At 56.4% G+C, this 56,110-nt stretch carries 60 protein-coding genes and 1 pseudogene (1 of these 61 cut by a window edge); 22 read left to right on the forward strand and 39 right to left on the reverse strand.

Going from position 1 to position 56,110, the window contains the following annotated elements:
• The 3 genes from ABWV79_RS21675 to ABWV79_RS21685 form a co-directional block, all read left to right on the forward strand.
• On the forward strand, positions 1-296 hold a 296-nt coding region (locus ABWV79_RS21675; protein WP_353394826.1), incomplete at its 5' end, for a cytochrome c-type biogenesis protein.
• Entirely contained in the window at positions 293-1,441 is a 1,149-nt protein-coding gene (gene ccmI, locus ABWV79_RS21680) for a c-type cytochrome biogenesis protein CcmI (protein ID WP_353394828.1), read from the forward strand. The genes ABWV79_RS21675 and ccmI, both read left to right, overlap by 4 nt.
• Positions 1,442-1,556: 115 nt before the next feature.
• Positions 1,557-2,015 (forward strand): ATPase, encoded by a 459-nt coding sequence (locus ABWV79_RS21685; RefSeq protein WP_353394830.1) that lies wholly within the window; start codon positions 1,557-1,559, stop codon positions 2,013-2,015.
• A 9-nt stretch (positions 2,016-2,024) separates the two neighbouring features.
• On the opposite strand, the gene ABWV79_RS21690 is transcribed toward ABWV79_RS21685, so the two are convergent.
• From ABWV79_RS21690 to ABWV79_RS21710, 5 genes are all read right to left on the reverse strand, one after another.
• Entirely contained in the window at positions 2,025-4,151 is a 2,127-nt protein-coding gene (locus tag ABWV79_RS21690) for a protein-disulfide reductase DsbD family protein (protein ID WP_353394833.1), read from the reverse strand.
• 87 nt (positions 4,152-4,238) lie between these two features.
• A complete protein-coding gene (locus ABWV79_RS21695) occupies positions 4,239-4,412 on the reverse strand; it encodes a hypothetical protein (RefSeq protein WP_170417885.1) in 174 nt (57 codons plus the stop codon).
• 39 nt (positions 4,413-4,451) lie between these two features.
• Positions 4,452-4,763: a DUF2933 domain-containing protein gene (locus ABWV79_RS21700; protein ID WP_353394835.1), complete on the reverse strand. Its 312-nt coding sequence runs from the start codon at positions 4,761-4,763 to the stop codon at positions 4,452-4,454.
• A gap of 161 nt (positions 4,764-4,924) precedes the next feature.
• Positions 4,925-5,428 (reverse strand): hypothetical protein, encoded by a 504-nt coding sequence (locus ABWV79_RS21705; RefSeq protein ID WP_353394837.1) that lies wholly within the window; start codon positions 5,426-5,428, stop codon positions 4,925-4,927.
• A gap of 410 nt (positions 5,429-5,838) precedes the next feature.
• Positions 5,839-8,064: a hypothetical protein gene (locus tag ABWV79_RS21710; protein ID WP_353394839.1), complete on the reverse strand. Its 2,226-nt coding sequence runs from the start codon at positions 8,062-8,064 to the stop codon at positions 5,839-5,841.
• Between the two features lie 267 nt (positions 8,065-8,331).
• On the opposite strand from ABWV79_RS21710, the gene ABWV79_RS21715 reads away from it, so the two are divergent.
• From ABWV79_RS21715 to ABWV79_RS22325, 4 genes are all read left to right on the forward strand, one after another.
• A complete protein-coding gene (locus tag ABWV79_RS21715; protein WP_170662916.1) occupies positions 8,332-8,559 on the forward strand; it encodes a helix-turn-helix domain-containing protein in 228 nt (75 codons plus the stop codon).
• Positions 8,560-8,591: 32 nt separating this feature from the next.
• Positions 8,592-10,697 (forward strand): site-specific integrase, encoded by a 2,106-nt coding sequence (locus ABWV79_RS21720; protein ID WP_353394842.1) that lies wholly within the window; start codon positions 8,592-8,594, stop codon positions 10,695-10,697.
• Entirely contained in the window at positions 10,694-12,022 is a 1,329-nt protein-coding gene (locus tag ABWV79_RS21725; protein WP_353394844.1) for a site-specific integrase, read from the forward strand. Before ABWV79_RS21720 ends, ABWV79_RS21725 begins: the two co-directional genes overlap by 4 nt.
• A gap of 467 nt (positions 12,023-12,489) precedes the next feature.
• On the forward strand, positions 12,490-12,654 hold the full coding sequence (locus ABWV79_RS22325; protein ID WP_502949876.1) for an antitoxin VbhA family protein: 165 nt from the start codon (positions 12,490-12,492) through the stop codon (positions 12,652-12,654).
• A 525-nt stretch (positions 12,655-13,179) separates the two neighbouring features.
• Here ABWV79_RS22325 and ABWV79_RS21730 read toward each other — a convergent pair.
• A complete protein-coding gene (locus ABWV79_RS21730; protein WP_353394846.1) occupies positions 13,180-13,650 on the reverse strand; it encodes a helix-turn-helix domain-containing protein in 471 nt (156 codons plus the stop codon).
• Positions 13,651-13,966: 316 nt separating this feature from the next.
• On the opposite strand from ABWV79_RS21730, the gene ABWV79_RS21735 reads away from it, so the two are divergent.
• Positions 13,967-14,122: a hypothetical protein gene (locus tag ABWV79_RS21735; protein WP_353394849.1), complete on the forward strand. Its 156-nt coding sequence runs from the start codon at positions 13,967-13,969 to the stop codon at positions 14,120-14,122.
• A 268-nt stretch (positions 14,123-14,390) separates the two neighbouring features.
• Here the strand turns inward: ABWV79_RS21735 and ABWV79_RS21740 are convergent, their stop codons facing one another.
• The 3 genes from ABWV79_RS21740 to ABWV79_RS21750 all read right to left on the reverse strand — a co-directional run bounded on the left by ABWV79_RS21740 (position 14,391) and on the right by ABWV79_RS21750 (position 15,339).
• Complete coding sequence (locus ABWV79_RS21740; RefSeq protein ID WP_353394850.1) at positions 14,391-14,600, reverse strand: hypothetical protein; 210 nt, start codon at positions 14,598-14,600, stop codon at positions 14,391-14,393.
• Positions 14,597-14,836 (reverse strand): hypothetical protein, encoded by a 240-nt coding sequence (locus tag ABWV79_RS21745; RefSeq protein WP_353394852.1) that lies wholly within the window; start codon positions 14,834-14,836, stop codon positions 14,597-14,599. The genes ABWV79_RS21740 and ABWV79_RS21745 overlap by 4 nt, the downstream gene beginning before the upstream one ends.
• 350 nt (positions 14,837-15,186) lie before the next feature.
• Positions 15,187-15,339 carry a hypothetical protein gene (locus tag ABWV79_RS21750; RefSeq protein ID WP_353394854.1) on the reverse strand — a complete coding sequence of 51 codons (153 nt, stop codon included), beginning with the start codon at positions 15,337-15,339 and terminating at the stop codon, positions 15,187-15,189.
• A gap of 42 nt (positions 15,340-15,381) precedes the next feature.
• On the opposite strand from ABWV79_RS21750, the gene ABWV79_RS21755 reads away from it, so the two are divergent.
• Positions 15,382-15,882 carry a hypothetical protein gene (locus tag ABWV79_RS21755; protein ID WP_353394856.1) on the forward strand — a complete coding sequence of 167 codons (501 nt, stop codon included), beginning with the start codon at positions 15,382-15,384 and terminating at the stop codon, positions 15,880-15,882.
• Positions 15,883-15,989: 107 nt separating this feature from the next.
• Positions 15,990-16,229, forward strand: coding sequence for a hypothetical protein (locus tag ABWV79_RS21760; RefSeq protein ID WP_353394859.1), 240 nt, complete (start codon positions 15,990-15,992; stop codon positions 16,227-16,229).
• Positions 16,230-16,232: 3 nt separating this feature from the next.
• Here the strand turns inward: ABWV79_RS21760 and ABWV79_RS21765 are convergent, their stop codons facing one another.
• On the reverse strand, positions 16,233-16,673 hold the full coding sequence (locus ABWV79_RS21765; RefSeq protein WP_353394862.1) for a helix-turn-helix domain-containing protein: 441 nt from the start codon (positions 16,671-16,673) through the stop codon (positions 16,233-16,235).
• Between the two features lie 121 nt (positions 16,674-16,794).
• Between ABWV79_RS21765 and ABWV79_RS22330 the strand changes: the two are divergent.
• Positions 16,795-16,899: pseudogene (locus ABWV79_RS22330) on the forward strand (IS30 family transposase); the annotation flags it as partial.
• Between the two features lie 83 nt (positions 16,900-16,982).
• Here ABWV79_RS22330 and ABWV79_RS21770 read toward each other — a convergent pair.
• A complete protein-coding gene (locus ABWV79_RS21770; RefSeq protein ID WP_353394865.1) occupies positions 16,983-17,402 on the reverse strand; it encodes a MerR family transcriptional regulator in 420 nt (139 codons plus the stop codon).
• Between the two features lie 145 nt (positions 17,403-17,547).
• Between ABWV79_RS21770 and ABWV79_RS21775 the strand changes: the two genes are divergently transcribed.
• Positions 17,548-17,871, forward strand: coding sequence for a hypothetical protein (locus tag ABWV79_RS21775; protein ID WP_170481547.1), 324 nt, complete (start codon positions 17,548-17,550; stop codon positions 17,869-17,871).
• Positions 17,872-17,875: 4 nt separating this feature from the next.
• Positions 17,876-18,094 (forward strand): GDCCVxC domain-containing (seleno)protein, encoded by a 219-nt coding sequence (locus tag ABWV79_RS21780; protein ID WP_247748072.1) that lies wholly within the window; start codon positions 17,876-17,878, stop codon positions 18,092-18,094.
• A 211-nt stretch (positions 18,095-18,305) separates the two neighbouring features.
• Here ABWV79_RS21780 and ABWV79_RS21785 read toward each other — a convergent pair whose 3' ends face one another.
• From ABWV79_RS21785 to ABWV79_RS21835, 11 genes are all read right to left on the reverse strand, one after another.
• On the reverse strand, positions 18,306-18,629 hold the full coding sequence (locus tag ABWV79_RS21785) for a DUF411 domain-containing protein (protein WP_353394867.1): 324 nt from the start codon (positions 18,627-18,629) through the stop codon (positions 18,306-18,308).
• Between the two features lie 500 nt (positions 18,630-19,129).
• Positions 19,130-19,678 (reverse strand): ubiquinol-cytochrome c reductase iron-sulfur subunit, encoded by a 549-nt coding sequence (gene petA / locus ABWV79_RS21790; protein ID WP_353394869.1) that lies wholly within the window; start codon positions 19,676-19,678, stop codon positions 19,130-19,132.
• Positions 19,679-19,737: 59 nt separating this feature from the next.
• Positions 19,738-20,268, reverse strand: a complete 531-nt coding sequence (locus ABWV79_RS21795) for a c-type cytochrome (protein WP_353394871.1) — start codon at positions 20,266-20,268, stop codon at positions 19,738-19,740.
• 113 nt (positions 20,269-20,381) lie between these two features.
• Positions 20,382-20,660 (reverse strand): DUF2933 domain-containing protein, encoded by a 279-nt coding sequence (locus ABWV79_RS21800; RefSeq protein ID WP_170515721.1) that lies wholly within the window; start codon positions 20,658-20,660, stop codon positions 20,382-20,384.
• Entirely contained in the window at positions 20,657-21,973 is a 1,317-nt protein-coding gene (locus ABWV79_RS21805; protein ID WP_353394927.1) for an APC family permease, read from the reverse strand. The genes ABWV79_RS21800 and ABWV79_RS21805 overlap by 4 nt, the downstream gene beginning before the upstream one ends.
• Before the next feature lie 14 nt (positions 21,974-21,987).
• Entirely contained in the window at positions 21,988-24,273 is a 2,286-nt protein-coding gene (locus ABWV79_RS21810) for a copper-transporting P-type ATPase (protein WP_353394929.1), read from the reverse strand.
• A gap of 132 nt (positions 24,274-24,405) precedes the next feature.
• Positions 24,406-25,455: a YncE family protein gene (locus ABWV79_RS21815; protein ID WP_353394873.1), complete on the reverse strand. Its 1,050-nt coding sequence runs from the start codon at positions 25,453-25,455 to the stop codon at positions 24,406-24,408.
• A 132-nt stretch (positions 25,456-25,587) separates the two neighbouring features.
• Positions 25,588-25,947: a hypothetical protein gene (locus ABWV79_RS21820; protein ID WP_152460765.1), complete on the reverse strand. Its 360-nt coding sequence runs from the start codon at positions 25,945-25,947 to the stop codon at positions 25,588-25,590.
• A gap of 84 nt (positions 25,948-26,031) precedes the next feature.
• Positions 26,032-26,400: a hypothetical protein gene (locus tag ABWV79_RS21825; protein WP_353394875.1), complete on the reverse strand. Its 369-nt coding sequence runs from the start codon at positions 26,398-26,400 to the stop codon at positions 26,032-26,034.
• Complete coding sequence (locus ABWV79_RS21830; protein WP_353394877.1) at positions 26,397-27,119, reverse strand: TVP38/TMEM64 family protein; 723 nt, start codon at positions 27,117-27,119, stop codon at positions 26,397-26,399. Before ABWV79_RS21830 ends, ABWV79_RS21825 begins: the two co-directional genes overlap by 4 nt.
• Positions 27,120-27,370: 251 nt before the next feature.
• Positions 27,371-27,913, reverse strand: coding sequence for an EF-hand domain-containing protein (locus ABWV79_RS21835; RefSeq protein WP_353394879.1), 543 nt, complete (start codon positions 27,911-27,913; stop codon positions 27,371-27,373).
• A gap of 172 nt (positions 27,914-28,085) precedes the next feature.
• Here ABWV79_RS21835 and ABWV79_RS21840 point away from each other — a divergent pair, with 172 nt between their 5' ends.
• Together ABWV79_RS21840 and ABWV79_RS21845 are read left to right on the forward strand one after the other, a co-directional pair.
• Positions 28,086-28,811, forward strand: a complete 726-nt coding sequence (locus ABWV79_RS21840) for a response regulator (RefSeq protein WP_353394881.1) — start codon at positions 28,086-28,088, stop codon at positions 28,809-28,811.
• Positions 28,808-30,205, forward strand: coding sequence for an ATP-binding protein (locus ABWV79_RS21845; protein ID WP_353394883.1), 1,398 nt, complete (start codon positions 28,808-28,810; stop codon positions 30,203-30,205). The genes ABWV79_RS21840 and ABWV79_RS21845 overlap by 4 nt, the downstream gene beginning before the upstream one ends.
• A gap of 73 nt (positions 30,206-30,278) precedes the next feature.
• Here the strand turns inward: ABWV79_RS21845 and ABWV79_RS21850 are convergent, their stop codons facing one another.
• The 6 genes from ABWV79_RS21850 to ABWV79_RS21875 all read right to left on the reverse strand — a co-directional run bounded on the left by ABWV79_RS21850 (position 30,279) and on the right by ABWV79_RS21875 (position 40,738).
• Positions 30,279-30,899, reverse strand: a complete 621-nt coding sequence (locus tag ABWV79_RS21850; RefSeq protein WP_271951091.1) for a class I SAM-dependent methyltransferase — start codon at positions 30,897-30,899, stop codon at positions 30,279-30,281.
• 566 nt (positions 30,900-31,465) lie between these two features.
• The gene (locus tag ABWV79_RS21855; RefSeq protein ID WP_353394885.1) at positions 31,466-31,807 is read right to left on the reverse strand and encodes a copper-binding protein; all 342 of its coding nucleotides are present in this window, start codon (positions 31,805-31,807) and stop codon (positions 31,466-31,468) included.
• 29 nt (positions 31,808-31,836) lie between these two features.
• A complete protein-coding gene (locus tag ABWV79_RS21860) occupies positions 31,837-35,016 on the reverse strand; it encodes an efflux RND transporter permease subunit (protein WP_353394886.1) in 3,180 nt (1,059 codons plus the stop codon).
• On the reverse strand, positions 35,013-37,208 hold the full coding sequence (locus tag ABWV79_RS21865) for an efflux RND transporter periplasmic adaptor subunit (RefSeq protein ID WP_353394888.1): 2,196 nt from the start codon (positions 37,206-37,208) through the stop codon (positions 35,013-35,015). The genes ABWV79_RS21860 and ABWV79_RS21865 overlap by 4 nt, the downstream gene beginning before the upstream one ends.
• Positions 37,209-37,825: 617 nt before the next feature.
• Positions 37,826-38,212 (reverse strand): Cu(I)-responsive transcriptional regulator, encoded by a 387-nt coding sequence (gene cueR / locus ABWV79_RS21870; protein ID WP_152460772.1) that lies wholly within the window; start codon positions 38,210-38,212, stop codon positions 37,826-37,828.
• 15 nt (positions 38,213-38,227) lie between these two features.
• The gene (locus ABWV79_RS21875; RefSeq protein WP_353394890.1) at positions 38,228-40,738 is read right to left on the reverse strand and encodes a heavy metal translocating P-type ATPase; all 2,511 of its coding nucleotides are present in this window, start codon (positions 40,736-40,738) and stop codon (positions 38,228-38,230) included.
• Between the two features lie 173 nt (positions 40,739-40,911).
• Here ABWV79_RS21875 and ABWV79_RS21880 point away from each other — a divergent pair, with 173 nt between their 5' ends.
• The gene (locus ABWV79_RS21880; RefSeq protein ID WP_353394892.1) at positions 40,912-41,109 is read left to right on the forward strand and encodes a heavy-metal-associated domain-containing protein; all 198 of its coding nucleotides are present in this window, start codon (positions 40,912-40,914) and stop codon (positions 41,107-41,109) included.
• Positions 41,110-41,145: 36 nt separating this feature from the next.
• On the opposite strand, the gene ABWV79_RS21885 is transcribed toward ABWV79_RS21880, so the two are convergent.
• From ABWV79_RS21885 to ABWV79_RS21920, 8 genes are all read right to left on the reverse strand, one after another.
• The gene (locus ABWV79_RS21885) at positions 41,146-41,874 is read right to left on the reverse strand and encodes a DsbA family protein (protein ID WP_502949875.1); all 729 of its coding nucleotides are present in this window, start codon (positions 41,872-41,874) and stop codon (positions 41,146-41,148) included.
• Position 41,875: 1 nt separating this feature from the next.
• Positions 41,876-42,349 (reverse strand): c-type cytochrome, encoded by a 474-nt coding sequence (locus ABWV79_RS21890; protein ID WP_271951073.1) that lies wholly within the window; start codon positions 42,347-42,349, stop codon positions 41,876-41,878.
• Positions 42,349-43,719: a multicopper oxidase family protein gene (locus tag ABWV79_RS21895; RefSeq protein WP_353394894.1), complete on the reverse strand. Its 1,371-nt coding sequence runs from the start codon at positions 43,717-43,719 to the stop codon at positions 42,349-42,351. The genes ABWV79_RS21890 and ABWV79_RS21895 overlap by 1 nt, the downstream gene beginning before the upstream one ends.
• A gap of 39 nt (positions 43,720-43,758) precedes the next feature.
• A complete protein-coding gene (locus tag ABWV79_RS21900; RefSeq protein ID WP_353394896.1) occupies positions 43,759-44,658 on the reverse strand; it encodes a c-type cytochrome in 900 nt (299 codons plus the stop codon).
• Positions 44,659-44,667: 9 nt separating this feature from the next.
• Positions 44,668-45,237, reverse strand: a complete 570-nt coding sequence (locus tag ABWV79_RS21905) for a c-type cytochrome (protein ID WP_353394898.1) — start codon at positions 45,235-45,237, stop codon at positions 44,668-44,670.
• A gap of 60 nt (positions 45,238-45,297) precedes the next feature.
• A complete protein-coding gene (locus ABWV79_RS21910; RefSeq protein WP_170746572.1) occupies positions 45,298-45,450 on the reverse strand; it encodes a hypothetical protein in 153 nt (50 codons plus the stop codon).
• A 183-nt stretch (positions 45,451-45,633) separates the two neighbouring features.
• Positions 45,634-46,083 (reverse strand): c-type cytochrome, encoded by a 450-nt coding sequence (locus ABWV79_RS21915; RefSeq protein WP_353394900.1) that lies wholly within the window; start codon positions 46,081-46,083, stop codon positions 45,634-45,636.
• Positions 46,084-46,151: 68 nt separating this feature from the next.
• A complete protein-coding gene (locus ABWV79_RS21920) occupies positions 46,152-46,742 on the reverse strand; it encodes a L,D-transpeptidase (RefSeq protein ID WP_353394902.1) in 591 nt (196 codons plus the stop codon).
• A gap of 348 nt (positions 46,743-47,090) precedes the next feature.
• On the opposite strand from ABWV79_RS21920, the gene ABWV79_RS21925 reads away from it, so the two are divergent.
• Positions 47,091-47,363 (forward strand): hypothetical protein, encoded by a 273-nt coding sequence (locus ABWV79_RS21925; protein WP_353394904.1) that lies wholly within the window; start codon positions 47,091-47,093, stop codon positions 47,361-47,363.
• A gap of 10 nt (positions 47,364-47,373) precedes the next feature.
• Here ABWV79_RS21925 and ABWV79_RS21930 read toward each other — a convergent pair whose 3' ends face one another.
• Positions 47,374-48,027: a L,D-transpeptidase gene (locus tag ABWV79_RS21930; RefSeq protein WP_353394906.1), complete on the reverse strand. Its 654-nt coding sequence runs from the start codon at positions 48,025-48,027 to the stop codon at positions 47,374-47,376.
• A 159-nt stretch (positions 48,028-48,186) separates the two neighbouring features.
• Complete coding sequence (locus ABWV79_RS21935) at positions 48,187-49,713, reverse strand: Fic family protein (RefSeq protein WP_353394908.1); 1,527 nt, start codon at positions 49,711-49,713, stop codon at positions 48,187-48,189.
• 404 nt (positions 49,714-50,117) lie between these two features.
• On the opposite strand from ABWV79_RS21935, the gene repA reads away from it, so the two are divergent.
• From repA to ABWV79_RS21955, 4 genes are all read left to right on the forward strand, one after another.
• The gene (gene repA / locus ABWV79_RS21940; RefSeq protein ID WP_170515782.1) at positions 50,118-51,293 is read left to right on the forward strand and encodes a plasmid partitioning protein RepA; all 1,176 of its coding nucleotides are present in this window, start codon (positions 50,118-50,120) and stop codon (positions 51,291-51,293) included.
• Positions 51,293-52,264, forward strand: coding sequence for a plasmid partitioning protein RepB (repB, locus tag ABWV79_RS21945; protein ID WP_353394910.1), 972 nt, complete (start codon positions 51,293-51,295; stop codon positions 52,262-52,264). Before repA ends, repB begins: the two co-directional genes overlap by 1 nt.
• A gap of 166 nt (positions 52,265-52,430) precedes the next feature.
• The gene (gene repC / locus ABWV79_RS21950) at positions 52,431-53,549 is read left to right on the forward strand and encodes a plasmid replication protein RepC (RefSeq protein WP_353394912.1); all 1,119 of its coding nucleotides are present in this window, start codon (positions 52,431-52,433) and stop codon (positions 53,547-53,549) included.
• 126 nt (positions 53,550-53,675) lie between these two features.
• On the forward strand, positions 53,676-54,341 hold the full coding sequence (locus tag ABWV79_RS21955; protein WP_353394915.1) for a hypothetical protein: 666 nt from the start codon (positions 53,676-53,678) through the stop codon (positions 54,339-54,341).
• A gap of 4 nt (positions 54,342-54,345) precedes the next feature.
• Here the strand turns inward: ABWV79_RS21955 and ABWV79_RS21960 are convergent, their stop codons facing one another.
• Entirely contained in the window at positions 54,346-55,455 is a 1,110-nt protein-coding gene (locus tag ABWV79_RS21960; protein WP_353394918.1) for a transporter, read from the reverse strand.
• 237 nt (positions 55,456-55,692) lie between these two features.
• On the opposite strand from ABWV79_RS21960, the gene ABWV79_RS21965 reads away from it, so the two are divergent.
• A protein-coding gene (locus ABWV79_RS21965) for a heme lyase CcmF/NrfE family subunit (RefSeq protein ID WP_353394920.1) crosses the window boundary here: on the forward strand, positions 55,693-56,110 show its 5' portion. 1,577 nt of this gene lie beyond the right edge of the window; only the first 418 of its 1,995 coding nucleotides appear in the window; it begins with the start codon at positions 55,693-55,695; the stop codon falls past the right edge of the window.

Consider the following 56,110-nt stretch of genomic DNA (forward strand, 5'->3'; position numbering starts at 1 on the left):
ACCTTCGTCTGCTTGTGCGCGAACGGCTGGTGGCAGGCGACACGGACCAGCAGGTTTTGGACTTTCTGGTTGCGCGTTATGGCGACTATGTTCTGTTCAACCCGCCATGGAAGCCATCAACTTACATTCTGTGGGTTGCGCCTATCGTCATCCTGGGGCTGGGTGGTATCGCGACTGCAGCGGTATTGACCCAAAATGCGCGCCGATATCGGAAGTCGCGAAAACAAGAGACGGAACGCGGCGCGAGCGAAGAACGGAATCCCGAAAACCATTCACTCACGGAGCCGCACGCATGATCTGGATTATCTTTTCATTCATGGCCGTGGCGGTGTTTCTGACGCTCGCCCTCTCCGGCCTGGGGCGCAAGACCTCGGACTTGTCGAGACGCGAAAGCGCCTCTGCCATCTTTTCCGACCAGATCGGCGAAGTGGAGAAGGACCTGGAACGAGGAATTATCTCGGCCGAAGAGGCCAAGGCCGCCAGAGTCGAGATAGAACGTCGCCTGAAGGCGATTGACCGGCAATCGGACGACAAAGCGATAATGGGCCATTCCGGGCGTGCGCTGATTTTACTTGCCGCGCTGGTAGTTCCAGCGCTCGGAGCCGGTCTTTATTGGCAACTGGGTAGTCCCTACATCCCCAGCCAGCCATTTGCCCAACGCGAGGGGGAGCAGGCCGAAGCCCGTGAAATCGCCGACCTTGCCGTGCGCCTGAAGTCGCGGCTTGAGGCGGATGAAACCGGCGGGCCAACCGAGGGATGGGTGTTGTTGGCTCAGACCTATATGCGTATGGGACGCTTTGGAGATGCCGCAGACGCGTTCGAGGGGTTGCTGGACCGACCCAATGCGAATTCAGCGCTGGTGTCGCAATATGGCGAGGCGTTGGTCTATGCCGATGACGGTGTCGTTACGCCCAAGGCCGATCGGGCGTTTGAACGAGCCTTGGAACTGGACCCATCGAACCCAGCAGCGACATTCTACAAAGCCGTTGGTCTGGAGCAGGCTGGATCGTCTGATAAGGCCTATGATCTACTGAAGACGCGGATCGACGCCGAAGAGGAGTTCCGGCCATGGATGGAGAGTTTTGTGGCCCAGCTTAACCGCATCGCCCCGTCGATCGGACGGGCGCCGGTGGATCTGGCGGCTTTTGCCCCTTCCATGCCCGGCCCAACTGCCGATCAGGTGGCGACGGCCGAGGAGATGTCCGACGAAGATCGGCAGGCCTTCATCCGCTCGATGGTCGAACGGCTGGCGAGCCGGATGCAGGAAAACCCAGGCGATCTGGACGGCTGGATGCGGCTGGGCAACGCCTATTTGGTGCTGGGCGAGACCGACGGCGCCCGGAACGCCTATGGCAGGGCAAGGGATCTGGTGGATGACCTGCCGCAGGAGGATCCGCGCAAGGTGGCAATCGACCGGGCATTGCTGGAACTGGGGGGTTGATTCCCGCAGCCTGGCGTGGGTCGGGCCGGCGCCGACTTTGCGCTTCGATGCCCAGTGAGCATCTGGAAAATGCCGGTTTAGGCTTTCGCATGCCGATCTTTAGGAGGTTGAGACCATGAAAGTTGAAACGTTTTCTGATCTAATTGTCTGGACGCGGGAAATGCATCATTGGCTCGCTGAATGTTTGGCCCACTGTTCGACACAGTCCGAGCAGGAGCTGGTCAGGATGTTGCTTACCTACCTCGCCGACCATGAGGCTGCTTTGGAGAAAATCGTCGATGGCTTCGTGAAACGAGCCGATCCCAAAGCGCTCAACACGTGGGTATATGACTATTTGGGCCATGAGCCGATCGACCCACATCGCACCTGCGACAGACCGTTCGCACAGATGAGCGTCGATGAGATCTGCGAAGCGGTCTTCGATCTTCACAATCAGGTGATCGAATTATATCGGTATTTGCAAGGGCGTGCCGAGATACCCGAGGCACGCGAACTCCTTCAAGCACTACTGGATATGGAAGAGCACGAGACCATGCGTTTGGCGCAGCAGAGCAATCGCATCCGGGATATGTGAACTCCGGGGTCAGGATCCGCTTTCCACAGCTCCGCCCGCAATCGGCGCGGCCTGTTCCATCGCGTCGAGAATGGCGTTCGTGGTCAAGATCTCTGGCAGGGCGATGCCTTCGGGGGCCGACGGGCCGTAGACGATGTTGAAGGGGATCCCGAACCGGCCATTGTCCTCAAGGAACCGGGCGATCACATCGTCGGGGCGGGTCCAGTCGGCCTGCATCGGAATTGCTTTGTCCGATTGCAGTGTTGCCAGAACCTCGCCGCGTTCCAGCACCAGCGCTTTGTTGGCCTTGCAGGTCAAACACCAATCGGCTGTGACATCGACGAAAACCACCTCGCCGCGCGACACAAGGCGGGCGATTTCGGAGCGGCTGAAGGTAATCCATGGGATCTCTCCGGCTGGCTCAAGCAGCTTGGACCGGTCTTTGCCGGCAATCGCAACCGGTGCAGCAAACGCTGCGGTCAGCGTCAGCAACAGGGCTGTCCAGCGCAAAACGGGTGGCATCATCGTACTTTTCCAGATCAACAGGACCAGCACAGTTGCAGCCAGCACGGTAGCAGTTGCAGCAGTGTCTCCGGCCACCCCGACCATCACCCAGACCAACCAGCCGATCGTGGTCAGCAGTGCCGCCGACAGGGCCCATTTTAATCCCACCATCCAACGCCCCGGTTTAGGCAGAGCGGCGGTGAGTTTCGGGTGTACTGCAACCAGCAAGTAAGGAATGGCCAGCCCGACCCCCATTGCGGTGAAGATCGCCACGATATCCACCGGTCGGCCGGTCAAGGCAAAGGCCACCGCCGTGCCGAGGAAGGGGGCCGAGCAGGGCGTCGCCAGAACTGCTGAAAAAGTTCCGGTCAGGAAATCCCCGACCAGCGACACGCGGCCCTTTTCGACATGGGCCAGCCGGGTGTTCAGCGACTGCGGCAGCGTGATCTCGAACAGGCCCGCGAGGCTGGCTGCAAAAACCGCCAGCACCACGATCATCACCGCAAGGAAAAGCGGATTCTGGAACTGGATGCCCCAGCCGACGGAATAGCCCAGCGACCGCGCCGCAATGGTGATAGCCGCCAACAGCCACATGAATGTCAGGATTCCGGCTGCCGAAGCCAGGAACCCGGCGCGAATCTGAGCCGCAGAGCGGTCGCGAGCCTTTACCGCCGAGGAAAGCTTGATCGAAAGCACTGGCAGTACGCAGGGCATGATATTCAGAATCAACCCGCCGCCCACCGCCAGCAAAATGATCCAGACCAGCGCGCTGGCTGAAGTTTCGGCGGCCGCGATCTCATATGGTGGCGGGGTAGGGGGAGCGTCGGTACGGGGCGAAAACTCGGCCACGCGGTTGGTGTCGGTAACCGTGACGGACAAGGAGGGGGGGTCCTGTGCCAGAGCGAGCACCGGGAACTGCACCCATAGCTGACGCCTGTCGCCAGCGAGCCGGATGTCGGGTGCACCAAACGCGGTATCACGTCCCATGTCGGGAAAGACATCAGGCGCATCGAAGGGCAGGTCGCTGGTGAAATTCAGCGTCAGCATCTCGGACTCGGTATCCAGGGTCGCGGCGTCGGACTTCATTCCGCTTGTGTTTCCCGTGGTTGGCACCCGCGACAGAAAGGCATTTATAAGCCGGGCCGAGTCCTGATCCCGACCCGTTCCCTGAGTCAGCGACAAGTCCAGCGAAAACTCGACCGGCACACAGACATCGGAACAGATCAGCGTTGTCACAGCGGCCTTCAAGTCAACTGGCGCTCCGGGGTTCTCGAGTGTGACGGTCAGCGGAAAGACCACTTCGTCCTTGTACCCGAAATTCTCGATCCCGAAGGCGCGAAAACGGATCGGCGCGGGCCAGTGAAACTGTACGTCGCTGACGTTTTGCGAGCCGTTCCAAGTGATCTTGGGCGGAATTCCCACCTCACCAGGCGATTTCCAGTAGGTTTTCCAATCTTCGCCCAGTTTCAGATGCAGTCCTGCAGTGATCGTCTTGACGTCAGGCGCGATCCCGTCCTGCGCGGTAATTATGTGTGCGATCAGGGGCTCTGATTCATACGCTTGGGATGTAGCTGCAAGGCTTGTCCCGGCGGAAGTCTGGCCAAAGATTAACCCCAAGATCATAATACATAAATTTAGGAGTGTTCTCGCCATTGCGCGTTGCCATCGGTTGTTTTGCACCCGTCTCTGCCAGATTCCAGCGCTGGAGGGTCAACGAGCCGGAATGTCACATCCCCACGATCAGCTCACGAAACCTTCGCGCCCGTCTTCGCAGATGAAATAGGCCCCGCCATCCGCGCCCTCCCATTGAACCCGGCAACCTTGGGGCAGTGCGTATTCAGGCTGCGGCGGTTGCAACGGGCATAGTTTAGGGCGTGGTGCGCAAGCCGCCAGCGAAAGAGCGGCCAGCGACATGGTGGCCAACCTTGAGCACCAAAGCTTCATGATTGACGATTATTGCCGGTGTACTGCGTTCGGTCCGACCGCGGCGTCTGTTGCCTTTGGTCCTTCCGATTCAGATTTGTTCGAATGACAGGATTTTCCCATCGCCTTGTGCATAAAGAAATGGGCTCCGAGGCACAGGATCAACGGTGCGAAAAGACCCAAGGAGTCAGAAAGCCCGCCAGCCGTCCCGCCGGCGATGAAGTAGAGAACGATCGGCGTTATCATGGCAATGCAACATACCATCATGCCCCATTTCAGGATCTTGCCGCCGCTAACCGGTGCTGACGCCTGCGGCGCGTCTGCAATCTGTTTTTCTTTCACATTCAACTCCAAAATTCGGATTGGAGACTTCTGGTAACGCCTTCCCACGATGGAAGGTCAAGCTGTTTGAATGTGCGCGATGCTTATTGCCCAAAGACATCGGTGATATCGGGCGTAGTTCACGACCGTTGCGATCTGAGCCGTGAGGGGTCCTCTACCCGTCATGGCTCAATCTCAAATTCGAGTTCGATTTTGAGATCGTCTTCGTCGCGATCAGGGCGGTTGTAGTTTGCCGAGATGGCTTGGTTCAAGGCGCGGGACACGACGTTGACTTTCTCAAGATCATCACGGATTTCGCGAAGCCGATCTTGTTTTTCAGAGAAGCGGTCACGGTTCACGGATTTGAGTTGCCGCCAATCCCTCTGCATACCGCGACGCAGTCCTTCGATTTCATCGACATCTGCAACCTGTTGCAGAACCTCCATTACCTTGTCACGCGCCAAATCGGCGGCTTTGGCAATAGCGGCCCGTTTTGCACGAGCGGAATTTATCTTTTCTTCGATCAACGCGAGCTCAATTGAAATGGATTCTGCCTTTTCTTTTGCCAATCTTGCGCGTTCAGCCAAGTCCCCTTCTTCCCTGAGCTTTTTCTTCATGCTGCCGAGCTGCACTTGCAGCATGTCGACTTCCTTGTCGGCCAAGTCTGCAGTTTCTTTCTCCTCCATTGGCTGAATCACGCCGGACTCTTCAACAACCCGGACCTATTGGCCCAGGCGATCTGCGGCATTCGCGGCCACGCTCCATTCTTTGCTGCGCGGGTCCCATTTTGCACGGGGAAAGGCGCTTCGGAATTCGTCCTTCAGCTCGAATGGGAAACTGATAAAACCGTTGATCCCTAACTTTTATTCTCATCTTTATGACTCCGTTTTTCTTGGGAATTAGATGAGTCTAAATCTGAATTCACAAAGCAGTCTGTACGGGTGTTTTTTGAGTGTCTTCCGCGTGCCGAAAATGTCATCGCTACGCCCTGAGTTTAGTGGAAAAGAGCTTCATGGCTTGTCCCTTGCTACATGATTGGTTGGTTTGTCAGGTGTTCCCGGCACCGCGTTTGTCCGAACCTGGAGCCGGCGGGCGCCTACAGTCTAAACTCGGATTGTGCGACGGTTTCAAAGCGGCTCAGATTTCCCCACGCAGTTTCGGCGAGTGCCTGTGGATTAGCACCGTTCGTCAAGAGTATGGCGGGCTCCGGTTTCGCATACTTCGCGGCGCGCTTAAGCCGTGCAAATGAAACCCGCGATTTGAACCGGGTCGCGAACGAAGTCTGGACACAGATATCAAGTGAGGTCTTGCCGCGTTTCAGGAAAGTGCGCGCTGCTTCCACACTCGAAAACACCCTCGGCGCTCCATCGGCCAGACCCTGCGGCGACATCCGGATCGCGCCGCGTGTAAGCAAGCCATCTGTAATTGCTGCGTCGAGACGGTTTGGTTCCAACTCCTGCCACGACACCAGCCTGTCCACCGGGATACCTGGGATCGGGATGTTGCAGCCGATGATCACCTTTTTCGTATACTTCGCTCTCGCCAGACGCAGCCTTTCGATCAGCTGGTGCGTCGACAGCTCGCGGCTTTGCAGTTGCAGGCGGCGCACGCGTTGATCCGGGTGGCACGGTACCAGTACGGCTTTTGAGGTTCCGTCAGTCATCTCGTAAGGAACCGATTCTTCTGGCATGCGACTCTGGCCGATTGAGTCCGGTGTCAGCAGATTTAGCCGGTTTCCGGGTGTGTCTCCCCACAGAGCACGAGCTTGATCTTCGAGCGCAGAAACTGGGAGTTCTTCCCGCCCGATCACGATGACGGTTGAGCAATTCTGGTAACGATTGGAGCCGAGGGCCCGGCCACCGAACCAGAGCCATTGCGCGCCGTGCAGCTTGGTGTCCAGCATGAACCGCGACACTTCAGTCTCGGACATACCATCGAAACAATGGCCCGCATCCTCGAAAAAGGCGCGAACGACCTTCCGTGTGGCGCCAACAAGGACGCCAGCGTTTTTGTCGAGGCGGTCGTTCAGAACCTCCCGCGCGATGATCCGCCGCCAGCTCTCGCGCAAGCCGGAATTCTTCAGAAGGCTTCCATTCGTCATTCTGCGATCATGCAGCTGTGTTACGAGGGCGTTTGGGCGCAGCATGACGTCATGAACCTTGCGGATGTCGTACTCAAGCGCGGACAGGATGCCGACGTCAGCATCGGCATCGAGAACCAGCATGGGTTCCTTATGTCTGAGGGGTTTTCGACGTAGCACGCGGATGAAGAAGGCGTCGTCCTCGACAATCAGCTTCAAACGCTCAGTCGTGCATAGACCTGCGGCCTTTGCATCGGCCAGCGTTCCCCAAAGCGCAGCGAACCTGGAAACATGCCGGTGGTTCTGTTCCGCTTTTCCAAGCAATTTGGCCTGATACGCCTCATTTTGCTCGGGAGACAGGTCGGGGCAGGGTGCTTTCCCCATCCATTCCAAGTCTCTCAAGCGCAGATAGTCCTCGCTGGAGAAGGGCAAAGACAACGGGGATGCATTATCCATCAAAGCCGCAACAACCTGTCTTGCGGCGTCCAGCAAGCTTGCGTGCTGCCTGACCATAGCAGCATGGAAACGGGCGCGTGGATTTGTAAACGCGGCCGCTGACACATCCTGGATCGACAGGAACTGCTGCCAGAAAGTTTCATCGACGATCCGCAGGTCGCACTTTTCAGCCGGGTCGGGCAGGGACAGATAGCTGGTCGCAAGGAAACGGTATTTCGTCATGTTGTTGAACTGCGTGAGATAGGCACATTCCTCAAAATGCGGGCAGAGCTTTGCGGTCCCATCATTCTCCTCGCGTCGGCAGAAGCTCTGCTGTGCCGAGAGACCAAGGCGGTTGGCACGCTCCACCAGCTCAGCTCGCGCACACATGCGTCCCCGTCCATCCGGGTGCGGGGCCGAACGCCCCCGGATCGCTTGGGCATCCAAACCTAAAGCGCGGGCGTCTAACGCGGCTTCTTCAGCCAACGCGAGGGTTGGCAAATGAAAGGACACATGCTGGTCCGTGCCGCGTTTTTCCTTTTCAGCCAGGAGCAGTCTTGCAAGCCGGCTCTTGCCTGCGCCGGGACTGGCGCGACAGACGACTGTCGGGACCTTTGTATTGTCCTGACCCGAAGGCGCCAAGATCTCGTCCGCAGCTTCCAAGGCTTCCCGCAGATCCAGATCTGCATCTTCCAAAGAGGTAAAATTTGTCGCTGGGGCCGGTGCGTCACTGTCGAACGCGCCTTGCCCGGTGAAACGTCCTGCTACGTCTCTCGAAATGCTTCGTTTGGTATCTGTGATGGTCATCGCCAGTCTCCGTGTTGTCGTCGTTGGCGATGACCTGTGTCTGCACCGGAAATCTGGGAAATTGAGGTTTGGTTTGGAAGATTTGGGGCGGACCGGAAATAAGACATCTATTACCGGCGTGACCCAAAAGGTGTTGAACTGGCGGTGGTTCGACCCCGGGGCCGATGGCATCGAAATCGGGGTGATCAACGGCAAAATCCTTCCTTCGAAATTTCCGTCAGACGCCGTTTGGACCCAATTCCTCCTTACAAAAACAGGAGGTAAAGGATGCAGGCTCCCAAATACTACTCGGTGAATGAAATCGCCGAAATCTTCAGGCGCGATCCCCACACGATCCGGGACTGGATCAATCATGGCTGCCCGACACCGCACGGGCCGATCAAGCTGCAGGCAGCAAAGCTGGGGAAATCCTGGACCATCAAGGACGAATGGCTCGCGATCTTCGAGCTTCGCGTCCGGCCTGACCAAGGAAGGCCGGATCTCGAACTCGAATGACCGGTCGCCAACAGCATGACGGAGCCAGGATCATGACCCCCGCACAGGAATTGAAGACATTTCTCGAGACAAGTGGAGAGTCCCGACGGGCGCTTTCGCTGCGCTCAGGGCTGAATGAGAAAGCTGTCTCAGACATCCTAAACATCCCCGGTCTCACGCCGCGCCACACCACGCTTGTGGCGCTGTCTGAAGCAACGGGTCGAGATTTCCTGAGCCTCGGGAAAGAGCCGCCGCGCACCTATGCCGACCTTATCGCCAACGCGCAGGTCAAAGGCGACGCCAGCCTCGTCTCACGGCTGAAATGGCTCTGCCGGAACGCAGGCTGGACACCAGAGCTAAAAGTGGCCTGCAAGCAGGACGTCATCGACTTTTTCGATCGCAATGGGCCATCGAGCGTCAATCTGACAAAAGGCAGTTTCGCAAGCTATCGATCCGCATTGGTGAAAGCCGTGGCTGGTGGTCAATCACGCCAGCGACAACGCCGGATTGATGATATCGGAGGGATCTATGGGGATGCGTATAAAGCCATCCAGGCAAGTGACCTCCCAACGTCGTCCAAAGTCGCGTCGGGACCGTTCCTGGTCTTCCTGTACGACGCGAATATCGATCCAAGCTCGATTTCCACAGACACCCTGGCAGACTATTATCGTCACCGGATCGAGGTTTCCTCCAAAGGAGAGGCCGGTTGCAAAAAGCATGTGTGCGAGATCTCAACCTTGCTGGGCAAGCTGTCGGCCCATGCTGACCTTTCGGGCTTCGGTTTCGCCGCCGCAGACCATCCGTTTGAGGATGGTCGCGACAAGTTTGGTGTCGACGAGGCGTTGATCGCGCCACTGCTGACGGAATTTAAAACCCGCGTCGCACCCTGGGTGACAGGGAAAATGTCACGCGATGGCCAGTCCCGCTCGGAGTTCATTACATCCCTTGATGCGCTGGAAGCCCCAGTGTCCGACAAGAAAGCCCGGTTGCGCAATGCAAAGAAAGATCGCCAGAAGAAACCTGGGAAATCAAATCGCAACACTGTGCCCGCGGTGGCAGCGGATGCCGGGTTTTTGATTGGGAAGGACTGCTGGAGCGCGTCGACGCTCGATCGGCGCCGTGGCTATGTCAAATCCATGGCCAAGGCCATCATCGCCGCGACGGAGGTGGTCCCGGAGACAATCGAAGAGTTGACCGATCCGGAGTTTCTGGAAGTTGGCGCTGAAGCGCTCGCAGATAGCAACAAGAGCGATTATCCCAGCGGCTATGTTGCCAGTGTTCTGAAATCCATGCGCAAGATCGCGGCCGGATACAGTTGCCGATCCCCAGAAGATCTGAAGGACATCGCAGATCTCATCAGACTGCATGATACCGGCATTTCCGGGATCGCACCCCGCAACAAGGCAAAACTCCAGCAGTTTACCGAGACCCGGGTCACCGGGACGGTCCGGCTGTCGGGATCGATCATCGCTGCGGTAAACGATGAGGTTGATCGCCGCCGGAAGGCGCACAAGGCAAAATCAGGCACCTTGCCGGCAAAGATCGACGTCATGGATGCGGAGTTGATCCGTGATGTGATGGCCGCGCTTGCGCATGACATCCTGATGAGCCGGGCCCCACGCAGCGACAATGTCCTGCGCGCAAGGCTGGACTGGATTTCCTGGCATGGCGATGTGGCCCGTCTGACGGTGCCTGCGGCCGAAGTAAAAATGCGCGGGAAGGGGGATGCTGATCTACCGATCCTGCTGAGCGAAAGCACGAGCCGACTGCTCCGGAAGTATCTGGAGGACCTTCGTCCCCACATCCTAAAATCTGGAGACAGGCAGAACCCGTATCTGTTCCCGGGCCAGGGAAAAGGGGCAAACGGCGCACATTACGGTGTTTTGCTTAAGCGTTTGACCCGGCTTCTCGCAAAGCATGTGGGTGTCAGTATCCACCCTCATCTCTATCGCCATCTGATCGGATGGATCTGGTTGAAGGACAGTTCGGATCATCTGCCCAAGGTCCAGCGTCTACTGGGGCACAAGAACCTGCAAACTACGCTCGATTACTATGCTGAGCTGGATGAAGACCTGCTGCTGGACGAATGGCAGGAAAAGCTGAACGAGAAATCCCAAGACAAGTCGTTAAAGCGCGACACCAAAAGGAGGTTTGGATGACCCTTAACGCTCATCTGCGACTGCTCGCTGACATCCGCAGGGCATCTCCCAGCGAACCAGTCCCCGGACGGGCTGAACTTTCGGAACATCTGTCGCAGCGCCAAACTGAAATAGGCGCCACGGCACTGGCCGAGTTCGCCTATGTTCAGCAAGTGGCCAAGACCAAGTGGGGATCGGAGCGAACCGCGCATTTTGGTCAGGTCTTGCGCCAACATAGAGTGTCGCAGAAACCGCCACGCGAGACCGCATGGGGTGAGGTCGAGGCCTTGCTTCAAGGATTGCCGGAGCCGTGGCGTTCTCCCATCGCAGGGCAGATAGTGCTTTCCAAACAGGGAAAGGGCGTGTTGGGCCGAACGCTTTGGAGTGCGGCCCACACTCTGAACGTCATCCGTGCCTTGAAGCGATGGGTTGCATTCTGTTTGGCCCAGTGCTGTTCAATGGTGCCGACGGGATCTTCTCTGGACGCATTCGGACACCATCTGTTAGCCGATCGGGAAGATGAACCCTCGATAACTGCACGCTCGGTCGGAGACTATCAGTCGCGCATTCTGAGCGGGATTGGCCTGGTTCAGCCCGGATTTTCTTCCCCGGCTTGTAGCTTTGTCGTGGCGGATTGGCGTAAACGGGCAGATCAGGAGGGTGCGGCGACAAAGACAGGTGCGCAACTTGTTGGCGCCACGGCGATCTGGGATCTCGGATTCCAGCATATCGAAAACGCACGGTCCTCACCGATGCGGGGAACGGACGCCGCCCGGCAGTTCCGGAATGGATTGATCCTGGCCATCGGAACCGCCTTGCCGCAGCGTGCCCGGGCCTTGTCGTGTCTTTCCTTCGACAGCAGTCTTTACCTTCAAGATGACGAGACCGTAGGTATCCGCATTCCGGCGTCCATGCTGAAACTGCCGGAAGATCGAAAACAGGGTGCCCCGTTTGAGCGCAGCATCCGCAATCCCCGGCTGGCAACGGCTTTGAAGGAATACCGCCAGTCGTTTCGCCCGATCTTCGATGACGGATGTGCGGTGTTTCCATCCATCAAATCACGGAATTCCGCGATCAGTGAAAAACAGATCGGTCGATTGACCGGCAATATGACCGAAAAGGCCTTCGGGACCCGTATATCCATCCATCGGCTGCGGGACAATGTGGCGACGCAGGCCAGCGAAACCATGACAGCGACTGGCCGCGCCGCCGCCGCGTTGCTCGGTCACAGGTCGCAGGCAACCGTGGCACGTCACTATGATCATTCGGATGGCATTCAGGCGGCTAAGGAGTTTGGTGCGTTGCTGTTTTCCTACCAAGGAGCGGGCGTTGATCTGGAGCTATGATCAGGTTCGGCGGCCTCGCTAATCGCCGCATATCGCCGATATTTCCGCAAATTCCGCACCATGTTGAAAACGGGGTGGCATCACCCGCACGGGGTGGTCGGTGCCCGTGTTCAACAAAATCCGCTGCCCGCCGCACCTTCCTCAACGCACCGCACCAGACCGGGCCAGGGTTCAACACCGGGATATCGTAGTTGGTCTTTTGATCGAGAAAACTACGCTGTACTACGGCTTCCCAAAATTCGACAACGCGTATTTTGCTTTTCGCGCATACTACACGGGGCTATAATCTATTCAATGAGCCGGAAAGCAGGAAAGAACGAAAAGCGGCGCGACACGATCGCAAATGGTTCTCCCGGTGAGGGCGCATTGGTTGCCCTCGCTGAGTCGAATGAACTCCTCTTTGAGCTTGGAAAAGCTTCGCGGATTATACTCCAGAACCTTCTACTGATACCCCCGAGAAAGCAAAGCTGAGAGAGGCCTACCGTCAGGCCAACGCTTCCGTCCGACTTTCCGGCGGAAAGATCAGCGACGAGTTTTTGGCTGTTCAAGAACGTCACATCAGTGGCGAGATCAGCAGCAAAGATGTGAAGAAATGGATCGAGAAACTGCTGACATCGGGCAAGATGTCGTAGTTCCCGCAGCACAGACGCTAAGCGGCGCGTTCGAGTCACGAAAGTTTGTGTTTCTGAGCTATGACAATAATCTCAGCCAGAGGATACTCATAGCGCCAAGTTTGACTAAACTCTCAAGCGATGGTCCGCTCTGTTCGATACAATTGCACCCAATTTCGACACCCGGTCGCGCTTCTTCAATCCACTTCTTATCTGTCATCGAACCAAATCCCGCTTGTAGCGGGAACTAAATCCAGCCTTCAGATATGCTGCGACCGAACTTCGCCCGCAACTCGGCACCCGCCCGCTCCCCTGACGGGAGGGCTGCCGGTTTGTTTTACCGGTAAGCCTTCCCCCCTTAGGGGGTAAGCGCAGGAAAACAAAATCTGACAGTTTAAGCGCCTGATTTCATGAAGCGAATTTGTTCCAGCACTTTAAGTGGGAAAGCAAAAATCGGTGTTTTTTTGTAACCCACAGGCGGGCTATCTGCTTCTGTCCTTCGAGACCGAAATCACCGCGTACACTGACTGACCACCCTGAAGACCATCACTTCCAAAAATCGCGTGCCATTTCTCTTGCCAGGTCTTCAGCGAGCTCTTCAATCGTTACAGCTTCGCTTGGGAGTCCTTCAGATATCGCGTCGAGGGTCATTTGTGCTCTCACCCGCTTGACCATCCGTGTTGCCTTCTCTCGCGCCTGCGTCATGACGATGTCCTCAACTGTGCCTTCGATGGGGACAATCGCATAAACCAGCTTCCCGCCCATGGCATGGGCAACTTTGTCAATTTGCTTAATATTAACGGAGCCGCTTTTCTCCTGCGTCTCCAGCTTTGAGATGTAAGCCCTCGAGACACCAACCCGTTCGGCAAGATCTGTGATACTCATACCCAAAGCTGTTCGATATAGTTCAACCCATCCTTCGCAGCTCGGAACATCACTCAGCGCAGCACCTGCGGTGTCGATCAGCCCAGCATTCCAACGTCTCAATATGTTCTTAACGCTTCTCATTAGATGCATGTATCATGTTTCGTAACCCACAGCCTACGAAATCCTCGAAAACCGTGCACCAAAAGGTACGGGTTACCCCTTTTGAGATCACCACACACCACGTTACGATGTTGGTATGAAATCAGCTGAAGACATCATTGACGAAGACAACTCTGGATTGCGCGCGGAGTTCCGACGGGAATTCCCAGTATTGCGGTCAGCTGAAATTGATGATCACCAGGCTGGCCGAATCTTCTCAGTACCGACAGCAGGCGGATAGGTCGTCCCTGCATTCCAATTCGACCAGGAAGGCCGGCCACTCCCACTGTTGGAACGGGTTCTGGCAATGCTCCAGGAGACCATGACGCCGTGGCAGATTGCATTTTGGTTGGTGTCGCCCAAGAACGCCCTGGACGGCGGTATCCCGATGGATCTGATCCGCTCAGGAGATGAACGGGTACTCGAGGCCGCAGGCCGGGCAAACGAGATGGTCGAAGGGTAAGCCCCTTCTGTTTTGATCACCCCCACCAAAAAGGCGGGGGTTTTCTTTCTGATATTTTCGGAATTAGAGCGCTCTCTGGATCAGCTCAATGAGAGCGAGCAAAACAACTTCGAGCAATACTTCTTGGAAATCGGTCATGTGATAATCCTTTCTGCTAAAATCACACGCAGAAAGTACCATTGTCCGAGGTCTGATGTCGCTAAAATGCTCTTAAAACAATGGCTTATTTCATCTTAAGCCTGATACCTTCTTTTGGGCAGCACAGACGCTAAGGTTCGTCTTTCGGATTTGTGATGATCTCAGCAAGTGGATGCCCACGGCGCTCTTGCCACTCAGCCTGGGCAGCAAACGCAGCGCGGTTCTCATCGAGCCATGTTTGCCGGTAACGCTCAAGCGAGGGCCCATCCCGCTCGAGACGCCGGCGCTCTTCTTCGACGCCTTGCTTTGCTTTCGAGACCCATTTCTCACGATTGTTCATTTGTCTGACCTGCGCACAAGCTTTCCGTTTTCGTCCAGTCCGACACCAAGACCCTTTAGCCGTCGCTCAGCGAAGAAAGCCTTCGCTTCCGGAGTCAGAGTCGCGGTTTTCTCGAAAAACAGATCGGCCCATACCTCTTGCTCTTCTTCGGTAAGCTCATCAGGCGACAGCTTAGCTTCGAGCGCAGCTTTCACTCGTTCAGGAATGTCTTTGTTCTCTTTGTGTTCTCGCGTCATGGCGCTATGGTAAGACGAAATCGAAGGTTTCGCTATACGTGCATAGCGAAACCAAGGGAGGAAAACGGGTTGGTAACAGCGTGCGGGCGTGGCGCAACCAACGAATTATGCACGTGCGCATATTTTGGATTCAGGACGTTTATGCACACGTGCATAATAGAACTTGCACACATGCAATTTGAAGAGGAGCTCAGATGAGCACATTCGAAATAGCTTTCAACATTACGGGTGCCGGCCTGACCATCGCTGGGATTTTATACGTGCGTCATCTTCTGAAAACCTGCGGACGGGATTGCATCAATGACCGGGCCCTCGTGTCCGAGCTCCGCGAAACAGCACCGTATCATTTACTATTCCGAATTCGATGATATGCGCGCTTCTGCCCGCTTGCGTAAGCTATCAAAGTATTCATCGTCAGCAACGACGCCGCGTCCCTCGGCAATTGCCTTTCGACCGATCTCAATTCTTTCAAATATGTCTTTCATCTCAAGCTTTTGCTTCATGCGCGCACCGATTTTCAGAACAGACCAACACGGTATCACAAAATGAACATCTTCATCGATTTCGAAGCATCGTCGCTCAGCCCGCAGAGCTGGCCTATCGAAGTTGGCTTGGCGTGGCTCGAAGGCCGCAAGGTCGTCGTGAAAAGCAGGTTGATATGCTCTCGCGAAAGCTGGGATCCGGACGACTGGGACCCAAAATCAGAAGAGATTCACGGACTGCCATATTCTACCATACTCAGTTCCGGATCGGATGCGGATGTTGTTTCCGATTGGCTACTGGATATCGCGCAGGAGAATACTCTGATCTCTGATGCGCCGGAATTTGACCAACGATGGCTCGACCGTCTACTTGGACGGTCTGGCCCGCAGATCATGGACTTTGATCAAGCTGTGTGGAATGCGTTCTCAGACAACGGGAATCCTGCATCGTCACGATTATCTCGTGTCTACAAGACAAAAACCAACCGACCCACAGCTCACCGCGCCGGCCCAGATGCTGCCGATCTTGCTTATGCCTGGCGGGCAGGGTTGCCAAAGAAATGAGGGAAAGGCCGCGCCGCGTTGGTTAGCAGAAACAGGGCCGAAGTAACCGGCCTTCCGTGCAGAGTATATTGGCTGCCAATTGGTTTTTAGAAGGGCGGAGACCACGAATGACAGCTGGTGGACGCATGATTGCGAATAGACGCAGCCCCTCTCAACAGATATTCGTCCCGGGCGCCCGCATCGCACAAAATCTTTTTCTGTGTTATGATCCGCTTATGAACAAAGACGAACTGTTGAAAGAACTGGAAAAGTCACGCCCGGGGATATCGAAATATGTCAATCGGCGTATGCGCTGGCGCTGGCCGCTCTATCAATTGCAGCGTCGCATCGAACGTTTCTTCACGTAGCTCTCAGAAATCGTCGTCGACTTTCCGATGCCGCGCTTGAAACGCCCGCTGTTGAAGCAAAGCGTTCTCTTGACGCTGTTTATGCACGCGTGAACTGACAAAACGCGGATCGTATTCTGCGGGCTCGTACAGAGGGACACCAAGCCTGGCCGCAACCGAAAAGGTATCTCCAACCCGAACGCTCATATCGCCGGCTTCGATCTGTTCGATCTGTGCCGCTGACAGCTCCGCGAGCTTTGCCAGTTCCTCAATAGACATATTGTGCTGGAGACGAACAGCTTGGATCATCAGCCCAAGCATCTCCGCGGCGTGTGCTGCGATTTGATTGCTCGGATACGGAGGGTTGCCCTCGGACTGGCCCTGATCAGATATGAAATCCGGAGCTGTGCTGAACTGGCCCTCATGAGTTCCGAACTTGAACTTTTTGTCGTCTGGATCTGCCATATGTCTTTCTCTCTTTTTTAACATAATAATTCTTATTCGAAATATTGATGTGTAGCCGGGCACATTCTAAACTGGGTTGCGACAAATCCCCTATCTTGCTGAAAAGCAAGGAGAACGGAAATTGACCCACACAGAGCTTGATCTACGTTAGCGGCGCGCGATTGAAATTATGTTGAACGCAAAATTCCCAGTCAGCAAGATAGCTGCGGAGATCGGCCAGCATCGCTGAGGGTTACGGGAAACCGGCACAATGAAGCAGCTCCTCCGCAAACTGAGTTGGCCAGATTCGGTTCTTTCCGGGCGGTGCAATTAGTGGTCGCTAATAACGTCTTTGGCGACAGGCTCGTTGAGCAACGCCGTTAGTAAGGGGCATGAGGCCGCACCCTCGGTGCAGGTCCGTACAAGTTCTGCAAGTGCTTGCTCCAATCGTTGGAGCGCGGCGATCTTTGACCTGACGTTGTCGAGATGCTTTGTTGCGACGCCTTCGGCGTCACGACAGGCTTGCTCCGGCGCTTTGGACAATTCGCGAAGTGCGCATGCATCCTGAATAGTAAAGCCAAGATCGCGGCAGCGTTTGATGAATCTGAGCTCGGATATTTCCCGTTCCGTGTAAGCGCGGCGCCCCGAGGCGGTTCGACCGGCTTTCTCGACTATGCCTTCCCGTTCGTAGTAGCGGATCGTCTCGACCGACAGGCCGGTCAATCTCGCCACTTCGCCAATCGCAATCATGTGATGACCTTTCCCTTGAACCTGTAGCCACTACAGGATGCATATTGTCGGTCATGATGTCGAATTTCGCAAACCGCACGAAGCAAAAATCGAGGAAGCCGAACCGGCTTCCGCTCAAGATCGTCAAAGTCGGAGAAAGCTGACTATGAGCAAGTTTGTAGGGGCGAGTTTTCTTGGATCGTTTACCGCATTTGGCGTTGCGACCTGCTGCATCTTGCCGATGGCCTTGATTTTACTTGGCTTGGGAGGGAGCTGGCTGGCCGTATTTGGCAAGATCGCCGCCGCGAGTTATTACGTACTCGGCGGTTCGACGGCCCTGCTGTTTCTCTCTGGCATCGTCGCGTACCGCCATGGTTCACTCGACCGCCTCAAATGGTGGCTGACAGGCAGTTTTGCGTTGACGACCATCGCTTGGGTTATCGTACTCAACGAAATCCGAATAAATGATTTCCTGATAACCTTAATGTGACGCCATGAGTGAAGAACGCCCGAACCTTGTCAGCACGATCATCTGCCCGGAATGTGGACATTCAAGACCTGAAACGATGCCAACAGATGCGTGCCAGTGGTTCTACGAATGCACATCTTGCGGAAAAGTCCTGAAGCCACTTCCCGGCGATTGCTGCGTCTACTGTTCCTACGGATCGGCCCCATGCCCGCCAATTCAGGCGGGCGACAAATGCTGCGGTTGATACGGCGACCGGGATGTCGGTTTTGTCCGCAAAGCCGGTCATCAGGCTTTGCGGACGCAGGTATTTTTTCACCGTAGGCTGGAACTTGCCCGGTAGGACAAGGCGGGCGTGAAGTCACGGATCAACTGGTTTGCCGTGAAGAATGTCCCGTATACCGGCCAGAAAAAGCACGTGCCGTGTTTTTCAGGATCTTGCCAGCGCCATCGAGATCTCATGCGGCCGGGTAGCTGGCGAACACCTCTGTGGTTCCATCCTTGCGGATCAGGAAGACGTCAAAAGCTTCGCGTTCGCTTTCCGGTCCCATGCCAGGTGAGCCGAAAGGCATTCCCGGAACCGACAGTCCGACAGCATCCGGGCGTTCGCCCAGCAGGCGCCGAATGTCAGCGGGTGGGACGTGTCCTTCGATCATGTAGCCTTCCACGCGGCCCGTGTGGCATGACATCATGCCCTCCGGAATCCCATTGGCGGTTTTGTAAGCGTCCAAGGCCTCCCAAGCACTGTTTTCCACGCCTACTTCAAAACCTTCCGCCCGCATAATTTTGATCCACGATCCGCAGCACCCACAATTCGGATCCTTCAGGACATGGATTGAGGGGCTTGTTTTCGCGAAGACGGGAAGCGCCGCGCTCCCCACAAGGGCCGCGGCTCCTTGCATTAAGCGGCGGCGGCTCAGGTTATTCATCGTCATGTTCCCTCCTGGGAAAGCTTGTCTTAAACCGATGTAAAAAACGCACCGGTAGGATTTAATGCGGACCGCAGATACGGGACCGCCATATTCGTCACCCTCGGATACTCATCAGATATGGCTTTCTGGGCGACGCAGGGATTTCTCACAATGATCTGGCGCAAACTCAACTCGGAAACGGAAGCCTTGATCTCTTCTTTTTCTGCACCTGCCACTCTGGGTCCGGCCTGGCGATAATCCGGTTCTCAAGCAACCCCGCTACCTTCCGTTCAAGGCCCGAATTGCGCCCATTTCTCACTGCTGCGTTCGATAGCGCTTACGATCGAACAGTTCTGATTTTCACCACGCCGTCACCCTATTTTTAGCCGCGTGTCGGTCACGAACTCGTAAGGGGGCAGATCGAGGTTGCGGGGCGCGGGGCCTTTCCGAATTCTGCCTGACGTGTCGTAATGTGAACCGTGACACGGACAGAACCAACCGTCCCAGTCTCCGGTGGGTTCGCTGCCACCCTGCCCGAGCGGTATGCATCCCAGATGGGTGCAAACGCCAACAACTACCAGCCATTCAGGTCGCTGTACGCGCTCGGTGTCAGGTTGCGGGTCGATCATTAGTGCATCGTCTTCTGCCTTAGCCAGCGCGATCCGCTCTTTAGTCCTGTGGTCGATAAAGATCGGTTTGCCTTTCCATTTAACAGTGATCCTCGTTCCTGGTCCGACTCCTTCAAGATCTATGTCGACAACGGCTTGGGCGGAGATGTCTGCACTGGGGTTCATGCTGTTAACAAGTGGCCAGACCGCCGCGCCCGTGGCCACGATGGCGGCACCGCCGGTGACGAAGTATAAGAAATCGCGCCGAGTTTCAGGCTCTGAAGGTGCCCGTCTTTCAGAAAATTCAGACATATTGTTCCTCCTGTGCGTCAGGACGGGTTCATCGAATGGTAGGACACGAACGACATTGATCAGTCGCTCTGTTTCTCTTCTTCACCCTGATGCTCCATTTCCGATTCATCGGAGTGATCTTCGTCGATGTCATGGTGCATCATTCTGGCGATGCCTTCCGGAATCTGATCTCGTGTTAGTTTTGCCTGTTCCCGTGCGTCATGGACAAAGGCGATGATGTCGGCCATTTCCTGTCCGTTAAGCTCGATCTGTTCGCCCAGTTCTTTCTTTTGTAGTTCGACCATCGCGGCCGAACCGCGCCACATACGGGCGGCAAAATCAAAGGGGTTCATCATGTCTTCCATAGTGTCGGTATCCAGCGCCTGGGCGTCCTCGCCGCCCACACCGTTAACCGAATGGCAGACGATACAGCCTTTGTTGACAAACAGCGCCCTGCCCCGTTCGGCATTCATTTCAGGCATGATGAGCCCCATGGGCAATTGGTCCGTCGTCCGCAAGTGCTTAACTTCACCGTGCGAAGCCATTACAGGCAGTGCACCGGCCGTCAGGGGCAGTGCAATTGCGGCTATCCGTATTGGAGCTGCTAACATGGCAATTTCCCTTCCTTCTTGGATTACGTATTTGCTCTGCTCAGTTGGCCGTTCCTACTCCTTGTTGCGCAGTGTTCTTGCTGCAAAGCCGCCAGCTATACAGGGCGCCGTTCTCAGTGTTTGCCGTGGCCGCGATGCATTAAGAAATGCATGCCCACGCAGACCAGCAAGAACAGCAACGGAGAACTGAGCAAAGGATAGAGTGTCTCGCGGTATTCCCAGCCCAGAACAGCGGCGCCCAACGCGATCGCAATGACAACTGGGAGCCAATTACGCTTGGCACCGTTGGCCGTCTGATCTTCGGTTTTGGGCGCTTCGGGCGTTTCGTCAGAGCTGACCCTTTCGGTCGTCTCCTGTGTGGCGCGGGTTTCGTCGAAATTTGATTGGGTCATAGCTGATTTGCCTCCTTTTCGATGATCCATTGTTTGAGAAAGATGCGCTCGTAGACGAAGACCAAGCCGATGCCAGCAACGGCATAAACCACGATCATCGGATCCGAGCGCAGTTTGAGTATCGTGAACGCGGTCAGCACCACCGCATCCAGCGTCAAAGCGGTCAACAAGACCCATCCCCGGGCGTTGATCTGACTGCGCAAGCGCCGCCAGACACCCCAATGCACCGCCATGTCCATCACCAGGTAGAAGAACGCCCCCAACGAGGCGATGCGAGACAGGTCGAACAACACCGCAAGCAGACCCGCAATCACGACCGTGTAAATCAGCGTGTGAGACTGGATGCTGCCCGTCATGCCGAAATGGCTGTGCGGGATCATCTTCATGTCGGTCAGCATCGCCAGCATCCGGGACACGGCGAAAACGCTGGCGATCAGCCCCGAGGCCGTCGCCACCATCGCCAGGGCAACGGTCAGGTAGAACCCGCCCTGCCCCAGCACCGGCTTGGCAGCCTCGGCCAGAGCATAGTCCTGCGCCGCGCGGATCTGCTCGGGCGGCAGGCTGACGCCGACCGCAAGGGCGACCAGCAGGTAGACCACCGCGCAGATCGCGATCGAGATCATGATGGTGCGCCCGACATTGCGGTGTGGGTCGACGATCTCGGCACCGCTATTGGTGATTGTGGTAAATCCCTTGAACGCAAGGATCGAAAGAGCCACGGACGCGATGAAACCCAGCGGCCCGGCGGGGGCGGTGCCTTGCGCCTGCCAGTCGCCGCCCGCAGCCCACAGCGCGGCAACGCCAAACACTGCGATCCCACCGATCTTGAGCACAGACATGACAATGGACCACAACCCCACCGAGCGGTTCCCCGACCGGTTGACCGCGTAGGCGAAGACGATCAGCGAAACCGCGACCATCGGCACCAACGGCCCATCTTCGATGTTGAATGGGCGGAGCGCGTAGGTTGCGAATGTGCGTGCCACGAGGCTTTCGTTGATCACCATCGACAGCGCCATCAACAATGAAGCCGCGGCCGCTACAGCACCCGGTCCATATGCTTTTGTCAGGATCATCGCGATCCCGCCCGAAGACGGCCAGGCGTTGGACATGGCAATATAGGTGTAGGCGCTGAAAACCGTCACGACGGCTCCGACTACGAAAGACAGCGGAAACCATGGCCCAGCGAGCCCAGCGATCTGGCCTGTCAGAGCAAATATCCCCGCACCGATCATGACACCGGTGCCCATAGCGACCGCACCCGTCAGCGATATCGAACCTGATTTCAAGTTGCCTACGCCCTCGTGCGTCATATGCTTGTGCGCGCTCAAACCTTCGCCCCCCTCAGGCGTAGCGCATTCAACACCACTGAAATCGACGAAGCGCTCATGGCGAAGGCGGCGAACATAGGGCTGATCAAGATGCCGAAGAGCGGAAACAGAAGGCCTGCCGCCACCGGAACGCCCGAGGCGTTGTAGATCAGGGCAAAGAATAGGTTTTGCCGGATATTGCGCATGGTAGCGCGGGCCAGCCTACGGGCGCGCACGATGCCATCGAGGCTTCCGTTGACCAGCGTGAAGCCTGCACTTTCGATCGCCACGTCGGCACCGGTCCCCATGGCGATGCCCACATCGGACTGCGCTAACGCGGGTGCGTCGTTCACTCCGTCACCCGCCATGGCGACCTTGGCGCCTTTCTTCTGCAGTTCGCGAATTATGCGGGCCTTGTCCTCGGGTAGAACGTCGGCTCGAATCTCATCGATACCCAGACGTTCGGCCACCGCCTTTGCAGTGCGTTCGTTGTCGCCAGTCGCCATGATGATTCGGAAACCCAGCTCGTGCAGCGCCTTGAGTGCGGCTGGTGTTGTTTCCTTGACCGGGTCGGCGACGCTGACCAACCCCGCCACTGAACCATCAAGCATCACGAACATCACCGTTTCGCCGTCATCCCGACGCGCATTGGCCTTGGCCGTCAGTTCGGCCGCCTCGAGTCCGAGATCGGTGACCAGTTTCAGGTTGCCGAGCGCGACGGGGCGGCCATCCACCGTGCCTTTCACGCCTTTACCAGTCACCGCCTCGAAGTCACTGGCGTCGGACAGGGCCACGCCACGTTCCTCGGCTCCTGTGACGATTGCCTCAGCTAACGGGTGCTCCGAGCCCTTCTCCAGCGTTGCGGCCAGCCGCAGCACCTCGACTTCGTCATGGCCAGGTTCGGGTAATACAGCCACAAGCTTTGGCTTGCCCATGGTCAGGGTGCCGGTTTTGTCGACGATCAAAGTATCGATCTTCTCGAACCGCTCCAGCGCTTCGGCATTTTTGATCAGCACTCCGGCCTGCGCCCCGCGCCCCGTGGCCGTCATGATCGACATCGGAGTGGCCAGGCCAAGCGCGCACGGGCAAGCTATGATCAGTACCGACACCGCTGCGATCAAGGCGTAGGAGAGCGCCGGAGCCGGTCCCCAAATTGCCCATGCAATAAAGGCCAGCGCAGCTATACCTATGACCGCCGGTACAAACCAGCCCGCCACTTTGTCAGCGTATTTCTGAATTGGTGCGCGCGAGCGTTGCGCGTTGGCCACCATTTCGACAATCTGGGACAGCATTGTGTCAGAGCCCACTCGGGTTGCTTCGATCACAAGGCTACCGGTGCCGTTGATTGTCGCCCCTGTGACCGGCTCTCCCTGTACCTTCTCAACCGGAACCGGCTCGCCAGAGATCATGCTTTCATCAACAGATGAGCGTCCTTCGAGCACTACTCCGTCTACTGGCATCTTGTCGCCGGGGCGTACACGAAGGCGGTCGCCTACCTGTACTTCTTCAAGCGGGATTTCCTCCTCACTACTGTCAGGGCGGATAATACGGGCGGTCTTTGCGGCCATGTCCAGCAAAGCGCGGATCGCCTTCCCTGTGCCTTCGCGGGCCCGCAGTTCCATAACCTGTCCGAGCAGAACAAGTGTAACGATAACTGCGGCCGCTTCGAAATAGACCCCAACATGGCCTTCTGAATCTCGAAAACCGTCCGGGAATATGTGGGGCATCAATACGGCGACAACGCTGAAAAGCCACGCGGCCGAAACCCCCATGGCAATCAACGAGAACATGTTCAGATGCATGGTGCGAAACGAATTCCAACCCCGTTCCAGAAATGGCCAACCGCACCAAAGAACGACCGGAGTGCCAAGTATAAGTTCAATCCATAGCGTTGTACGCTCACCAAAAATCTCTCGCACGCCAGACAGCCCAACGTAGGGGCCCATCGTGAAAACCAAAAGCGGCAGCGTCAGAACCGCACCTACCCATAGGCGCCGGGTGAAATCCACCAGTTCCGGGTTCGGCCCCTCGTCCACCATCGCCGCGCTTTCCAGCTCCAACCCCATGCCGCAGAGTGGGCAGGACCCGGGATGGGTTTGCCGCACCTGCGGATGCATCGGGCAGGTATATACGGGTCCGTCATAGCCTGTCGGAACGATGTTATATTCACCGTTGTCGTCCGTCGCGCCATGATGCGCGGAATGGTGGTGATGCGCATGCGCATCCACCTCGCCCTCGGGCACAAGGTGCATCCCGCATTTGGGACAGTCGCCGGGCCCAGATTGACGCACGTCAGAATGCATGGGGCAGACGTAAGCGACCTCGGTCGGGCCGTTCGCGTGGATTCTGATGTCGTGGTCTTCTGTCATGTTCTGCTCCCTGGTTTAAGCTCTGGTCGTAGTGCCGTTTAATTACACAATGCCGGGCACAGTCCTTCAGGGCAGAACAACCATCTGGTGGCCCTCACCCAGTATCGGCACTTCGGTAATAGCCGTCAGGCTGACTTGATCGACGATCCAGACCTTCGGTTCGGTTCGGCTTGATACCATCACTTTGCCTGAGTTCGGTATGGTCGTCAGGTGATAAGGTGCCGGTGACAGGTTGGTCGAGCGCTGTTTGCCCGTAGCAAGATCAATCGACAACAACCGGTCGGTGCCTTTGGCGGCCACGAACAGTACGCCCTCGCGGTCGGACAGGCCGATCCCGTGCAACTCGCCTCCAATGTCATAGGTTTCGGTGACAGAACCGCTGGCAAGATCTACGCGGAAGGCCTTGCCACCATCACTGTCGGCTACGAAGGCGGCGCTGCCGGTGGCGTTAAGTACAAGATGCTCAGGGCCTTCGCCGACGGGGATGTTGCGTACGACGAAGCCTTTGACGACATCCACTTCGCTAAGTGTACCATTGCCGGTATTGGTGACATAGACCCTGTCGCCGTCAGGCGCGAATACCGCATAGTTGGGCATTGGACCGGTTGCTACGAAACCAAGGAAGCTGAGCTTATCGAGATCGACGATCGAAATACCGTCACCGCCCGGATGGGTCGCCACCGCGAACCGCCCATCGGGCGACACCGCAGTGTGATGCACCGCACCTGGAACCTCGATCTGGCGGACGACCTCGCGTGTTTCCGCATCAAGGATCGTCAGCAGGCTCCGCCCCTTGTCTTTGGGCAACGCAGTGACATCGCGCTTAGCGTGGTGCGCAGCGTGTTCATCCTCGGACATACCTTCGGGTTTTGGTGGCGTTGTGGCCTCGGTTTCTGCGTAGCTGCCCGCGACCAGGTACTTAAAGCCGGGCGCGCCGGCCAGCCCATGGACCGCCACGAGCCTCGGCAGCCGCTCGACGGTCTTGCCGGTTTCGGAGTCGATCACCAGAACCGAGTCCGCGCTGCCTTCGGGAATGAACACTGTTGCCGCCAGCGTGAGCGAAGGCGCAGTCAAAGCTGCGACGGACAGGCCTGCGGCCAGATTGAACAGGGTCATTTGGGTTTCCTTTCGTCAACTGAAACGCGCGCATTGGCGGGCACGTGCAGAAAAATCCGGTAGATGACGGCCATCAGGAAGGGCGTCAAAAACAGGGTCAGAGCGATGGCCTTCATGGCTTTGTCCTTTCAATCAGTTGAGTTTTGTGCGAGCCGCAAAGACATTGAACAGTCCGCCGAACAGCAACGCGGCGTACCAGCCGTAGAGAAACGCCCATAACAGTCCCAACAGGAATGAGGGCAGGCTGAGCCAAGTCATTCCGGGCATCAGGCCGATCCAAGCCCGGTACATGGCAAAACTTGGAAAGATCAGGTCAAAGGCCACGCACAGCAGGTAGGTTGCGGCCAGAAACAGGCTGAGCGCCCAGCCAAGGGTTGTCACCGGAACACCGGGATGATGTTCTTGTGTCCCCATCACACAGGGGCCACAGGTCAGGCGCAACAGTGCGAATAGCACCACGCCCGTGACGAAAAAGTACAGAATGGTAAGCATGGTAAGTGTCCTGAACTGAGTTGGGCCGCAATCAACGGCTTGGGCAAGACCCCGGAGCGATTCCGGGGCCATTGCCGGTCACGTTCAGGACAGGTTTGGCGGATGTGGTAGTGGTGCGACCGGCAGGCTTGCGCGTGGCCGGAACCGTTCTGGCGCCACGGGCGTAGCAATACGCATCGAGAGCAATTCAGGTGCCGCCATAACTGCCATCGCATAACAGCCCGGGTGCACTGAGCAGTCTAATTCTTCTGATGGATGAGACGCGGGATACCCACCGCTGTCATCGATAACGAGCTCGGCCTGGGTGGCGGCCTTCGCGATGTCATGCCCGGCATGGGACGGCACAACAGAGATCAGCATCGAAACCACCAATGCACAGATCAACAGGACCTGCAGCCGGCCCATGGCTCGGCCCGTCCGTGTCGCAGTTGATATCCATTGTGCGCGGATCACTTAGGGTTTCCTCCATTCTCCAACAGTTTAGGACCGCTTGGATCGGTCGCATTGATCTGGCTCAATTCGTGGTCTGAAGAGCCAACGGGCATCTTGCGTTTCCAAGCCAACCAAATAAGTGGCGCCCCCGTCAACAGCCCAAGCCCGATAACCGCAAGGCTGGTGCCGCCTGTCGCGGTTTCGGTAATCTGGCTGCCCAGATGGGCCAAAACGAAACTGGCCGGCAAGAGTCCAGCCAAGGTGGCCAGTGCGAACCGCCAAAATTGAAGTCGGGTCAGACCAGCGGCATAGCTGACCATATCAAAAGAAACGAAAGGCATCAGGCGGCTGGTGAACACGGTCAACATCAGGGCATTCTGCGATCCAAGCAACCCCATGTCCAGCTTGTCGCCGAACCACCGGCGCAGCGCGTCGCGCCCCAACCAACGGGCTATCAGGAACGCCAGCAGCGCCCCCAACTCCGCCCCGATAGCAACCAATGCGGTTCCCAGCCCATGCCCATATGCCACCCCGGCAGCGACAGCGATCGGAGCGCTGGGGATTGGGCTGGCAACCACTGCGGCTGTCATGAAGCCGATGATGACAACGGGTCCGAACGGGCCGGCCCAATCCACCCACGCAGTAATGACTTCGCGCGATAGTCCTGCGTCCAACGCGCCAGACAGCCACAACCAGATGGTGGCGATCAGCAACGCGATCAAAACCGCGATGAAAACCAAACGGCAATTGCTGTGCAGGCCCTCCAGCTTTCGTTCCTCCTATGACATAGCCCTCCACCCCTAAACGGGAGTGACGGATTCCGAGGTCACTTAGCGATGTATTTGACCAGTGCCACGATCGCCAGAACGATCAACACTGCGATCAGCAACATCCAGATCATGCCAAACCCCATTCCAGCGCCATAGCCCATCATCGCTTTGTTCCTCAGTGGTTTGTGCCGAGTGCGATGACCCGGCTACACGGTTGCGTTTCAGTTGTTGGTTTCAGAAGCCTTTGTCACAGGTTTCGAGGCCTTCATGCCGTGTTTCGGTGACATCGTCTTTGCGCCTTTCTCGATTTCCCCTGTGGTCACAACGCCATCGCCATTGGCATCAAGATGCTGAAATCGGTCCACCATGGTTTCGCGGATCATCCCGGAATGCAGCGCTTCGAACTCATCAATCGACAGGTTGCCATCTCCATTGACGTCATGCGCCTGCATCCGGGCCTTCAGACCTTCGGCGATCTCAGATTCGCTCGGGCGACCGTCCTCGTCCATGTCCAGAACCGCCAGCCAGTTGCCGCCCATCATACCCTTGCCATGCATACCACCCATCATCTGGCCATGCATTTTCATCATCATTTGCATCATGCCTGCGTGATCGCCCTTCATGCCGCCGGGCGCACCCTGCATCATGCCGCTCTGATGGTCCTGCATCTGCGCGCTGCTGCCATGCTGACCGGCGGCAAGCGCGGGCAGCGCCATCAAAGTCGCGGCAATGGCTCCAGCGGCCAGCGTGAAGGTACGTTTCATGACTTCCACCTCTCGGGTTTTTGTTTCTACACAAAGCATATGGCCGCCCTCGGTCGCGCCACCACCCCCCTGCTCAACCCGGTTTGTATCGTTGTGTCGCAGCCCGCCCAACTGATACAAAGGGATACAAAAAAGCCGGGATTTGTACCGCGCCGGGGCTTATCATTGCGCCATGACCGAAGCACCACATATCTTGATTGTCGACGACCACCGCGAAATCCGTGATGCTGTCAGCCGTTATCTGGAAAAGAATGGGTTGCGCGCCAGTACCGCGCGCGACGCAACCGAGATGGACGCGCGACTGGCGGCCGGTCGGATTGACCTTATCGTGCTCGACATCATGATGCCGGGCGAAGACGGATTGTCGGTCTGCCGCCGCCTGTCCGCGGCGGGTGGCCCGCCGATCCTGATGCTGACAGCCCTTAGCGAGGACACCGACCGTATCGTGGGTTTAGAGATCGGCGCCGATGACTACCTGCCCAAACCATTCAACCCACGTGAATTGCTGGCCCGGATCAAGGCGATCCTGCGGCGTTCCGAAACCACCGTCCCCCCGGCTGGCGATCTGAGCGGCAAACGGATCGCCTTTGGAAGCTGGGTTCTGGATGCCGACAGTCGCACCTTGATATCCGCCGAAGGGACCGAGGAAAGTCTGACCTCAGCCGATATCCGGCTGCTGGCCGTTTTCCTGCAGCGGCCCCGCAAACTCCTGTCACGCGACGAACTGCTGGATTTGACCGCCGGCCGCAGCCCGCACTTGTTCGACCGTACGATCGACAACCAGGTCAGCCGCTTGCGCCGCAAGATCGAAGCTGACCCAACGCGACCGAAACTCATCACCACTGTACGCGGTGGCGGTTATTGCCTGTCGGCCGACGTACGCGAGCTTACCGGATGAAAGCCTTTGCCCAAAGCCTGCGCGGTCAGCTAATCCTTTTGATCATCGCGGCGCTGGCTGCGGCGCAACTGGTCAGCCTGTGGCTGTTCGTCGACGAACGCTCGATGGCAGTGCACATGGCTCTTGGCCAGGAAACTGCCGGACGCGCCGCAAACATCGCGCGGCTGCTCGAAGAAACTCCACCTGATATGCATGACGCGATCCTGCGGGCTGCAAGCTCTCCGCTTGTGCGTTTCAGCCTTACAGATACGCCAGCGATCGACCACACCGAACACAACGCCGGAGGGGCGGTCGAAAACACCATCCGAAGAATTCTGCCGGGCTATGAAAACCGTCCCATTATGGTCGAGTTGCATGAGTTCTCGGCCGATACGCTGCCGGTCGAGGGCTCTCCGTCTACGATGGCTGAAATGCACATGGCAATGATGCGTGATCACGTTTCCGCAAATGAAATGCGGCTATCGATCGCTCTGACGACGGATCAATGGCTCAACGTTGATACCCGGTTCCACAACCCGCCATTGCAGTGGCCTTGGCAATCCTTTGTCAGCTTCGGTTTCACCGCAACTCTGATCCTGGGTGCAAGCATTTGGTTCCTGCTGACACGTCTGACGGGCCCTTTGCGCCGCCTTTCTCTGGCTGCAGATCAGTTCGGCCGCGGTGAAGAGGTGCAGGAGGTGACGGTTACCGGACCGACCGAGGTGCAAGATTTAACGCAGGCATTCAACCGTATGCGTGACCGGCTGACTCGCTATGTTGCCGATCGGACCAGACTATTAGGTGCATTGGGTCACGATTTGCGGTCGCCACTGACGGGACTGCGGGTTCGCGCCGAACTGGTGGAGGAAGAGGAGACCCGTGACCATCTGATCGAGACCATCGAGGAAATGCAGGAGATGGTGGACTCCACCCTGTCATTTGCCAAGGGCGTAGCCACGCGCGAACCTTCCAGTACCGTCCCAATTGGTGAATACGTAACCAAAACGACCGAAGACATTGTGCAAGCCGGCAACGCGGTTGAGGTATCGGTAGCAGACAATCCGGCCGTCACGCTTCGGCCGATGCTGATGAAGCGAGCTCTGCGCAATATCATTGAAAACGCCTGCCGGTATGGTGCCCGGGCCAACGTCTCGGTCATGCAAGAGGGGAATGAGGCAAAAATATTGATCCAGGATCAGGGCCCCGGCATCCCCGAGCATATGCTTGATGCGGTATTCGACCCATTCGTGCGGCTTGAAACATCCCGCTCGCGAGAGACTGGCGGAACCGGCTTGGGGCTGTCGATCGCACGTACGATCATCCAGTCGCACGGTGGCACGATAGAATTGCTAAACAGGGAAACTGGCGGCTTGTGCGCTAAGGTGGTTCTGCCAGTTTTTGAGGGCCAAACGTAACTTGTGAACACAATAGGCACGTTCCGAAAGCTTATTGGAAGCCCACCACTTTGGGCCAGCTTCAGGTGTGGGCTCAACCGCAGCGTCGGAGAACACTGAACTGGAAAGACTGGCTTTCCCCCCAAGGGGTTTGGTGCAGGTGATGGCGATGCGCGACGAGTTCAAAGTGGTCCTCGAAAAGCATGGCGATATCGCTCGGACTATAGCGGGCGACCGGGAGACCACTGCAAGTCTCCGGCCCATCAAGTGCAAACGTAGCAATGATCGCATGGCCGCCAATTTTTACCCCTCTCTTCACTCTTTCCAGATAGGCCGCGCGTTGCGATGTATCCACGAGAAAGTGAAAAACCGCCCTATCATGCCAGACGTCATATCTGCGATCGGGGACCCAAGAAGTTATATCTGCGGAAATCCAAGTGACTGTTTCAGCGGCGCGCCCCAACCTTTCCCGGGCCGTGTCCAACGCGACCTGCGATAGATCGAGAACTGTCACGTCATGGAGCCCCTTCGCAAGCAACGCTCCAGCAAGACGAGATGTACCCCCGCCAATGTCGATGACGGATGAAGGCTTAGACACTCTGATCAACTCGATGAGTTCAAGCGATATCTCTGGATCATCCTCGTGCCAACTCAATTGGGTGTCAAACTTCTCGCCATAGACATCGTCCCAGTGCTCTCTTGTGTTAGCCGTCATGTCGTATCGTTTTCCCAAGTCGTCGCCCTGGAGATATCCTCATTTTGACCGCTCCGCGCTGCGTTTTCGACTGGAGCAAAAACCAACAAGGCAACGCCCCAGACAATTCGATGTTGGTTCGTTGAATGGCCGTGTGAAGTCATCTCGGCGACAATGTAGTATACACATTCCAATTGTGAAATGTTTTAGGTGAGATTTGCTTGTCGGTCAGATTTCCACTGGGCTGCGCAAGCAGCTCCAGAATTTAGCGCAAGTTTAACTGCAGTGGCGCGGGGCGGAGATACCGAAGCGTTGGCAGTTTGTGTACTGCTTGCCTGGATTGCTCTGTTCTTTCAGAATAGCCGGAAGATTTTCTGAGCTTTGGAGCTTCAATCAGTCAACGAATTGCTTAAAGCGCCTTTAACCGACAATGGACTGATAACTTATGAGCAGAGCCACAGATCGTTGAAATACGATTTGGTTCTTGAGTGGCTCCTACTCCATTTCTCTTAGTTCATAGAATTTCCTACAGTCCTTGAAACGGCGAACAATCACATCATTGGTGAATAGCTGCCGCATCAACAGACTCAGTTTTTCATGATCGCGCCGATCGCATACATACCACCATCGCTTTTGACCAACATCAGTGTGACTTCGTCACCGGCGCTAATCTCACCCATCATCTGGGCATTCTCAAGAAGCTGCAAATCCATCGTCATCGCGGGCCACCCGATCTCGGGGATCGGATCATGGCTGACGTTAGCGGTTTCGTCGCCAATTGAGTTCACTAAAGCTTTTGCGTGAACCGCCCCTTCCATCTGTTCGGAAGACATGGACATGTTGGAATGGTCCATGCCCTGGTTCGTTTGCGCGAAGCTGGTTGTCGTAGACACGGCCAATAGGGCCAGAATCGCAGTCAAAGTTCTCATCAGATGCTCCTGTTTCAAGGTTGTGGGTATTATTCTGCCGGAAGCGCAGGGGGCACTTCCTGGATCGTGTGGGAGATCTCTCGGTTCACGCGATTGAGCGCGAGCCGTTTCCAAATCACGAATATTGCGGGAATGACGAAAAGCGTAAGAAGGGTCGCTGTCACCATGCCCCCAATCATCGGCGCAGCGATCCGCTGCATGATTTCAGAGCCTGTACCGGTGCCGTACATGATGGGTATCAATGCTGCAAAGATCGTGGCTACAGTCATTACCTTGGGCCGAACCCGAAGAACGGCTCCTTCGAACACCGCGTCTTCGATATCGTCACGTATCAGCTTTCGCTGTTCCGATTGCGCCAGCCCTCGACGTTTCTCCCAAGCAAGATTGAGGTACAGCAACATGACAATCGCTGTTTCCACCGCAACTCCCGCCAGCGCGATGAAACCCACGAGTACAGCTATCGAAATATCGAAGTTAAGATACCACAGGAACCAAACCCCACCTGCCAATGCGACCGGGAGCGCTGCAAGAATTATCCCGACCTCAATCACCCGATTGAACGCCAAGAAAAGCATTAGCGTGATGATTAGCAGGGTTGCAGGGGCAACGATCGTCAGCCTGTCCTGCATTCTCTCTATGTACTCATACTGCCCCGACCAAGTCAGCGAATAACCTGGAGGCAGGTCGACCTTTTCTGCAACCACCTCTTGTGCTTCGGCCACATAGCCGCCCAGATCGCGCCCCGCGATGTCGATGAACACGAACCCGGTTCGTCGAGCGTTCTCTGATCGTATCATTCCCGGCCCGTCAACTATTCGAATATCGGCGAGAGCGGACAGTGGAACATGAGCACCCGACGGCGTGACGACAGGAAGATTTTCGAGCCGTTCCGGGCTGTCTCGCCATGCTTGAGGGTACCGTAGGTTTATCGGAAACCTCTCCAGCCCCTCCACAGATTCCGACACTTGCATACCGCCAATTGCGGTCTGAACTACGTCCTGAACTTCTCGAACACTCATCATGTATCGGGAGGCGGCATCTCGTTTGACGTCGATTTCGATGAAACGCCCGCCAACAGGTCGCTCTGCGTAGGCGGAAGCCGTTCCATCAATATCAGCGACCGCACGCTCTACTTCGATCCCTATATCTGTAATGACCTCCAAGTCGGTGCCGGATATTTTGACACCGACAGGAGTACGGATACCTGTCGCAAGCATATCGATGCGGTTCTTGATAGGTTGGATCCAAACATTTGTAACGCCCGGAACCTGAACGATACGATCGAGCTCATTCCGGATTTTCTCCATTGTCATGCCGGGGCGCCATTCTTCTTCCGGCTTGAGTTGGATTGTGGTCTCCACCATCGTTAGAGGTGCTGGATCGGTTGCAGTCTCCGCACGCCCAACTTTACCGTGAACAGTTTCGACTTCAGGCACGGTCGCGATCAGGCGGTTGGTCTGCTGCAGTACCTCACGGGCTTTTCCCGTCGAGATCCCGGGGTAGAAGCTCGGCATGTAGAGAAAATCACCTTCGTTCAACTCGGGCATGAATTCAGAGCCAATTCTCTGGTACGGGTACCACATGGACGTCACCAGAACGCCGGCCAACAGTGTTGTTGCCCATGGCCAGGCAATTGCCGCGTCCAGAAATGGGCGGTACACGAACACAACCAAGCGATTTAGCGGATTTTTTCGCTCCGGTAGAATACGCCCCCTTACAAAGTAACCCATCAAAACCGGAACCAGCGTTATCGAAAGGATGGCGGCTGCAGCCATGGCGTAGGTCTTGGTATAAGCGAGTGGCGAGAAGAGCCTACCTTCCTGATTTTCCAGAACGAAAACAGGCAAAAAACTAACCGTGATAATCGCCAGAGAATAAAAAAGGGCTGGTCCCACCTCAGAAGCGCACTCTTGCACAATCCGCCATCGGTTCTCTGCTGTGAGCTTTTCTTTTTCCAACCGCCTGTGCATCGCCTCGATCATCACAATCGATGCGTCGACCATCGCACCAATAGCGATGGCTATGCCGCCGAGCGACATGATGTTTGCGTTTACTCCTTGCGCCTTCATCAGAATAAATGCGGCAAAGATTCCCAGAGGGAGCGACAGAAGAATTACGAGGGATGACCGCAGATGAAGTAGAAAAGCCGCGCACACAAGAACAACGACGATGAATTCCTGCGTCAATTTCTTCTGGAGGTTATCGATAGCGCGCTCAATCACACCAGATCGGTCGTAGGTCGTTATGATTTCGACCCCTTCCGGCAGGTTTGAACGCAACTCTTCTATGCGCGCTTCCACCGCTTTGATCGTCTCTAATGCGTTCCCACCCCATCGCAGGATGACCACTCCGCCAACCGCGTCTCCTTGCCCGTCGAGCTCCCCGACACCACGGCGCATTTCAGGCCCCAGGCGGATTTCAGCAACGTCTCCAAGCGTTAGAGCGGCGCCGCGCTCGTTGACCATCAATGGCGCGCTTGCAAGGTCTGACAATTCGTCAATGTAGCCAGAGGACCTGACCATGAATTCGGCTTCACCCATCTCAATGACGCTACCGCCCGTCTCGCGGTTGGCCGCCTGAATAGCCGTCCTCAGTTGCGCAAGTGTTATGTCATAGGCACGTAGTTTGTTTGGGTCGACGACGACCTGGTACTGTTTGACCATTCCACCGATGGTGGCGACTTCTGAGACGCCTTCCACGGCTTGTAATTCGTATTTCAGAAACCAATCCTGCAGAGTCCTGAGCTGAGCCAGATCATGATTTCCGGTTCTGTCAACCAGCGCGTACTGATAAATCCACCCGACCCCTGTCGCATCGGGGCCAAGTTGTGGTGACACGCCTTCAGGCAAGCTGCCGGTAATCTGGCCCAAATATTCAAGCACACGCGACCGCGCCCAGTAGAGGTCCGTCCCGTCCTCAAAGACGACGTATACAAAGCTGTCTCCAAAGAACGAGAACCCGCGAACGTCTTTTGCACCGGGTACGGCCAATAGGGCTGTCGCAAGTGGATATGTGATTTGGTTTTCGACAACTTGAGGTGCTTGCCCGGGATATGGCGTGCGAACAATTACCTGGACATCCGAAAGATCCGGGATTGCATCAACCGGCGTCTCACGAATGGCCCAAATACCCGCAACTCCTATCATGAATGCGAGGGCCAAGATGACGAACCTGTTGGCGAGAGAAGAACGAATGATGGCCGTGATCACTGCGTAACACTCCCATCAAGCGCGACCTCTAACAGCGTCATCGAAAAGTCGGGATTGCGGCGAAGGATCAAAGAAACATCAATCCCTACAGGCAAGTTAGAAACATCAATCCCCTCCGCAACTGGGAAATCCATGGTCATGCCCGGCATGCCGATCTCGACCATTGGACCGTGTGTTACGTTCGCGGTACGCGCGTTCGGGTCGATACTGTTAATCCGGCCAGAAACCTGAAGCGGCGGTGCAATAGGCGTTGCCGCAGCCAACACCATTGTCATGCCATCTGCACGCGCGAAAGTCAGAGTCATTTCAGAACCGACTTCGAGCATGTTTGAGTCCAATGTTGGCTCTATTGGGAAATCCATGGTCATGCCCGGCATCCCGATCTCAGTCATCGGCCCGTGAGTGATGGTTGCAGTTCCTGCCTCAGCATTAACGAGGTTGATCGTGCCGGTGACTACAATCGGTGGAGCAGAAGTCGTGATGGTTTCTTCGGGTTCAACTGAATCCGTCGGCGGCGAGCCCTCTTCGCGAACTGCAACAATCGAGAACATCCCCCCTTCTCCCTCAGCCAGATCAAACTCAATTGGCATGTCGATTGGCACGGTAGTGAGATCTACTCCCACAACAGGCAAATCCATTGTCATGGCGGGCCAACCGAGCTCGGGGATCGGTCCGTGCTCGAGCGTCAATTTGCCGTCAGAAGTGACGGCGCGCGCGATTCCGGCTCCAGTTCCGGCAATACCATCGTCTGGTGCAAGCTCCATCAGGCTCAGAAGCCCATCCGCACCCCGCGCGATCACGAAAGCAACTGCGTCGCCAGCATTCAAACGGTCGAGCGACACACCAGACCTCACCGGAAACTGCGAAGTCATTGCAGGCCAATCGAGGCTTTCGAGAACATCGTGACGAACAGTTGCCATACGATTTTCGGCATCGAGTGAAACCAGGGTACCTGCCCCGCGTGCTGGTTCGGTATCCGTTGGTGCCATACGCATGAAGCCCGCGCTCAAAGCACTTTCACTGTCGATTAGAAACTGTGCGGATGCGACAACTTCCTCGCCGGGTTCAAGCCCTTGTAGAACTTCTGTTCGTCCCCCCTCGCCGAAACTGTCTCGAAGACCTGTAGTCACCAGTCTCGGGCGAAAGGTACCATCGCCTGTTTTCAAGATGACGCGTTCCGCCGAACCAGTACGAATTAGCGCCTCTGATGGAACAGTGAGAACATTCCGGCTTTCATCCGGTATAAGGCTAACACTGCCAAACATGCCCGGCCGCAGCACGCCGTCGGTGTTATCGAAACTCAGTCTGACGGGAAGAGTTCGGGTTTGCGGATCAAGCTCAGGGTAAACATAGTCGATTTCGCCCTCGAAGGTGCGACCGGGTAGGTGCTCGAACCTTGCTATTGCGCGCATGTCTTCCGACAAACGTGCAATATCTCGTTCGAAAACATCGACGATCAGCCATACTTCGGAAAGATCGGTGACCGAAAACGCAAGCGTACCTGGCTGCAGGTACATTCCATCGGCGGCATTCAGCGCTATGACAACACCGTTTTGAGGCGCTTCGATTTCCACATTTCGAACCAACTCACCGCCTGCCTCGATCTCTGCAACCTGACGTGCGGACATACCGTGGCTGACCAACTTATTGCGCGCCGCGTCCAAAATACGCGGGTCACCAGCTTCGACTGCACGTACAAGATCGCCGGTTGCAGCTGCGATCAGCGGTGAAAAGAGTTCGAATAGAACTTGCCCCTTCTCAACGCGATCACCGACCGCGCGAACTTTCAGTTGCTCAATCCAACCTTCAACGCGTGTATGAACGTGATTGGTCAGGTGTTCGTCAAAGCCGACGAAACCCACCGTCTCGATACGAGGCTCGATATCCGTCATGCGTGCAACTGCGGTTCGCACGCCAATTGCGTTGATTTCTGCAGCGCTCAGGGTGACTTCTTCAGGGTCGCCGGTAGGTTCCTGCCCAGAATAAACCGGGATCAAGTCCATACCCATCGGCGATTTTCCAGGTCCGGGCTGCCGAAAATTCGGATCCATCGGTGCTACCCAATAAAGGACCTCTGGTTCGTTCGATTGGCCCTGATCAATTGGATTCAGGTACAGTCTTTCAAGAATGACACCTCCACCCAGGCCAAACGCCAAGGCAAGTACTGATAGTGCCGCATATCTTCCACGCATAATAATCTCCCGACGGTCGCAATGAATGCTGGAACCGAAACAACATGAATGCCCGCGCTTGCGGGCCTGAGGATGTCAGGAGATTTGAGGAGGACGATCGGGAGTCAGAGGTCCCTGAGACAGATGGGTGTCCGAATCCATGTTTCGGTTTTGCTGCCCGAAAGCTGTAGCCAACACAGCAACACTCACTTGGGTAGGATATTCACCAACGCAGCAGATGCCGGAATGACATTCTCCGCTGTGATTTACGTGGCTATCCGTGTGAATTTGGCCAGTCGTCGGATGCAAACCGCTATGGTCGTGTTTGAAGTCTGATGACTTTGCAGCCATTGAAACGCCGTGAGGCTCAGAGGTGTTACTGTTTTTGACGTCACTGCTCGCGACCACAACAGTGCCGACGAAGGTCATCGCCAAGCAGACGCATGTCAGAAACGTCATTCGCAACACTGAGAAAAACTTCCACTCCATCCCGTGCAGTTAGGACGAACTTAACGCGTGTTCAAGCCAGTCGGAGAAAAAAACAGGTGAGTTGGTGCGCTGCATCGAAATGAAGCTGATTCCCGCGAATACACCTAACAAACTGCCAAAATAGGAGGCAGTTCATACGATGAGCGCATCTAAGTTTGGCCGAGGTTCTTCAGGATCGGGCAGTCAGGGCGGTGGTCGCCAGCACATTCGTCGATCAGATGAGACAATGTAGCATGCATGGCCTTCAGGTCCGCGATCTTGGCATCTATTTCTTTTAGGTTCTGTTTGGCGATATCCTTCACGTCCGCGCTTGCGCGCTCTTTGTCCTCGTACAACGCCAATAGCGAGCGGCAATCTTCAATGGTAAAGCCCAATGAGCGGGCCCGCCCGATGAAGGCCAGTTTGTGCAATTCCTTTTCATCGAAATGGCGATACCCGTTCAGGCTGCGCCTGGGTTTGATGAATCCGATATCCTCGTAATAGCGGATGGTTTTGGCAGGCAGACCCGAACGTTCTGCTACATCTCCGATATTCACAGCGGTTCTCCTATTCTATTCAGCAGGCGCTGATCGCAGCGCCTGCTCTTCATTCTGCGAGATCTGTTCTCGCCCAACTTTGATCGACTTAACCCAGCGCAACCGCAGCGCGTTGGTCAGGACAAATACACTGGACAGCGCCATGGCACCTGCAGCCAGAACCGGCGACAGCAACGGGCCGCCAAACGGATAGAGCACCCCCGCTGCAACCGGTATGAGCAGCGTGTTGTAGCTGAAAGCCCAGAACAGGTTTTGGCGGATGTTACGCATGGTGCGCTGACTAATATCGAAAGCGTTAACCACGCCTGTCAGGTCACCTGACATCAAAACGACGTCAGCCGCCTCGATGGCGATGTCAGTGCCTGTCCCGATCGCAATTCCTACGTCAGCCGCCGCCAGAGCGGGGGCATCATTGATGCCATCACCCACAAAGGCCAGTTTTCCGCCATTTGAGCGCAGATCTTGCAACGCGGATACTTTACCCTCGGGCAGAACCTCGGCCACGACATGATCGATGCCAAGCTGCGCCGCGATGGATTTGGCTGTAGCGGTATTGTCGCCGGTAATCATCGCTACTTTCAGCCCCAGTCCGTGCAAAGCTTCAATTGTGTCTGGCGTGGTGGTCTTGATTGGGTCCGCCACAGCGATTACGGCCGCGATAACCCCGTCTACGGCAGCATAAAGTGGAGTCTTTCCGTTGATTGCCAGTTCAGCGCCCCGATCAGACAGCGCGCCCATTTCAACCCCTTCGCGACTCATCAGGCGGTCGGCCCCGATCAAGATTGTATGGCCTTCGACTGAAGCGCTTACCCCGTAACCGGTGATCGACGTGAAGTCTTCTGGCTTCGAAAGCTCCAGACCACGGGTTTCAGCCGCGCGCACGATGGCCGTGGCGATCGGATGTTCGGATGTGACCTCAACGGCAGCCACAAGGCGCAGAACCTCATCCTCGGCCAATCCTTCGGCCACAATAAGGTCGGTCAGCTCCGGACGCCCTTCGGTCAAGGTCCCCGTCTTGTCCACTGCAACAACGGTGGTTTCCTGCAGCATTTGCAAGGCGTCGCCCTTTCGGAAAAGGACACCCATCTCGGCCGCGCGGCCGGTGCCGACCATGATTGAGGTGGGTGTGGCCAACCCCATGGCGCAGGGGCAAGCAATGATCAGTACCGCAACCCCGGCTACCAACGCCAAGCTGAGCGCGGGATCGGGTCCGAACAACATCCAAATCAGCACAGTCATTACGGCCACAGCGATCACTACAGGCACGAACCACAGCGTGATGCGGTCAACCAAGCCTTGAATCGGAAGCTTGGCACCCTGTGCTTGTTCGACCATTTGAATGATCTGGGCCAACATAGTGTCTGCGCCGATTTTTTCAGCCCGGTACGTCAATGCGCCCGTGCCATTGACTGTTCCGCCGACCACAGTTGCGCCCTCGGTCTTTTCGGCAGGAACCGGCTCGCCGGTGATCATGCTTTCATCGACATATGACGCGCCGGTCACTACGGCACCATCCACCGCGATTTTTTCGCCCGGTCGAACGTGCACAATATCCCCTACAACGATCTGCTCGATCGGTAGCTCAACAACCGATCCGTCGCGCTCAACTCGCGCTGTTTTTGCCTGCAGACCGACCAATTTTCGGATCGCTTCACCAGTTCGCCCCTTGGCGCGCGCCTCGAGGAACCGCCCCAGCAATATGAGAACCACGATCACCGCTGCGGCCTCGTAGTAGACGTTTGCGGTGCCGGCGGGAAGAACACCCGGCGCAAAGGTGGAAACAAGCGAGAACCCATAAGCCGCCGAAGTGCCCAGGGCCACCAGAGAGTTCATGTCCGGCGCGCCTTTGAACAAGGAAGGGAATCCCTTGGTGTAGAACTGCAAACCAGGGCCAAAAAGAACGATCGTGGTCAGAAGGAATTGCAGGTAATAGCTGTTCTGGATGCCGATCGTGCTCGCTATCAGGTGGTGCATGCCCGGAATTACATGCGAGCCCATTTCAAGGATAAAGACCGGCAAAGCGAGCAAGGCGGCAAAGCTTGTTCGCCGGGCCAATTGGCGAATCTCTTTGGCTTTGCGGCCTTGTGGTTCGGTCTGCGTCGCGGATCGCAGGCTCGCCGGATAGCCAGCAGATGCCGCAAGCGCCGCGATGGCTTCGGGTGTTGTGACTCCCTCAGCATAACGTACAGTTGCACTTTCGGTGGCCAGATTGACCGACGCGGACAAGACGCCATCATCTGCTTGCAATGCCCGTTCAACGCGCCCCACGCACGATGCGCAGGACATGTTCTGAATATCCAGCGTTACCTCTTCCGTCCGTGCCGGATATCCGGCGCTGTTTAACGCATCAGCAATGGCCGCTTTATCGGCTGGATCGCGGAAATCGACCTGAACGCTTTCGCTGGCGAGATTAACCGAAGCGGCATCTACCCCTGGCACATCTTTCAACGCGCGCTCGACGCGCCCTACGCAAGAAGCACAGCTCATACCCTGAACTTGAAACCGTGCATGTGAAATTTCAGTCATATTGTCACCACAAATGTTCTGCTGACAGGCAACATAAGGGTTCCAGCAAGTGGAAGGTCAAGGGATGGGGTTGACTTTCTTTTCCGCTAATTTTGGCGATCCAATTTTCACGACTTGACCTTCCTGTGCTGGAATACTTTAGCCGGGACAACGGAAAACAGGAGCAAACATCCATGACGACCCTAAATATCCCGGATATGAGCTGCGGGCACTGCAAGTCAGCTATCGAAAAAGCCGTTGCCACGGTGGATTCCTCCGCACAGTTGGACTTTGACATGGAAAACCGCAGGGTACGTGCCTTAAGCGCCAATCCACTTGATCATATCCTTGCTGCTCTGAAGTCCGAGGGATACGAAGCCACGGTCGCATGAGAAACTTAGGGGCGCACATTCAGTCGCCCCTTGGTTTTATCTTGCGTCTCTGACTGCCTCGATTAGCCGGGTCATTTCATCTTCAACGATCAGCCCCGGGGCAAGAGCATCTCCAATCACAAACGAGGGGGTGCCACTGAAGCCAAGCTGTCGGGCCAATTCCATGGACACCTGAATATGTGCGTCGACTTCCGGCGCCTCCATATCTGCGCGCAATTGATCCTCGTCCAGGCCGAGTTCACGGACAACTTTCAGTACACTGGCCTCAGTGGCACGACCGTCCAGAGCCATAAGCGCCCAATGAAATTCTTCATATTTTCCCTGATTACGTGAGGCAAGCGCGGCGCGTGCCGCGAAGTCGGAACCTTCTCCGAGTATGGGCCATTCTCGATAGACAACTCGTACATCGGAATCGCCTGCGATTACGTTTTTCACAACCGGGGCAGCGCGTTTGCAATATGGGCAGTTGTAGTCAAAAAACTCGACCACGGTTACATCGCCTTCCGGGTTTCCGATGACAGGCGCATTCGGATCCTGTTCCAGCAATTCACGCTGATTTTCCAAGACGCTTCCAATTGCTTCGGCTTTTGCCTGATTCTCGCGCTGTTGAAGCAGTTGAATCGCCTGCATGATGATCTCAGGGTTTTCCAAAATGGCTTCCAGAGCCAGCCGTTTCACATCGGAGTCAGACAGCTCGTCGGCGCGTGCCATAGGAACGCCAATCGACATGGCAATGGCGATTAAGCCTGCAAATATTCGTTTCACATCAGTTTCCTTCCGTTTGTTCTGCCTCGGTGCGCTGCTCTTGCAGCTTGCGTTCCCGATCCGGCCAACTCTCCTTGATGAAGGCGAGGATGTCCCAGATTTCCTGATCCGACAGAGTTTCTCCGAAACCCGGCATGCCGCTTTTGACGTCAGCGACACCCATCTGTTTTAGCGTTTGGTCCCCGCCAAGCTTTGTATAATCGAACAACAGCTTGTCGCTGTGATGCCAAGTGTGCCCTGTTCGGTCATGCGGGGGTGCCAGTAGTACGCCATCTGCACCGGGTGTTTGCCAATCCGGCTGACCCTCCAAATCTGCCCCGTGGCATGACGCGCAGTTTTCGGCGTACAAAACTGCACCACGTGCCGAATCCGCCGATGAACTGTTCTGCGCACGCCCACCCAGGCCCCAGCCAGCGACCGCGACAATGATCACCACAGCAGCCAGTGACACCCATTTCGCGGCGCTCTTGTTCATCACGCCACGCTCAGCCAGGTCTTCATACCAGCGGCCTGATGCGACAGCATGTGGCAATGAAACAGCCAGTCCCCCGGGTTATCCGCAACGAACGCAATCTCCCGCGTTTCTATCCGGTCAACCAGGATTGTGTCCCGCAGCGGCCCCAGGCTGCCGTTCGGCAGAACTTCCTGGAAGTGCGTCCCGTGCAAGTGCATAGCGTGCGGAAAGACGGTTTCGTTCTGCATCTGAATCCGGACTATGTCGCCACGCGAAACGGCAGCAAGCGGGTTTTCAGGTAACCCGGCGACACCGTTGAATGTCCAGATCTGCCCTTCCTGAACCAATTCATTGGTGCTCATGACTTGGCCGTTATAAGTGCCTTGACGCAGTCCGCCCATCGCCCCGCCTTCCATCACCAATAGAACAGTCAAAGCGTCAGAAACATCTTCGAGAAAAGAAGCAGGGTTGGGTGGCAGGGCTGCGATCACACCGCGGTTAGCAGATGTGCCGCTTCCCGAAACCGGAATCTCAGCGATGACAAACGATTCATCGCGTTCGTGAAGAGTTATTTGAACGGCTTCGTTCGATTCCGCTGTGACATCAACAATTAAGTCTGCTCGCTGTGCAGGCCCGAAAACAAGGGTTTCAAAATCCTCTGGCTGCCTTACCGGCATGCCATCATAAGCGACCAGTTTCCCGTTTGCGCCACCTACTGAGACATACATGATCCGATCAGTTGCCACGTTGACCATTCGAAGTCGCAAACGTTGGTTCGTCAAAACTTCTGTCATGGGCGATATGTGCGCGTGAACGTAGTTTCCCATTCGGCCTGCATGCGTCCAGTCATGCATCGCGCCGAAATCATCGACGATTTGGGCGTCCTGACCCAACCTCCAGTCATCCAGCAGGATCGTAATGTCATGATCCGTGTCCGGCGGGTCCATTTCGTCGACGATGAACGCGCCGTAAAGGCCCCTGGCCACTTGTTCCGTTGACTGGTTATGAGAGTGGTACCAGAAGGTTCCTGCATCCTTCAGAGGCAAGTCATACTGAAACTCGCCGCTTGTTGGTACAGCCTCCTGTGTAAGACCCGGCACCCCATCCATGTTGTTTGGAACCCGCAGTCCATGCCAATGGATTGCCGTAGGCTGAGGCAGTGAGTTCAGGAGTGTCCGGCGAACCGTTTCGCCCTGCCGGGCACGAATTTCGGGGCCCGGAACACCGCCATCATATCCCCATATCTCGGTTTCAGGATAGCTGTCGGGGGCAACACGTGCCAATCCTGAACGCGCCTCGATTATTCGGGGGGCGGTAGCCGCCCTACCGATAGTCGGCACTGCGATTAGTGCCGACGTGCCTGCAACGAATTGCCTGCGATTGAGCTTCATGAGGACTTCCCTCCAAAGAAAATTTGATCTCTCACTCGATTATCCCCCGTCGTGCACATCCAGCAGATAAGTCGCCATTGCCTTCCGGTCTTCGTCTGTCAGAAAGCTGGTGCCATAGTTTACGACCTCTCCCATGGCGCCGCCGAAGACATCGCCATCAGGCATGACGCCGGTGCGCAACGCGTAGGCCAAATCATCTACCGTCCAACCACGCTTTTGCAGGGTCTCAAAGTCGATGGCCGGTGCCTTGTCACCGCCCGGCAGGGAGTCACTTCCTTTGAAGTGTTCCGTGTCCGAATTTCTTGCGCCAGCCAGGTTCCTCCCGGTGTGGCAGGCCGCACAATGCGTGGCACCTTCGACCAGTAGCCGACCCCGGTTCCACACTTCGTCATTGCCCGGCACGGGATCAGTGCGAGGTGGTTCCAGAAAAGCCGCGCGCCACAGCTTCAGGCCCCATCTCTGATTGAAGGGGAACGCCATTTCCTGCTCTTTTGACGGTTCCGCTACCGGTGCAACCGTTTGCCAGGCGGCCCAGAGATCAGCGATGTCCTGATCAGTGAAGTTGGCATAGAACGGATAAGGAAAGGCCGGGTAATAGGGTTCTCCGTCAGGCGACACACCCTGACGCACCGCGCGGGCAAATTCCTCGACCGTCCAATCACCGACCCCGTGGTCAGGATCTGTGGTCAGGTTCGGTGAATAGAGCGTGCCGAACGGGGTATCCAACTCCACCCCACCGGCCAAGGGCGCGCCCCCTTTGGCAAAATCTGTGTGGCAAGCGATACAGCCACTTGCCCTTGCCAGATAAGCCCCGCGGTTAACGTCACCCTGAATGTCGATAGCTTGTAAGGGCTGGCCAATTGGCCAAGCCATCACGGCAACAAGTCCCGCTGACGCCGTTACGGCGGCAGCAAGGCCCAATCGGAATATCGGTCTCATGACGCATTCCTATTCCGACCGAAATTGCGTGTGACATGCCGAGCATGTCTGGCTCAGCATCATGAACACACCATCTGCCGGCATTTCAGAAAGTTGTGCCTGGTTTGTACTGCCGCCCATCATTCCGGCACCCATCATAGAACCGCCACCCATCATGGATGCGCCGCCCATCATGCCCGAACCATGGCCCGACCCGGACATCATCAACCCGTTGTCCGCCGCAAGCGCAAGGCCTTCAGAGTAGGTTTCCAACTGTCTGGCTAACTCTGCAAATGAACCCCAATCCTGCCAGATCTCCGATTTGGCCTCCGAGGGTTTGCCATCAGATCCCTCTGGAAACAGCTTTGTCATGCTCTCGCCAGCGTGGCGCCCGATTTTCTTGGCCTCGCTTCGTACCGTTTGCGCATTGTAGGGCGTTTTCCCCTGCATCATCGGCGTAAGGATCTTCATGCTGTCCTTCATCGCGGACATACCATCCATGCGTTCTTTGACGATGCCGGTTGCGCCACCATGCGCCAGGGCGGCGGCTGCGAACAGAGAAACCAGGGCAACGCCTGTGGTCATTTTTAGAATGTTCATTGTTTTGTCCTTGTCGTCTGCTTCGACGCGCCCAGGTTGAGCGCAATTCGACTGGTCAGATCAGGACACGCGGCGGTGGTGGGTCAAACGCCGCGATACCGAGAACCCGGTATTGGGCTCGAGGGATCGAGTATCTTTGTTCAGTATCTTGGGGGCCAGGCGGTGGTGGACCCATCGAAAATAGACCAACAGCGTTGCAAATCGTTCCGCCATGACAATGTCCGGGATGACCCTGCTTGACATGCTCAACGTCCGCGGAGTCCGTTTGGTCAATCACGTGCTGTGAACCACTGCCATGTGCATGAGCAGAATCGGCCGTCACAAGCAGCCCGCCAATGGTCAGCACCATTGACAGTATGATGTAACGAATTGCACTGCCCATTCGGCTCGTCACCTTCAGAAAATCCCGTTTTCCTGCTGCAGCTCTCTTATATACGCCACGATGCCCTTCACATCCGCACGGGTCAAGCCATCGACCGGCGGCATATTGCCGAACTTCCAATGGTGTGCCCGAACTCCATTCTGGACTGCCACATAAAATGACTCGTCCGAATGGTGGCTTGGTTCATAGATTTTATGCACCAAAGGTGGAGCAAGGCCTTCCAGACCTGTTGCATTCGCGCCATGGCACGCCGAGCATTTGGCGTCGAATGCCACTTTGCCGACGGCCGCAAATTCGCTTAGCTGGTCCGGCAGATTGACGTTTTCAATTGGGTCTCCTGGCTCCAGTGCTGACGTATCGGGCGGCGTCATCGAGTGGCCTGTCGGTTGCTGATTTAGGTTGTAGACGAACGCGGCGGCGCCTGCGATCACTACTCCGCCTATCAAGAGTGTAAGTTTATCCATCTCAGTTTTTCATATGATTTTCAGTTTCTGACTTTTGGGCCCGCTCAGAAAAATCGCATTGACCAAGGTCAGATCAGTTTTACCTGCGTGCCTACAGCCGCCAGCTCGAACAATTCCGCAATCTGATCGTTGTATAAGCCGATGCAGCCATTGGAGGATCTTCTTCCGATCTTGCGTGTGTCGTTGGTGCCGTGGATCCGGTAGTATTGCCAGCTCAAATAAAGTGCATGTGTCCCCAGAGGATTCTCCGGACCCGGGCCCACATAGTCGGGCCAAGCAGGGTTGCGCTTTTTCATTGCTGGTGTCGGTCGCCAAGATGGCCCCTCAACCTTGCGAGTTACTGTGGTGTAGCCCAGCCTTGTAAGGTCTTCCGTCAGCGGCACGCTGGTTGGATACATCCGATAGACGCTCTCGTCTTCTGACCAATATTGCAGGACCTTGGACTGTGTATCGGACAGGATCACACCATTCTTGAGCGTATCAAAGTGATCCTGCCATTTAGCAACGCGGAATGAGGAAACATTCCGGCGAGTCCCCTCAGTTGTCGTTGATTGGGCCCAAACCGCCGGTGCTGGAAAAAGGGTTGTCGCAGCAAACGCGGCAATCACTCCGCGTCGCGTAACAGCCTTTCTATCACTGTTCGTTTTCATGCCTGCCATCCCAAAGTTTATTCTTTTTCCGACTCAAATAACTCGTATGCCCGGTTCCTGCGCTGGAAGGTCAACAGGCAAATGACATTTCATATGGGATGCCTCGTCTGAATTGTCGTTGCCGTTGGCGCAGGGATATTTCCCTAAAAGGCGGACCCAAATCATCAAGTCATTGTGGAAAAGCAATTTTTCTTGGACGTAATTCCAGGATGCTATAAGCAAAACCTGACTTTTTGAATCAGCCGAGCACAAAAAAGCAACGCTAACAATTGCTTAGTTCTTGGTGAATTGATGTGATTACCCGTCGATGCGAGGGTAGTAGGCACTACAAATGACAATCACAGTGGACTAAACACCATGTCCTTCAGGAAAGCTTTCCAAGCACTGGCTGCACTTATGCTTGTCGGCGCCTGCACCGAAACAACGTCGATATCTGCAGAAAGCGAGCCCGGAACGCTTTCCCGAGTTCCTGACGCCGTTGCCCAGATCGCTGCTCCGGGCCAGGACCTGAACGCCGTTAAAATCATGCCTGAGGACGGTTGCTATTGGTATCGCTACGTGGGGCCGGTTGAAACAACCTACCTGCCACTCAGGACTATTGAAGGGCGCCCAATCTGTACGCGCGCCTGACAAGCGCCTATCAGCTGGTCGCGGTCAGAAGGCGCTCGGGAGGGTAGAGATGAGCCGTGGACCCTGGCCTGACACGATCATAAAGCCCGATGATATGTGGCATCGCCATCCTTACGCAGCCAGAACTTGCGCGACCTCCGATAGATCTTGGATAGGGTGTTCCGTGAATTCGCAAATATGTGTCGCGACCACCTTCGTAGAGATAAAGCGCCCTTGATCCCAATGGGTTTGTTGGCCCACCCGGCACACCATTTGCGAATTGCGCATATTCATCAGGGTCACGCTCAATCATTTCGGCGGTGGGAGTCCAACGCGGCCATTTGGCCTTTCGCTTGATTGTGTAGACTCCGGGCTCATAGAGATTACCCCGCGCAATAGCTACGCCGTAGCGCATTGCCGTGCCACCGTCTTCGATGAAATACAGATATCGCGCTACCGCGTCGACATGAATGTCACCCGGAATAAGTGGTCGATTGGTTTGCACACGCTGAGGCAGGAAACGTGGGTGTAACCCCCAGGGATTGGATGTTGCGGGATCAAAATTGGCTGGCGTTACTTGCGCATCCCACTCCGACCATTGCGAGGCCGCCGCCGACGTCACTCCAAAAACCGGCTGAGAGAAAATGGCGAGCGAACTTGCAACAAAATGTCGTCTGGTCAGCATTTATAGTGCTCCTGTTGCCTTGTGTGGTTTCCGAACTCGGTAGATGGGTGAAAACAATCGACCGCACAATCCGGTATGTCCATTTAATTATCCGTTCAATTCAATTGGCGGCCCAAGTGATAGCATGCAAGACACAGGCCGCATCGTCTCTTTGGCTCGTCATGCGCCAACCCTTGTGGCGATAAACCTTGCGAAAAGGGAAACATCTCCCGAAACGCTCGCGGCTTCGAGGGCGCTCATGTATTCGGCACGGTCCTGCACTCGGATCACCGTCCATGGGTACCCCCCCGACGCCAGCATAACGTTCATCAGAAACCGGGCGATCCGGCCATTGCCATCGGGATAGGGATGAACATAACCAAGCATCCAATGGCCCAACACCGCCCTTACAGCCGGTTCCGACTCTTCGTCCAACAGGCCAAACAGTGCATCCATCGCGTCCGGCACAACTTCGGCCCGCGGCGGAACATGGCGCGAGGCACGAATATAGACGGGTTGATCGCGATACCCTGCCAGATCCCGAGGTTTCATCAAACCAGCCGCCACCGAAGGTGCAAACAACTGCAGATACCACTCCCCTACCCCGCTGCGGACCCGCTTGGCGGGCGCTGCCCCGCCCAAAATGGCGCCAATATCCGCCTTGACGCGCTCGAAAGCCTGAAAATACCCTCGCGCAGCCAGCGCGTCGCGATCTTCCTGATCATCCCCGTCTTGTTCGGGATTCCAACGCCCGTCACGCACCCGCTCGACCAAGTCCGGCGTCACGCTGTAACCTTCGATCGACAACGAGTGATACGCATCCTGCCTGTAGCTGTCCTGAACAGCGCGCAGGTAAGCGTTTGCATCGCCGGCCTGACCGGGTGGGGGCGGCATATGCGCCAGAACCCCGTTCCGATGTGTCTTCCATAGCGCCGCGAGCCTCCCGGAGATGGGCGACATGCGGTTGGGTGCCCGGGCCACTGCGACATCCAAAGCAAACGGATCGCTTTCCCGGACGTCATACCCCGCCGTAGTCATCGTCAGGACGATCCGGTCGGCCTGATCACTACGGCCCATACGCCGCAGCGCCCCGGCAAGTCTCCCAGCCACGGTCGAATGCCCCCCATCCAGCAGGCGCGATAGTAAGGGTGCCCCCTGCCCCAAAGCGGCCAGCACGACTTGAACCTCAACCGGGTTACGCTGGAAAAAGGTCTCGTTCAACTTCACCAGCGCCGCCTCGGGTGTGAACACGCGCAACCCTTCGCGAACGGTCAGGTCATCGGGTGGGGGCATCTTCTTCTGACGCAGGTCGTAGATCGACGTGCCGTGCAGCAGTTGGGTGTTGTTGTTGCTGCCCTTCGGCGCATACACCACAAGCTGCGACGGAACCCAGTTGGATTCGGCATGCAACATCAGTGACTGTTCGGGCGACAAATGCCAGTTTTCACCAAAGCGAGCTTCGCAATACGCGGTGCAGAAGGCCCAAAATGACGCATACCACTGCGTGGTGTCGCCCGGACTCGACTTGGGGCTGGTCGACATCCACCAGCCTTTGATGATTTCGGCCAAAAAACCGTTGTCGCGTAACCGTTCGCGGTGGGTGCGGCTAATGTCAGCCGAGCGAAACACCCTGCGGCCACCTGCCTGCAGATCGCGCAGCACTTCGAGGGAAGCGGCCAGTTTTTGTTGTGGTGTCGCGATTGCCAAGCCTCACGTATATCGTGTCGTTCTGATGCACGTCTATTGCGCTGTGCGAACACAAGTTTATTGTGCCGTACAGTGTCAAGTCAATTCGGTGCTACGGTGAAAACGACCTTGGCCGCATCGCTGTTTGGCTAAGGCGAATCGAATCTGCCGGACACGTTGAATTTGACGCCGCTCGGGCCGTGACAGTCTTATCCGAGTTGGATTGGGTGCAGGGCTGTAAAAAAATCAATTTTTTCAATGCTTTATTCGGCATATTGTGATCAACACTCCCGCTGATACTATATGTGGGAAAGCGGGAAAGACCCTCCCAATTTCAAGAATTTGTTGCCAACCCCCCTCCTCTTGCTTACAAAAACGGTAAAAACAGCGTTGGCGAAAAACAGCGTTACTGAACGAGGGCAGCAGTGGCAGAGACCATCCATATCAATTCGCGCATCCGCGAAAACGCCGAAAACCTGAGCGCGGCGCTGCAAAGCCATATGCTCAAGGTCTTTGCGCCGGATGCCCGCAAGGAGTTGCGCCTGTTCAGCGCCGGGGAGGCTGCCGAATTGTTGGGAATTTCCCCCAGCTTTTTGCGCAAGCTGCATTTCGACAACCGAATCCCCGACGTGCATACCACGCCGGGCGGCCGTCGGCACTACGCTGCACAGGATCTTCTGACCATCCGAACCGAGCTGGAATCCACAGCCAAAACGCCCGGGGCCTATCTGAAGGGCCGTCGTCCAGGAGATAAGGTACAGGTTCTGTCATTTCTCAACTTTAAGGGCGGTTCCGGTAAAACCACAAGCGCGATACACACCGCGCAGCGGCTGGCGCTCAAGGGCTACCGGGTGTTGGCGGTCGATATCGATCCGCAGGCCTCGCTGACCACCCTTTTCGGCTACCGCCCGGAATACGACTTTCTGGAATCGGGTACGATCTACGACGCCATCCGCTATGAAGACCCCCTGCCCTTGTCGCAGATCATTCAGGAAACCTTCTTTTCCGGTATCGACCTGGCCCCTGGCGGTTTGATCTTGCAGGAATTCGAGCACGAAACGCCTCAGGCGCTGATCAACAACGTGCAGCCGGCATTTTTCTCCCGTATGGCCATGGCTTTGGAGGAGGTCGAGTCAAACTATGACGTGATCATCTTCGATTGCCCTCCGCAATTGGGCTATCTGACCATGTCAGCGCTGTGTGCCTCGACTGGAGTGCTGATTACCGTAGTTCCCAACATGCTGGACGTGGCGTCTATGTCTCAGTTCCTTCAGATGAGTGCAGAATTGCTGGACGTCGTGGCCAATGCCGGAGCAACCATGGAGTTTGATTTCCTTCGCTTTCTCATCAACCGCTACGAACCCAGCGACGGACCACAGCAACAAGTCGTTGCCTTTCTGCGCCAACTGTTCGGCAATGAGGTGATGGTGGCGCCGATGCTGAAATCGACCGCGATTTCTGACGCTGGACTGACGCAACAGACGGTGTACGAAGTCGAACGCTCACAATTCCACCGCAATACTTACGATCGCGCGGTGGATTCACTGAATCTGGTGAATGACGAGATTGAGTCACTGCTGCAACAAGCATGGGGACGCTGATGGCACGCAAAGGAATTCTGACAACGGAAATCACCAGTCCCGAGGCCAAGTCACTCGGGGGAAAACCCAAGATCATGCCGCGCGGCGCTGTCGGCGCTCTGCAATCCTCTTTGTCGAAACTGCAGGAAAACGCAGTTCAGGATATCGACTGCGCCCTTATTGACGACGCCGGTTTTGAAGACCGGCTGGGGCTGGACAGCGATGCGCAGCGACAATTGGTAGAAAGCCTGCGCAATTATGGTCAGCAGGTTCCGGTTCTGCTGCGCCCGCACCCCGAGAAAACTGGCCGGTACGAGATCGTTTATGGCCGCCGCCGCCTGATGGCGCTGAAGGAATTGGGCTTGCCGGTCAAGGCAATGGTGCGCCAACTGGACGATCACGCGTTGGTTATGGCGCAGGGTCAGGAAAATACGTCGCGGCAGGATCTGTCTTTCATTGAAAAAGCCAGCTTTGCCGCTCAGCTGCAGGCAGCCGACTATGACCGACCGACAATCGCCGCCGCGCTGTCAATCGACAAGCCGATGGTGTCTCGTTTGCTCAAGGTAGGCACAGCCTTCCCATTGCCCTTCCTGCGCCAGATCGGCTCTGCACCCGATATCGGACGCGACCGCTGGATGGCTCTGGCCGAGGCGGTGAAGGACAAGGCCGCGCTCAGCCGCGCCAACACCTTCATGAACCGACCCGACTTCCTGACGCTCGATTCCAACACCCGTTTCGAGGCTGTGCTGCAGCAAGTGACCGTCAAGCCCGATACTGGCAGGAAAGCCCCTGTGACTAAGCCACGCACCTTGCGAAACGAAGAAGGACAGGCGTTGGCCGACATCCGCCAGACCAACCGGGGCGTTACACTCAACATTCCCGCCCGCAACGCCGAAGGGTTCGACCGTTGGTTCGAAACCCATGCCGAGGCGCTACTGGCCGAACTTCACGACCGCTGGAAAACGAATGGTCGGAAGACTGAAAACAGATGAAACAAAAAATAGGAGGCACGAGCAGGAGATAAAAAGCCCCCCAGGACATGCATCCCGGAAGGCCCTTTTCAAACTTAGCATCTTTGGAATAGCCCCTCCGAATCGGTCCTGTCAACTCTGCGCTGCGCGCAGGGCAGGGATTTTGTTGTCTTTCGTGAAAAAAGCCATGAAACACGCGTCCCAGACCGAGTTTGGGCGGCCGGAGTCTTTTGTCCCGGCCTCTGTAGACAAATGGGAGTTGCTGTCGGCCTTGACCGCGGCTGCGCCGGATTTCAACATTTCGCATCGCACACTGGGCGTTCTCAGAGCGCTGATGACCTTTCTACCTGATCGGGCCATCCCGGCCGGGGCAGGAAACGCCGTGGTCTACCCGTCCAACCGCACCCTATCCGAAAGGCTCAACGGTATGCCCGAAAGCACGTTACGCCGGCACGTGGCACGGCTGGTCGAACTGGGGCTTGTCAACCGGCAGGACAGTGCCAATCGCAAGCGGTTCGCGCGCCGGATGGGGCAAGGGGTAGAAGTGGCATTTGGCTTTGACCTGTCACCGCTGAATGGCCATGCAGAGCAGATCTTTTTTGCGGCACAGGCCGCGCATCAACGTACCGAACGGATACGTGCGCTGCGGGACCAAATCGCCGCTGCGCGTCAGTTCCTGCTCGAAACGGGGCAGGGGATCTGCACCGACCTTCTGGAAACCGCCCGGCTGATCTTGCGTCGCAAAGTTGGTGAGAACGACCTGGCCGCTCTCGCCGCGCAACTGGAAGAAGCCTTGACCCTACACCGGCCTGTGGAAAACACGGCGGAAAGTGTTTTTGCAAACGTCAAAATGAGCGGCACCGACAGCCAAAATGAGCGGCACATACAATATTCATCTGAGAAAGATATTGACTCTGAAGAAGCCGAAACTGTCAGCGGTGGCAAATTGGGCCAAACAGTGAATACCGAAGATCTAAACCGCATCCTTACAGCCTGCAGCGAATTTCGGCAGTATTATCCCAACAGGGTTAGCGATTGGCGAGAGCTGATAGGAATTGCTGAGAAACTGGCTCCCATGATTGGCATCGATGAGCTCGTTTTCCACGACGCGCGCCAAAGCATGGGGGCAAAGGCGGCGACCACTTCAGTTTTGTGCATCCTCGAACGGTTGGCAGATATCCGCAATCCCGGTGCCTATCTCAGACGGCTTGCACAGAAGGCGCGGGCAGGGCGGTTTTCCTGTGAACCTATGCTCAAGGCTCTGCTCAATCGGGGAAATGTGCGCGATTGTCAGCTGACAATTTGAAAAGCTTATATAAAACATGTGGTTGGTGAAAATCCGCTGACAATCAGGGGCCAAATAGTCAAGTAACCGTTCTGGATTCATTGTCAGTGGTCGACGGGAAACGGACTGGCTGGCAAGGTAGAGGTGATGGAGAGATATTTCGCGATCGACATGCCGTTTTGGCAGTTTGCACGGAACACGCTGATCGTCAGCTGTCTTGCGCTGGTGCCATTGTTGCTGGCTTTCATACTGCGTACGCCGGGCTTTGCGACGCACCTTCTGAACGGCGGTCCCGCGTTTGTCCGGTTTTTGCGCCAGGTGGTGACAAATGGGCTGCCCGTCGTGTTTGCCGTGAACTATCTCAGCTTTTTTCTATTCGCCTTTGGGGTCAGGGCGCGGGGCAGGGGGGCCATCCCGGCCCGGTATCTGCTAATTGACCTGCTGCTACGGGCCGTCCTGTTCATCGCGCTGCACGCGCTGATCTACGCGCTTTCGGCGGACTGGTTCGGGTCTTTCGGCGGTGATCCCTTAGTGGCGTTGCGGGTAGTCGGTCCGACGCTGGTGCGCTCCGCCTACTTCGAGAACATCTCAGGCGTTTACCTGTACGCCACGCTGGTCGGAGCGCTGCCGCTGTACCTATCCGTCGTTCAGAGCCAGATCGCCCACGGTACTGGATTTTCGGCCCAACTGGCACGTCGCGTACCCGGGCGGGGCGGACCTGTGATATTGGCCCTGCTACTGATGGCGGTGTCAGTGGTCGTTCTGACCACCGCGGCGGCGCTGATTGTCCGTTTACAGTCGGTTTGGGGCTGAAGGGTCAGAACGCCCTGCGTATCGCGAAGGAGACTGCGTAATCGCGTTCAAGCTGGGGCCCATCCAGATCTTGATACACCGGGATCACGCCCTCGATACCCAGGCGCGTGCCCGCCAAAACGCCCGATCCCGGCACAAGGTAATTCACTCCGATTCCGATACTCAGAAACTGGCCGCCGCGCAGGGTCGGATCGGCGGTGGGCACCATGCTTGGGTTCAGGCGCGCATCCGACCCGTCAATGTTTTCCACGATGTCGCCGACCACCCGCAACGAGGAGCTGAACTGGTCATTCCAGCGCCGTGCACCCCAAACTGTTGCTGAATAGACATTGCCCAAGGTGTAACCGGCATCATTCTCACCCATCCGGATCATGGCGGCCAGCTGGGCGCCCCAAGACCAATCCGCGTTCTGGCCCGTATAGGTGACGCCCGGCAGCAGGTCGTAGGTGCCTGAACCCAGTTGCATGGGGTAGGGCAGCAGCTGGTCCGGCCCAGCCGGCGTGGTGTCGGTCTCGTCTATCGAGCCGGTCGGCAGACTGAGGCCAAGAGATAGTTCCAGCACCTGCCCGTTGGATTTGTAGATATCATATCCGCCGATGATCTTCAGATCGCCAAACCCCTGTGCCTTGGTCTTAAAAGTCTGGCCCATTCGGGTCTGGTGCTTCATCGTCTTGCGGGTATAGGGCAGCATCGCCATCACCGAGATTTCGTCGGTCACACCGTACATCAGGCCGACCATCGCCATGTTCATGCTCATGCTGAGCGGCGCGATCGGATACTGCGACAGCACGTCCGAGGTAGACAGCGACTGCGTTCCGGTACGATTTCCGTTCATCTCCATGTTCATGTAAGAGAACACCGGCATCAAAACACCCTCAGGCGGATGCATACCGCCAACGACGCCCGTTGGCGGCACCGCGTCGGGGCGCATCATCGTGGACATGCTTCCCATACCTGACATGTTGCTGGAGGCTTGCGGGTTCATCGCCTCGTTGTCAGCCGGACGGTTTTCAGGTTGGGCCATGGCAGGTGACCCGAGGCTCAGCCCCCCAGCCAGTATTACGGCCTGGAGGCGTTGCCAGACGCACGAAATCTTGCTGTTGTTCCGTGTCATGTTGCCCTCGTTCTCGTTTGTTTCCTGAGTCCGTGCCCTGAAAACAAAGTGTTCGCTACGTCCATCGGTGAAACCGGAATGGTGGGGGTCTCCAGCGCTGGAAGGTCAAGGCCACCGGCCAGACTTGCGCTCGTCAAGAATGCATCAGCCGGAGGGGGGTGCGGCAATAATGCGCTTGACCCTCCAGCGCTGGATTGTCGGACAAGGCCGCAAAACCGGAAATCCGGAGGGATTGGAATGATACCGGAAATCGGGCAGTTCGCCCTGGCGCTTGCCCTGGCCGTGTCCTTGGTGCAAAGCGTATTACCCTTGATTGGAGCAGCACGGAACAATGTCATGTGGATGCGATCGGCATCTGCGACCTCGGTCCTGCTGACAGCGCTGGTTGCTATCGCCTTCGCCGCTCTAATGTGGTCCTTCGTGGTCAGCGATTTCACTGTGCTAAATGTGGCCAGCAATTCTCATTCGCTGAAACCGATGCTTTTCAAGGTGGCTGCGACCTGGGGTAGCCACGAAGGGTCGCTGCTGTTGTGGATTCTGATATTGGTGATTTTCGGGCTGGGTGTGTCTCTGTTGGCTCGGAACATCCCGCTGAAACTCAAGGCGCGCACTCTGGCAGTGCAGGCCTGGATCAGCGCGGGGTTCCTGTCATTCA

Origin of the sequence: Ruegeria sp. HU-ET01832 (genome assembly GCF_040371315.1) — a bacterium.
GTDB classification, from domain to species: Bacteria; Pseudomonadota; Alphaproteobacteria; order Rhodobacterales; family Rhodobacteraceae; genus Ruegeria; species Ruegeria lacuscaerulensis_A.

Bases quoted from the DNA above. Each gene is read 5' to 3' on its own strand.
- ABWV79_RS21755 (WP_353394856.1), top strand. From the start codon at position 15,382: ATGAACATCTTCATCGATTTCGAAGCATCGTCGCTCAGCCCGCAGAGC.
- repC (WP_353394912.1), top strand. From the start codon at position 52,431: ATGAAACACGCGTCCCAGACCGAGTTTGGGCGGCCGGAGTCTTTTGTC.
- ABWV79_RS21915 (WP_353394900.1), bottom strand. From the start codon at position 46,083: ATGGATAAACTTACACTCTTGATAGGCGGAGTAGTGATCGCAGGCGCC.
- ABWV79_RS21955 (WP_353394915.1), top strand. From the start codon at position 53,676: ATGGAGAGATATTTCGCGATCGACATGCCGTTTTGGCAGTTTGCACGG.
- ABWV79_RS21805 (WP_353394927.1), bottom strand. From the start codon at position 21,973: ATGACGCACGAGGGCGTAGGCAACTTGAAATCAGGTTCGATATCGCTG.
- ABWV79_RS21765 (WP_353394862.1), bottom strand. From the start codon at position 16,673: ATGGCAGATCCAGACGACAAAAAGTTCAAGTTCGGAACTCATGAGGGC.
- ABWV79_RS21895 (WP_353394894.1), bottom strand. From the start codon at position 43,719: ATGAAGCTCAATCGCAGGCAATTCGTTGCAGGCACGTCGGCACTAATC.
- ABWV79_RS21850 (WP_271951091.1), bottom strand. From the start codon at position 30,899: ATGACGGCTAACACAAGAGAGCACTGGGACGATGTCTATGGCGAGAAG.
- ABWV79_RS21910 (WP_170746572.1), bottom strand. From the start codon at position 45,450: ATGGCGGAACGATTTGCAACGCTGTTGGTCTATTTTCGATGGGTCCAC.
- ABWV79_RS21920 (WP_353394902.1), bottom strand. From the start codon at position 46,742: ATGGCAGGCATGAAAACGAACAGTGATAGAAAGGCTGTTACGCGACGC.
- ABWV79_RS21855 (WP_353394885.1), bottom strand. From the start codon at position 31,807: ATGAGAACTTTGACTGCGATTCTGGCCCTATTGGCCGTGTCTACGACA.
- ABWV79_RS21730 (WP_353394846.1), bottom strand. From the start codon at position 13,650: ATGCATCTAATGAGAAGCGTTAAGAACATATTGAGACGTTGGAATGCT.
- ABWV79_RS21760 (WP_353394859.1), top strand. From the start codon at position 15,990: ATGACAGCTGGTGGACGCATGATTGCGAATAGACGCAGCCCCTCTCAA.
- ABWV79_RS21775 (WP_170481547.1), top strand. From the start codon at position 17,548: ATGAGCAAGTTTGTAGGGGCGAGTTTTCTTGGATCGTTTACCGCATTT.
- ABWV79_RS21930 (WP_353394906.1), bottom strand. From the start codon at position 48,027: ATGCTGACCAGACGACATTTTGTTGCAAGTTCGCTCGCCATTTTCTCT.
- ABWV79_RS21815 (WP_353394873.1), bottom strand. From the start codon at position 25,455: ATGACCCTGTTCAATCTGGCCGCAGGCCTGTCCGTCGCAGCTTTGACT.
- ABWV79_RS21710 (WP_353394839.1), bottom strand. From the start codon at position 8,064: ATGACCATCACAGATACCAAACGAAGCATTTCGAGAGACGTAGCAGGA.
- ABWV79_RS21750 (WP_353394854.1), bottom strand. From the start codon at position 15,339: ATGAAGCAAAAGCTTGAGATGAAAGACATATTTGAAAGAATTGAGATC.
- ABWV79_RS21900 (WP_353394896.1), bottom strand. From the start codon at position 44,658: ATGAGACCGATATTCCGATTGGGCCTTGCTGCCGCCGTAACGGCGTCA.
- repB (WP_353394910.1), top strand. From the start codon at position 51,293: ATGGCACGCAAAGGAATTCTGACAACGGAAATCACCAGTCCCGAGGCC.
- ABWV79_RS21770 (WP_353394865.1), bottom strand. From the start codon at position 17,402: ATGATTGCGATTGGCGAAGTGGCGAGATTGACCGGCCTGTCGGTCGAG.
- ABWV79_RS21835 (WP_353394879.1), bottom strand. From the start codon at position 27,913: ATGAAACGTACCTTCACGCTGGCCGCTGGAGCCATTGCCGCGACTTTG.
- ABWV79_RS21720 (WP_353394842.1), top strand. From the start codon at position 8,592: ATGACCCCCGCACAGGAATTGAAGACATTTCTCGAGACAAGTGGAGAG.
- ABWV79_RS21840 (WP_353394881.1), top strand. From the start codon at position 28,086: ATGACCGAAGCACCACATATCTTGATTGTCGACGACCACCGCGAAATC.
- ABWV79_RS21705 (WP_353394837.1), bottom strand. From the start codon at position 5,428: ATGGAGGAGAAAGAAACTGCAGACTTGGCCGACAAGGAAGTCGACATG.
- ABWV79_RS21820 (WP_152460765.1), bottom strand. From the start codon at position 25,947: ATGCTTACCATTCTGTACTTTTTCGTCACGGGCGTGGTGCTATTCGCA.
- ABWV79_RS21800 (WP_170515721.1), bottom strand. From the start codon at position 20,660: ATGACCCAATCAAATTTCGACGAAACCCGCGCCACACAGGAGACGACC.
- ABWV79_RS21890 (WP_271951073.1), bottom strand. From the start codon at position 42,349: ATGAACAAGAGCGCCGCGAAATGGGTGTCACTGGCTGCTGTGGTGATC.
- ABWV79_RS21880 (WP_353394892.1), top strand. From the start codon at position 40,912: ATGACGACCCTAAATATCCCGGATATGAGCTGCGGGCACTGCAAGTCA.
- ABWV79_RS21905 (WP_353394898.1), bottom strand. From the start codon at position 45,237: ATGAACATTCTAAAAATGACCACAGGCGTTGCCCTGGTTTCTCTGTTC.
- ABWV79_RS21740 (WP_353394850.1), bottom strand. From the start codon at position 14,600: ATGAACAATCGTGAGAAATGGGTCTCGAAAGCAAAGCAAGGCGTCGAA.
- ABWV79_RS21715 (WP_170662916.1), top strand. From the start codon at position 8,332: ATGCAGGCTCCCAAATACTACTCGGTGAATGAAATCGCCGAAATCTTC.
- ABWV79_RS21925 (WP_353394904.1), top strand. From the start codon at position 47,091: ATGTCCTTCAGGAAAGCTTTCCAAGCACTGGCTGCACTTATGCTTGTC.
- petA (WP_353394869.1), bottom strand. From the start codon at position 19,678: ATGTCTGAATTTTCTGAAAGACGGGCACCTTCAGAGCCTGAAACTCGG.
- ABWV79_RS21695 (WP_170417885.1), bottom strand. From the start codon at position 4,412: ATGTCGCTGGCCGCTCTTTCGCTGGCGGCTTGCGCACCACGCCCTAAA.
- ABWV79_RS21875 (WP_353394890.1), bottom strand. From the start codon at position 40,738: ATGACTGAAATTTCACATGCACGGTTTCAAGTTCAGGGTATGAGCTGT.
- ccmI (WP_353394828.1), top strand. From the start codon at position 293: ATGATCTGGATTATCTTTTCATTCATGGCCGTGGCGGTGTTTCTGACG.
- ABWV79_RS21810 (WP_353394929.1), bottom strand. From the start codon at position 24,273: ATGCATTCTGACGTGCGTCAATCTGGGCCCGGCGACTGTCCCAAATGC.
- ABWV79_RS21795 (WP_353394871.1), bottom strand. From the start codon at position 20,268: ATGTTAGCAGCTCCAATACGGATAGCCGCAATTGCACTGCCCCTGACG.
- ABWV79_RS21780 (WP_247748072.1), top strand. From the start codon at position 17,876: ATGAGTGAAGAACGCCCGAACCTTGTCAGCACGATCATCTGCCCGGAA.
- ABWV79_RS21785 (WP_353394867.1), bottom strand. From the start codon at position 18,629: ATGCGGGCGGAAGGTTTTGAAGTAGGCGTGGAAAACAGTGCTTGGGAG.
- ABWV79_RS21725 (WP_353394844.1), top strand. From the start codon at position 10,694: ATGACCCTTAACGCTCATCTGCGACTGCTCGCTGACATCCGCAGGGCA.
- ABWV79_RS21735 (WP_353394849.1), top strand. From the start codon at position 13,967: ATGCTCCAGGAGACCATGACGCCGTGGCAGATTGCATTTTGGTTGGTG.
- ABWV79_RS21745 (WP_353394852.1), bottom strand. From the start codon at position 14,836: ATGACGCGAGAACACAAAGAGAACAAAGACATTCCTGAACGAGTGAAA.
- ABWV79_RS21845 (WP_353394883.1), top strand. From the start codon at position 28,808: ATGAAAGCCTTTGCCCAAAGCCTGCGCGGTCAGCTAATCCTTTTGATC.
- ABWV79_RS21690 (WP_353394833.1), bottom strand. From the start codon at position 4,151: ATGGCGAGAACACTCCTAAATTTATGTATTATGATCTTGGGGTTAATC.
- ABWV79_RS21685 (WP_353394830.1), top strand. From the start codon at position 1,557: ATGAAAGTTGAAACGTTTTCTGATCTAATTGTCTGGACGCGGGAAATG.
- ABWV79_RS21960 (WP_353394918.1), bottom strand. From the start codon at position 55,455: ATGACACGGAACAACAGCAAGATTTCGTGCGTCTGGCAACGCCTCCAG.
- ABWV79_RS21865 (WP_353394888.1), bottom strand. From the start codon at position 37,208: ATGCGTGGAAGATATGCGGCACTATCAGTACTTGCCTTGGCGTTTGGC.